The organism is Pseudomonas sp. F-14 TE3623, from assembly GCF_053629015.1.
In genome coordinates this window covers 1,517,501-1,575,171 of the sequence record NZ_JBRJHM010000001.1, presented here as the reverse complement: position 1 = coordinate 1,575,171, position 57,671 = coordinate 1,517,501, and the positions used below count along the sequence as shown (strand labels likewise).

General features: G+C 56.9%; 43 protein-coding genes, 2 rRNA genes and 1 pseudogene (2 of these 46 running past the window's edge). 14 read left to right on the top strand and 32 right to left on the bottom strand.

The window, feature by feature from the left end; translation table 11 throughout:
* The 10 genes from AB7M29_RS07035 to AB7M29_RS06990 all read right to left on the bottom strand — a co-directional run.
* Window positions 1–346, bottom strand: partial view of a DUF262 domain-containing protein gene (locus tag AB7M29_RS07035; RefSeq protein WP_065945474.1) — the start only. Its footprint begins 1,328 nt before the window's first position; the window shows 346 of its 1,674 coding nt (coding positions 1–346); the start codon lies at window positions 344–346; its stop codon lies off the left edge, out of view.
* Window positions 347–387: 41 nt separating this feature from the next.
* The gene (locus AB7M29_RS07030) at window positions 388–1,170 is read right to left on the bottom strand and encodes a hypothetical protein (RefSeq protein WP_032902479.1); all 783 of its coding nucleotides are present in this window, start codon (window positions 1,168–1,170) and stop codon (window positions 388–390) included.
* Between the two features lie 56 nt (window positions 1,171–1,226).
* On the bottom strand, window positions 1,227–1,661 hold the full coding sequence (locus tag AB7M29_RS07025) for a hypothetical protein (RefSeq protein WP_454246603.1): 435 nt from the start codon (window positions 1,659–1,661) through the stop codon (window positions 1,227–1,229).
* The gene (locus AB7M29_RS07020; protein WP_454246602.1) at window positions 1,654–2,331 is read right to left on the bottom strand and encodes an ADP-ribosylation factor-like protein; all 678 of its coding nucleotides are present in this window, start codon (window positions 2,329–2,331) and stop codon (window positions 1,654–1,656) included. The genes AB7M29_RS07025 and AB7M29_RS07020 overlap by 8 nt, the downstream gene beginning before the upstream one ends.
* A gap of 61 nt (window positions 2,332–2,392) precedes the next feature.
* Complete coding sequence (locus tag AB7M29_RS07015; protein WP_454246601.1) at window positions 2,393–5,734, bottom strand: Eco57I restriction-modification methylase domain-containing protein; 3,342 nt, start codon at window positions 5,732–5,734, stop codon at window positions 2,393–2,395.
* 149 nt (window positions 5,735–5,883) lie between these two features.
* Window positions 5,884–9,348, bottom strand: a complete 3,465-nt coding sequence (gene brxC / locus AB7M29_RS07010; RefSeq protein WP_454246600.1) for a BREX system P-loop protein BrxC — start codon at window positions 9,346–9,348, stop codon at window positions 5,884–5,886.
* A 28-nt stretch (window positions 9,349–9,376) separates the two neighbouring features.
* Window positions 9,377–9,922 carry a BREX protein BrxB domain-containing protein gene (locus AB7M29_RS07005; protein WP_454246599.1) on the bottom strand — a complete coding sequence of 182 codons (546 nt, stop codon included), beginning with the start codon at window positions 9,920–9,922 and terminating at the stop codon, window positions 9,377–9,379.
* Window positions 9,915–10,775, bottom strand: coding sequence for a hypothetical protein (locus tag AB7M29_RS07000; RefSeq protein WP_218188713.1), 861 nt, complete (start codon window positions 10,773–10,775; stop codon window positions 9,915–9,917). The genes AB7M29_RS07005 and AB7M29_RS07000 overlap by 8 nt, the downstream gene beginning before the upstream one ends.
* 105 nt (window positions 10,776–10,880) lie before the next feature.
* A complete protein-coding gene (locus AB7M29_RS06995) occupies window positions 10,881–11,912 on the bottom strand; it encodes an ADP-ribosylglycohydrolase family protein (RefSeq protein ID WP_454246598.1) in 1,032 nt (343 codons plus the stop codon).
* Window positions 11,913–11,922: 10 nt separating this feature from the next.
* On the bottom strand, window positions 11,923–12,186 hold the full coding sequence (locus AB7M29_RS06990) for a hypothetical protein (RefSeq protein WP_454246597.1): 264 nt from the start codon (window positions 12,184–12,186) through the stop codon (window positions 11,923–11,925).
* Window positions 12,187–12,304: 118 nt separating this feature from the next.
* Here AB7M29_RS06990 and AB7M29_RS06985 point away from each other — a divergent pair, with 118 nt between their 5' ends.
* On the top strand, window positions 12,305–13,177 hold the full coding sequence (locus AB7M29_RS06985) for a WYL domain-containing protein (RefSeq protein WP_032902490.1): 873 nt from the start codon (window positions 12,305–12,307) through the stop codon (window positions 13,175–13,177).
* A 704-nt stretch (window positions 13,178–13,881) separates the two neighbouring features.
* On the opposite strand, the gene AB7M29_RS06980 is transcribed toward AB7M29_RS06985, so the two are convergent.
* Entirely contained in the window at window positions 13,882–19,014 is a 5,133-nt protein-coding gene (locus AB7M29_RS06980; RefSeq protein ID WP_217857572.1) for a RecQ family ATP-dependent DNA helicase, read from the bottom strand.
* A gap of 655 nt (window positions 19,015–19,669) precedes the next feature.
* Between AB7M29_RS06980 and AB7M29_RS06975 the strand changes: the two genes are divergently transcribed.
* Both AB7M29_RS06975 and AB7M29_RS06970 read left to right on the top strand, forming a co-directional pair.
* Entirely contained in the window at window positions 19,670–20,044 is a 375-nt protein-coding gene (locus AB7M29_RS06975; RefSeq protein ID WP_454246596.1) for a DUF6124 family protein, read from the top strand.
* A 36-nt stretch (window positions 20,045–20,080) separates the two neighbouring features.
* Complete coding sequence (locus AB7M29_RS06970) at window positions 20,081–20,338, top strand: hypothetical protein (RefSeq protein ID WP_038978867.1); 258 nt, start codon at window positions 20,081–20,083, stop codon at window positions 20,336–20,338.
* A gap of 125 nt (window positions 20,339–20,463) precedes the next feature.
* Here AB7M29_RS06970 and AB7M29_RS06965 read toward each other — a convergent pair whose 3' ends face one another.
* Window positions 20,464–21,348 (bottom strand): EamA family transporter, encoded by an 885-nt coding sequence (locus tag AB7M29_RS06965; RefSeq protein WP_217857569.1) that lies wholly within the window; start codon window positions 21,346–21,348, stop codon window positions 20,464–20,466.
* Between the two features lie 119 nt (window positions 21,349–21,467).
* On the opposite strand from AB7M29_RS06965, the gene AB7M29_RS06960 reads away from it, so the two are divergent.
* Together AB7M29_RS06960 and AB7M29_RS06955 are read left to right on the top strand one after the other, a co-directional pair.
* A complete protein-coding gene (locus AB7M29_RS06960) occupies window positions 21,468–22,256 on the top strand; it encodes an AraC family transcriptional regulator (RefSeq protein WP_454246595.1) in 789 nt (262 codons plus the stop codon).
* Between the two features lie 168 nt (window positions 22,257–22,424).
* Entirely contained in the window at window positions 22,425–22,793 is a 369-nt protein-coding gene (locus tag AB7M29_RS06955) for a DUF6124 family protein (RefSeq protein ID WP_454246594.1), read from the top strand.
* Window positions 22,794–22,959: 166 nt separating this feature from the next.
* Here the strand turns inward: AB7M29_RS06955 and AB7M29_RS06950 are convergent, their stop codons facing one another.
* The gene (locus AB7M29_RS06950; protein WP_454246593.1) at window positions 22,960–23,850 is read right to left on the bottom strand and encodes a phosphatase PAP2 family protein; all 891 of its coding nucleotides are present in this window, start codon (window positions 23,848–23,850) and stop codon (window positions 22,960–22,962) included.
* Window positions 23,851–23,884: 34 nt separating this feature from the next.
* Entirely contained in the window at window positions 23,885–24,556 is a 672-nt protein-coding gene (gene pmrG, locus AB7M29_RS06945; protein WP_454246592.1) for a lipopolysaccharide core heptose(II)-phosphate phosphatase PmrG, read from the bottom strand.
* A gap of 260 nt (window positions 24,557–24,816) precedes the next feature.
* Between pmrG and AB7M29_RS06940 the strand changes: the two are divergent.
* A pseudogene (locus AB7M29_RS06940) lies at window positions 24,817–25,830 on the top strand (methyl-accepting chemotaxis protein); the annotation flags it as partial.
* Between the two features lie 42 nt (window positions 25,831–25,872).
* Window positions 25,873–26,736, top strand: coding sequence for a methyl-accepting chemotaxis protein (locus AB7M29_RS06935; RefSeq protein ID WP_407682179.1), 864 nt, complete (start codon window positions 25,873–25,875; stop codon window positions 26,734–26,736).
* A gap of 106 nt (window positions 26,737–26,842) precedes the next feature.
* On the opposite strand, the gene AB7M29_RS06930 is transcribed toward AB7M29_RS06935, so the two are convergent.
* The 5 genes from AB7M29_RS06930 to AB7M29_RS06910 all read right to left on the bottom strand — a co-directional run bounded on the left by AB7M29_RS06930 (window position 26,843) and on the right by AB7M29_RS06910 (window position 32,730).
* Entirely contained in the window at window positions 26,843–27,211 is a 369-nt protein-coding gene (locus tag AB7M29_RS06930; RefSeq protein ID WP_454246591.1) for a glyoxalase superfamily protein, read from the bottom strand.
* A 168-nt stretch (window positions 27,212–27,379) separates the two neighbouring features.
* The gene (locus AB7M29_RS06925; protein WP_454246590.1) at window positions 27,380–28,837 is read right to left on the bottom strand and encodes a D-aminoacylase; all 1,458 of its coding nucleotides are present in this window, start codon (window positions 28,835–28,837) and stop codon (window positions 27,380–27,382) included.
* 1 nt (window position 28,838) lies between these two features.
* A complete protein-coding gene (locus AB7M29_RS06920; protein WP_448722935.1) occupies window positions 28,839–29,699 on the bottom strand; it encodes a MurR/RpiR family transcriptional regulator in 861 nt (286 codons plus the stop codon).
* 15 nt (window positions 29,700–29,714) lie between these two features.
* Complete coding sequence (locus AB7M29_RS06915; protein WP_454246589.1) at window positions 29,715–31,064, bottom strand: GntT/GntP/DsdX family permease; 1,350 nt, start codon at window positions 31,062–31,064, stop codon at window positions 29,715–29,717.
* A 220-nt stretch (window positions 31,065–31,284) separates the two neighbouring features.
* A complete protein-coding gene (locus tag AB7M29_RS06910; RefSeq protein ID WP_448722933.1) occupies window positions 31,285–32,730 on the bottom strand; it encodes a SulP family inorganic anion transporter in 1,446 nt (481 codons plus the stop codon).
* A gap of 311 nt (window positions 32,731–33,041) precedes the next feature.
* Here AB7M29_RS06910 and AB7M29_RS06905 point away from each other — a divergent pair, with 311 nt between their 5' ends.
* Complete coding sequence (locus AB7M29_RS06905; protein WP_217858081.1) at window positions 33,042–33,989, top strand: IS110 family transposase; 948 nt, start codon at window positions 33,042–33,044, stop codon at window positions 33,987–33,989.
* 122 nt (window positions 33,990–34,111) lie between these two features.
* On the opposite strand, the gene AB7M29_RS06900 is transcribed toward AB7M29_RS06905, so the two are convergent.
* Window positions 34,112–35,023, bottom strand: a complete 912-nt coding sequence (locus AB7M29_RS06900; RefSeq protein ID WP_454246588.1) for a LysR substrate-binding domain-containing protein — start codon at window positions 35,021–35,023, stop codon at window positions 34,112–34,114.
* Between the two features lie 244 nt (window positions 35,024–35,267).
* On the bottom strand, window positions 35,268–35,858 hold the full coding sequence (locus tag AB7M29_RS06895; RefSeq protein WP_217857557.1) for an NAD(P)H-dependent oxidoreductase: 591 nt from the start codon (window positions 35,856–35,858) through the stop codon (window positions 35,268–35,270).
* Between the two features lie 160 nt (window positions 35,859–36,018).
* Between AB7M29_RS06895 and AB7M29_RS06890 the strand changes: the two genes are divergently transcribed.
* Window positions 36,019–36,333: a putative quinol monooxygenase gene (locus tag AB7M29_RS06890; protein ID WP_028939933.1), complete on the top strand. Its 315-nt coding sequence runs from the start codon at window positions 36,019–36,021 to the stop codon at window positions 36,331–36,333.
* Here the strand turns inward: AB7M29_RS06890 and AB7M29_RS06885 are convergent.
* Window positions 36,323–37,087, bottom strand: coding sequence for a sulfite exporter TauE/SafE family protein (locus tag AB7M29_RS06885; protein WP_454246587.1), 765 nt, complete (start codon window positions 37,085–37,087; stop codon window positions 36,323–36,325). The two genes, AB7M29_RS06890 and AB7M29_RS06885, sit on opposite strands and share 11 nt — an antisense overlap.
* Window positions 37,088–37,188: 101 nt before the next feature.
* Here AB7M29_RS06885 and AB7M29_RS06880 point away from each other — a divergent pair, with 101 nt between their 5' ends.
* The 4 genes from AB7M29_RS06880 to AB7M29_RS06865 all read left to right on the top strand — a co-directional run bounded on the left by AB7M29_RS06880 (window position 37,189) and on the right by AB7M29_RS06865 (window position 39,566).
* A complete protein-coding gene (locus AB7M29_RS06880; RefSeq protein WP_454246586.1) occupies window positions 37,189–38,073 on the top strand; it encodes a LysR substrate-binding domain-containing protein in 885 nt (294 codons plus the stop codon).
* A gap of 45 nt (window positions 38,074–38,118) precedes the next feature.
* Entirely contained in the window at window positions 38,119–38,694 is a 576-nt protein-coding gene (locus tag AB7M29_RS06875; RefSeq protein WP_454246585.1) for an NAD(P)H-dependent oxidoreductase, read from the top strand.
* A 48-nt stretch (window positions 38,695–38,742) separates the two neighbouring features.
* Window positions 38,743–39,114 (top strand): MerR family transcriptional regulator, encoded by a 372-nt coding sequence (locus AB7M29_RS06870; protein ID WP_217857552.1) that lies wholly within the window; start codon window positions 38,743–38,745, stop codon window positions 39,112–39,114.
* Window positions 39,115–39,221: 107 nt separating this feature from the next.
* The gene (locus AB7M29_RS06865; protein ID WP_024781087.1) at window positions 39,222–39,566 is read left to right on the top strand and encodes a cupin domain-containing protein; all 345 of its coding nucleotides are present in this window, start codon (window positions 39,222–39,224) and stop codon (window positions 39,564–39,566) included.
* A 253-nt stretch (window positions 39,567–39,819) separates the two neighbouring features.
* On the opposite strand, the gene mmsB is transcribed toward AB7M29_RS06865, so the two are convergent.
* Entirely contained in the window at window positions 39,820–40,707 is an 888-nt protein-coding gene (gene mmsB, locus AB7M29_RS06860) for a 3-hydroxyisobutyrate dehydrogenase (RefSeq protein ID WP_217857551.1), read from the bottom strand.
* A gap of 10 nt (window positions 40,708–40,717) precedes the next feature.
* Window positions 40,718–42,235: a CoA-acylating methylmalonate-semialdehyde dehydrogenase gene (locus AB7M29_RS06855; RefSeq protein ID WP_454246584.1), complete on the bottom strand. Its 1,518-nt coding sequence runs from the start codon at window positions 42,233–42,235 to the stop codon at window positions 40,718–40,720.
* 162 nt (window positions 42,236–42,397) lie between these two features.
* Here AB7M29_RS06855 and AB7M29_RS06850 point away from each other — a divergent pair, with 162 nt between their 5' ends.
* Window positions 42,398–43,345 carry a LysR family transcriptional regulator gene (locus tag AB7M29_RS06850; protein ID WP_454246583.1) on the top strand — a complete coding sequence of 316 codons (948 nt, stop codon included), beginning with the start codon at window positions 42,398–42,400 and terminating at the stop codon, window positions 43,343–43,345.
* Here AB7M29_RS06850 and AB7M29_RS06845 read toward each other — a convergent pair.
* The 8 genes from AB7M29_RS06845 to AB7M29_RS06810 form a co-directional block, all read right to left on the bottom strand.
* Entirely contained in the window at window positions 43,342–43,845 is a 504-nt protein-coding gene (locus AB7M29_RS06845; RefSeq protein WP_217857548.1) for an OmpA family protein, read from the bottom strand. The two genes, AB7M29_RS06850 and AB7M29_RS06845, sit on opposite strands and share 4 nt — an antisense overlap.
* Before the next feature lie 5 nt (window positions 43,846–43,850).
* Window positions 43,851–45,119 carry a diguanylate cyclase domain-containing protein gene (locus AB7M29_RS06840; RefSeq protein ID WP_217857547.1) on the bottom strand — a complete coding sequence of 423 codons (1,269 nt, stop codon included), beginning with the start codon at window positions 45,117–45,119 and terminating at the stop codon, window positions 43,851–43,853.
* Window positions 45,116–45,691: a YfiR family protein gene (locus AB7M29_RS06835; protein WP_123719096.1), complete on the bottom strand. Its 576-nt coding sequence runs from the start codon at window positions 45,689–45,691 to the stop codon at window positions 45,116–45,118. Before AB7M29_RS06835 ends, AB7M29_RS06840 begins: the two co-directional genes overlap by 4 nt.
* 116 nt (window positions 45,692–45,807) lie before the next feature.
* Entirely contained in the window at window positions 45,808–47,916 is a 2,109-nt protein-coding gene (gene recD, locus AB7M29_RS06830) for an exodeoxyribonuclease V subunit alpha (RefSeq protein WP_454246582.1), read from the bottom strand.
* Window positions 47,913–51,602, bottom strand: coding sequence for an exodeoxyribonuclease V subunit beta (recB, locus tag AB7M29_RS06825; RefSeq protein WP_454246581.1), 3,690 nt, complete (start codon window positions 51,600–51,602; stop codon window positions 47,913–47,915). Before recB ends, recD begins: the two co-directional genes overlap by 4 nt.
* Window positions 51,599–55,051 carry an exodeoxyribonuclease V subunit gamma gene (gene recC, locus AB7M29_RS06820; RefSeq protein WP_454246580.1) on the bottom strand — a complete coding sequence of 1,151 codons (3,453 nt, stop codon included), beginning with the start codon at window positions 55,049–55,051 and terminating at the stop codon, window positions 51,599–51,601. Before recC ends, recB begins: the two co-directional genes overlap by 4 nt.
* 156 nt (window positions 55,052–55,207) lie before the next feature.
* Window positions 55,208–55,323 (bottom strand): 5S ribosomal RNA (gene rrf, locus AB7M29_RS06815).
* A gap of 157 nt (window positions 55,324–55,480) precedes the next feature.
* A 23S ribosomal RNA gene (locus AB7M29_RS06810) occupies window positions 55,481–57,671 on the bottom strand (it continues 701 nt past the right edge of the window).

The following is a 57,671-nucleotide window of genomic DNA, read 5'->3' as shown; positions in this document are numbered from 1 at the left end:
AGGCTACATTTCCAGGCTCTCGGATGAAGCTGTAAAACGACGAGAAATTGTCTCCGGTAAGTTGCGAGGTAAGCGTAGCCAGCAGAATAGTCAGCGTGGTCAGGCGCTGCTGACCATCTATAACCTCGGCCAACGGTTTACCCTCATCCTTGATCAGGACCACGGAGCCCAAAAAGTAACTGTCCTCGACTTCCTTCTCGAAGAAATCATAAAGATCGTCAAACAGCTCCCCCGCCTGATCCCTTGTCCAGGCGTAAGGCCGTTGGTACGGCGGGATCACATAGTCGAATTCGGAACTGAATATCTTCGCCAACGGGTACTCGGCACCACTGATTTTCTTGCTCATTCCGGAACACCTTTAGCAAATGCCAAAACCGTGAAAAACCGTCAGCTTTCAAATTTAACCAGCAATGTCAGCGAATACTCTTCGCTACTAGTAGCTATTTTCTTGCAGTCTGCCGAAATACCAAATTTAGTAGGCAGGTTGAGCTTACCCACAACGCCAAGAGTGCTCTTCGTTTCGCTTGAAAGACTGATAGTCACCTGCTGCTCCAGAAGGCGATTGGAGTCATCCGAACATTGCTCTAGCAACTGCCGCATCACGGTATCGCCAAAGAGATTTTTACTGCGCAGGAATTTTTCAGCACCTTCTCCATCTGGCGCCTTACCCGGAAAAATACTTCTGATTGAAAACTTCCGACTCAGACTCTGCTCTTCGTCAGTAGAAACCTTACCCTCCGCCTTTAAAGGTCCGGCACTTCCCTTAACGCTGTAGACCGCAGATTCGGTTCCTCTTTTAACTTCAACCTGCTCAGCCTCAACAAAACTGGCCCCTAGCAGCTGACATAATCTGGAAAAATGACGCATTTTTTCGATAGCAAACGCCTCAGCAGCCTTTTCCAGTTCAACATACGCATCGCGATCATAAGGACTTTGAACCAACACCAGCCCAGGTCGAGCCAGATCAGAGTCGATAATGTTCATCAATGCTCGCGGCAAAGCCGGACTATCTGAAGGTGGCGGATAACTAAGTACGAATGCTTCATCATCAAAAAGAAACTGCTTTTCCTCATACGAAAGGTCATTACGGCTGCTTCGAATATCGTTTTGTTTAAGTACGACTACGGCTCGGCGCGCGCCGTGAAAACCCGGAAAAACGCTGTCATTCATAACAACCTCGTAAGATGAATTAACGAAAGTCTCTAGCTTCATGCCTGACGGCAAGCTTAAAGAAACGGTAACAGGCAGCCTCTGGGTCGCTTTTTTTTTGCTAGCGTATCCAAGGCTATCTTCACTGAATTCATGCGATCAGCCGTAATAGTCCGCCCTATCGACTCTGCAAAACTCTGGACGACGTCTACGATCGTCATAGCAGTGTCGTCGTCATCCCGCTCAATACAAATAGCGATTGGTGCAGCGCGATTAGCAACATCGCGCTCTTGAGGCATCACTTCAAGCACAAATAGAGGCCCTGCCAAAAACAAGCGAACACCCTCCATCTCATAGAGTTTTTCACCTGCCACACTCACCGACGAGACTAATGTGCAGGCTAGGCTACGCTCCCGCTCTGACTGAACGGGCAACGTTTGACCATCCCAGACAATATGATCCGGAGCAGAGTTATCCAACGCCTGGGCAAAACAAACCTTAACCCTAGGCATGATTCATCCAACCAATAATCTCACTCACCAACTTTTCCGTATGTTTCTGGCTTTCCAAACTTCCAAGAATCACCGCCGGTGGGGTTTTGAACGGGGCCAGACAGCGTCCTAGATCGTTTACAAATCGATCAAAAAAGTCGCCACACTCCTGAGGCTTCAGCGCCATATAAGCGCTGTCTAGATCCATGTGCGTAGCTACTATTAAGAATTTAGATTTGCATTTTTCAGCCGACCGCCACTCGTTGATTTTTTTTAAATCATAAGCAATACGATCCTTGTCGAGCCCTGCGGACTTAATCAGGTAGATCACATAGTCTGACTCATCGTGAAGTTTCTTCCAGTCATCAAAAGCTCCTTCACCTCCGGGTAAATCTCTAGTCTCTTTAAGATCAAGATTGAGGTCCTTTAGGGAGAATCTACGAGCAGAAACAGAAGACGCCATAATGGTCTGGGCGGTTTCTGCGGGAAGCTCTCCTTTCGACAAAAAGGTCAGCAAGGTTGTTTTCCCAGAGCCTCGCGCGCCAAGAACTGCAATTTTTTTGCCTTTCAATCTAAGAATCAGAGAGTCCCAAAGATCACTTGTCATCTCTACGATTTCGTCTCTTTTCATCCATCCATAAACGCCAGCCACCGCGAAACCTGCTATCCCAGCCACAACTCGCCAGACCATAAAATCTCCCTATTAAGTATTGGTGCATAAAAAATAACCAACAGCATGCTTACTGCGGCTATCACGCTTTTTTCTTTTCAGCCAACTTCAGGTGGTGGTCGTTGATGCGGGCGCCTTCTTTTTCGCCGTATTGCAGGCCCAAGGTAAACCAAGGGGCGCTAGGGATGTCGTTACCGCGATCTTTTTTCCACTCTATGTTGAGTTTTGGCTTTTTATTGTGGCGCAGGACCTCAGCAGTCATGAAGGGGCGAATATTGAGACGCACCCCGTCGTTAAAGTCGGGGGCCCACCCTATAGCTTGTTCTGCAAGAGGCTTCCAACGTACGAAAATGTCGTAGGGAGCTTCGCCTTCAAGGATAAGCTCAAGGCGAGATTTAAGATTTTGTGCCGCAGCCAGACGTGCGTCGGCGCCATCGAGCGCCTGTTCGACACCATGTTGCTGGGTGCGGATCCAGTCTCCGAGATAGGTGAAGATAAGGCGTTCGAGGGTAGTGCGGTTGAGCTTTTGGTAATTGACGAGAGCGCTGAAACCATCCTTGAGACCATCCCAAACTTGCCAGATAAACGGGCGGTGTTGGAACAACTTGCAGTGCTGCTCAAAGAACTTGTCGCGCAACCAGACATCAAAGCTATTGCCCCCGACTTGCTTTAGCATCTGATTTCGCAGCAAAGACGTCCAATTGCTGCCGAAGGCAGCTTGTAGCATGTTTTCCAAACGATCAGCAGCAGATTTCTCTCCCCTCACCGGAGGCAGGCAAACGATGCCATCCACATCGGCAAAAGGCATCAGACTATCGCAGCGGCCGATCAGCGAGCGAGCATCAGGGGACAGCTCCATCTCAGGCTCCAGCTCAGCCGGCCAACGGTAGCCGAGCAGACGAGCAACAACAACCTGCAGTGGTTCATTTGCAGGTTGTGGGTGGCCGTGAAAGATCCATTGGGTAGGATCGTCGGAATATGGTTTGGGTAACCCATTGGGGTAGCGCTCGGCAGCCACCTGTTGCCAATAAGCGAGATCAAAAGGAACCTTCACGAGCGTTGCATTGGTCACACTTAATTTTTGATCTATCTTTCGTACGTTTTCATTAAAAACTGGCGAGGAGCAATAACACCAAACAGCCGACATGTCGTCTTCATGTCGTGGAGATATAACTGCAACATTTGTATCAAACTTTTGACCAGAATAAATAGTTGCAGCTAGCCCCCCCATCTGGGATATCACGATCCCTTTCCGCCCCCAAGCATCTTCTCCTCGCCTATCTACATTATGCAGAGTAGCCACATTCTCGCGACCAAACTTGTGCAGCTGCCCAACACCCTTTTCCCATAGCAGTATCCCAGACCTACCGCCGAACTCAATTGTTTGAGGCACTGTAGACTGCTCAGGAGCCCATACATCAGCTAGTCGATCCACCTCCCAAAAACAACGTCTGAATCTCAAATTATCTCCAGTTGAAAGCCCCTGATGATTAGTACAAGAAATATTCAACAAATCACCACGAACACCGGACTCAAAAACAATTCGAGAATCGGGGTTAGATTTTTGATCACGCTGGGAGACTGATAGGATATCAGCAACCAAAAGAGCTTCAGCCTTTGCGGCTGGACTTTTAAAGCTTGTCAAATCAATACAATTAATTATCTGACCCGCTGCGCCAGCTTCAACCTCCTTAACAAAGCTAACCAAACATATATTTGTTATGTTTCCAGGGCCATCATTAAAACATTCTGCCCCTCCGCCCAACTTCACTATTAAAGAGAAACCGATCTCATCCAAAAGCTCTTCCCGCTGCTTCTTATAACTATCAAGAAAAAGCCAGTTTTGGGTCATAACAACTTGAACAACACCACCGGCCGCTGCAAGTTCTATACATCTATCTAAAAAAACGTTGGCCAGATCCGACCTGGACCTAGCATAGTTATGTGAAACAAAAACCTTCAGTTTCTCATCAAACTTCTTAAAACTTAAATAAGGGACATTTGTCACTATAAAATTATAGCTTTTCCCCAATAGTTCAGCCGCTCGCGCTAGGCCTTGGGCGATAATAGCCGCTTCCTGCAGATCCTCTTCTCCAGCATCACCCAACGCTAGGGCACTAGATAACAGCGGTTGTACTTTGGCCCAGTCGGCGGTGAAAAGGTCGCCCTCAAAACTACGAACAGGATCTATCAGAGAGCCAAGAACGGGAGCGTCGCTAAAGATGTCATACAAGCGAGCCATGCCAGCCTTGAGCTCAGGTTTTTCGCTAGCCAGTGCCAACCACTGCTCACGCGGGGTCCCTATGCGCTGGCCGACACAGGCGATGTTCAACGAGGGCAGGCTACGGTAGCCTCCTGCATGCGGGTAGCGCCAGGCTTCTAGGGCCACGGCAAATGCAGCCAGTTCGACACAACGCTGGTCGAGCTCTAATCCGTGTAAGTTCTGACTAAGAACTGCGTCGACAGCTTCCTCGGCACTTATACCTTCAGTGGCCATACGCATGGGAACAAGCATGAGGAAGGTGGCGACCAAAAAATGGCCTGAACCACAGCAGGGATCTAGCATCTTAAAGTCGGCAAGACGCTCAGGCCATCCTTCGAAGGTACCAGCGACGGGGATCTCAGAATTGGCATTGTTTGTGAGAAAGCTCGTTTCCTTAACGTCGGGAATTGTGCGTAGGTAGGTGAGCGGTAATAGGTGCCGATGCTGCGGATAATGGATGATCCACCATGCGCCGAGGCTGTTGTCCAGTAGGAACTGAACCATGTAGGGTTCAGTGAACAGCTGAGTAACAGCTGAGAGTTCGTCGGCACCGATCTTGACGGCGGAGGCATTGATCTCATCTTTTTTCTTGGTTTGCCAGTACTGATAAACCCAGCCGAGGCTATCGCTGCACTGGAAGATTTCAGCATTAAGGCCAGCAATTAGTTTTTCCAGGTCCCGTACATGGTTGAATGCCAAGGGCACGGCCAGTGCCGGGGAGCCTTCGCGAAACACCTGCGGTAGCATTCGGGAGGCCAGCTTACCGGCCAACTCCCAGCCATTGGCGCAGCCTTCGTCAGGGGCGAGCTCCTGACATTCGTCCAGAGTCAGCGCCGTGTGCTGGTCATACATCAGCAGGTGGCTCTGCTCGAGGAAGCGAGCGAAAAGCATGCGATGCCAGTGTTCATAAGCGATTTCCACGCACAGGCGGTCAATCTGCTGCTGACCATTACTGCTGCGCTCGTCTCCTAGCTGACGGCCATGGGCGCGCAGGCGGTTGCGCAGAGCACGCTGTTGATCATCGAGATAGTCGGCTGCTTTGGCCTCGCCGACACTCAGGCGAGTCAGAGCTTCGAGAGCGGCCTGCTCGGCGATCTCGCGCGCTTTGATCACTGTGATTTCCAGTTGCTTGCGAAGCTTCTTTTCGAGGGCGTGACGCATGTACAGGTACTTCCTTGCCGCAGCAGGGTGCGGGGTATCAGTTGGGTTAGCCGATCAGCTACTCACCCAACCTACGGGGTCAATTTCGGTGGATAAGCCGCTATGCGGCGTTACCGTCTTGGAGCCAGTTGATGTTACTTGTCGGCGGGTTACACCATCACTGGGCCTTCAGCCAGCTTGGCCAGTAGCTCGGTTTCAACTTCGACCAGCCACTGTCGAATCTGAGCTTCGCTATCGAAGGTACGCTTGGGCAAGGACACATGCTGCACCTTGGGTTGCAGCTGCTTGACGGCCTCTTGGCGGGCACTTTCAAATTTGGCAGCCAGCCCGTCCTTACGATCGCTCCACTGTTCCAGGCTGGCGCTTTCAAGACTGTCGACCACTTCCTCACGGCTACCGAGTAGTAGTTCAGAGGGCTCAACCAGATTGCGACGGGCCAACAACTCTTGTTGCTGACTAGCGGGCAACTGTTGCCAGTGACTGTCAGCAACGAGTTCGGCATGACGCTTTCGGTACTCGACCAGGTAGGCACGAAAATGGTGGTTAATGGCGTCGCGCAACTGGTTTACGGTGTTGCTAATCAAGTTGTCGAGCGGACTGGGGTCAGCCAGCAAACTGCGGTTACTCTTAATGGCTTCGACTTCGGTATGCAGCTTGTCGTGGAAAGCAAGCCCCTTGCTCAGGCGCACCAAGGTTTGTAGCAGATCCCAGTCACTGCGACGGGCACGCAATTGCTCGCCCTGGGCACGCCAGGCATCAAGCAAGGGTTTGATCTCGTCTTTGTGGTCGATCACCAGCTTGAGCTGGGTGTTGCCACTTTCTTTAGCGATGTCATCTATCAGCTTGGCGTCTGGACGGGCCGGAGCCGGGGCTTCTCCGCCAGTGGCGTTATGCAGCTCGCGCGCCAGATTGATAAGTATCGGCAGACGGACCTGTTCTTCACCTGGAGGGCAGTCGATCCCCAGAGAGCTTATCAGGCCGCGAATTTTGATTAGATCCACAGGGCGGATAGTGACCGTTTCCGGGCGAAAGGTACTCTGGGTTAGTTTCTGCCGCTCCAGGGTCTGGGCGGTTTGCGGTTTCCCACTGGCATCAGTGGCGCGCAATACACCCGTGGCAACCAAAGCAAAGAGCGCACCGTCGATGGTGTCCTGCTGCCAACCACACGGGGCAGCGAGGAAGTTGTCTCGGATTTCGTTGCCTTTCTTGGAGCTTCCGATGAAACGCAGGATAGCGGCGCAAACTGGATGCTTTTCGGTGTCACCACTGAAGCCAACAGCTTCCATGGCGTTCTGCCCGCCATCCTTGCGTGCCCGCTCGTAGACCTTGCTCCAGTGTGGACTGTCGGCGAGATCAAACTCGCGATACAGTCGCACGACAGAGGCCTGAGCGGCGTTCTGAATACGCTCTGCAATGGCATTGCCGTCTACTTCCGCACCGCCAGCCTGCAGCACCTGCACACCCGAGAGGATTTCTTTTAGCAGTTGCTCGACCTGTTTTTGCGCATCGCGCTGACGAGTCTCCATTGCCCTACGCGCGTCGGTCCCTGCTTCAGTATTGGGGATACCTCGCAGACTGAGGGTCGCATCGGCAGCCTGCTGATGAATGATGGCGTTGTTTAGCTCAGAACGGTTTCGAGCGGGGATGTAAAGGTAAATAGTCGGCAGATCCGGATTGGCCTTACGTGCTTCAGCAAGAAACGAAGCTTCGTTGAGACTCCAGCCATCTTGCACCCAAAGGTAAATCTTCTGGCTAGCATCGTTGGGTACTTCAGCATCAAAACAGGCAATGACCTGGCGGATTTCCTTACTCACGCCCTGAGTAACGCGCACCTTGGCCAACTCGGATTTGATCTGTTTATGCAGCAGGTCGATGCGATAGTTCTCAACGCGCTGCATATTGCCGCGCAGATCTGCTTCCTGCTGACGGAAGGTGTCATACCACTGGGCGCTTTCCTGAGTCTGCAAGCGATACTCAACACCAGCACTGGTATTCATTGCCATTAACTGACCAGCTTTGTCCATGACTTCCAGTTGGCCAGGAATCCGCGCACGGAGTTCGTCCTTACCTTGGTTGAGATCGTCCACCAGTAGATCGGCGAGCATGTCGGACGTCGCACGCACCCCGCTGTCTGCCACTGAATCAGTCGGCAACTTGCCAATCAGCAGAATGAGCGAAAGTAATCGGGACTGCAGTTGCTGATCGGCCGAGCCGGCAGAAAGCTCGGCAATTCGCTCGTAGTCTTCCTTGGAGATGACCCCGGTTTGCAGCAAATTGGGTGCAATCTGCTGATAAATGAAGTCACCAGGCACGATATTTCCCAGTGCCTTGTCAGCGGTGGCTTTAGCCGCCTCATGGATGACCTTGAGTTGATTGCGCAACTGAGAAACGGTGCCAGTGGTGTCGACGATCCGCAGCACTTTCTCCCAAAAACGCCGGCGAACTGGCAACAGTGGGTAGTCGGCGAGCATGACTTTTTCGTCATCCTGATGGTACTCGACCTTGGTACCCCGCAGATGCCGGGAGATTTCGCCTAGGTGTTTGGTGAGTAAACTCTGCAGCTCAGCACGAGCGGACTCTTTCTTTTGCAGAATGACCTTGCGGATAACTGACTCTACGTCGGTATCTCTAAGCATAATGGGAATCTGGAAGCGGCCCATTAAACGTTGCAGGTTTGCCATACCGGACAGAGCGTTCTGGCCCGTAGAAACAAATAGCAGTCGGTTGCCGAAAGCAGAATGTTTACAGCAGGTCTCCACTACCTCCTGCACCATATGCGCACGATCGACATCGCTGCCAACGTATTGCTGTACTTCGTCCAGCACAACTAAAGTCAGCGGGAACTCACCGTTCTGCTCCAAAGCATCAGCAACAGCCTGAACCATCTGGTCATTGGTGACGTCTGTGACCGTGGGGAACTGGCCTTTGAGCAACTGGTGGACGCCCTGAGCATCACTTGCCATGCCGGGATAGGCCTTGAGCAGAGCGTTGGCGATCAAAGGCGAAACGTAGAGTTTGCTCAGCTCGCGCTCCCAGGGCTTGCCGGTTTCTTCCACTGCCTGTTTGACTATTTCGTAGTAGCCCTGCTCCTGGAGCCAGAGCACAAAGCGCGCTTGGTGATACTGCTCGGGCAAGCCGGCTGACTTAAAGATAATGCCGAGTAAGGCTAATCGAACATTGTTGTTGGCACCTGCACCGAGAGTGCCAGAGGCGGCATGCAATCCGCCGTAGCGACGTGACTGGACACTGAGCTCTTTAAAATAATCAGAGACATTCTGCGGCAGATTAGCGATATGCCTCGCGGTGACGCCATCGGGGAAGTTCTGATCAATCCAAAGTGTGCGCAGCATTTTCGCCATGTGCGACTTACCGGAACCAAAAAACCCGCTGATCCATACGCCCGGCTGTTCGTGGTTACTGCCGAGGTTGCGCAGGTAGGTGGAGAGGATCTTGTCCATGCCGGCCTGGTATTCACCTTCGCAAACAAAGGTTTTCAACTCGTAGCGCAGGGTGTTGAGCGCCTGCTCGGACAGATCGTCCTTAACCTCAGCTACACCGTTGTTGGCCAGATCGTTTTCTAACGGGTCGTTCAAGTAAATATCGCGGTTCAACATAATTAGTCCCTTAAAGCAAAACAGCTATTCAGTTGTCGGCGGTCAGCGCTGTGGCGTGATAGCCCCAGCCGTCGCGGGCATCCAGCAGGCGGTATGTGTTATCGATGTACTCGCCCGGAAAAAGCACCAGCAGGCGACCAGGAACATGTACGGAGAGCTCTTTGACAAATCCGGCGACCGAGCCGAAGCCAAACAAGGCGCCACAGCCGATAAGGGCTACCACGGTGTTGGCATCAGCCTGCTCGACGATCTGCTGCTGAAGACATTCGAGCTGGTCATAGATGAAGTCCGGGTAGTTGCCGATGAGGTCATTGGGGTCGGCAAAGTAAGAGTCCCGGTACTCTTCGGCAGCCATCCAATTGGCAAAGGCATTGGTGATATCCAGCGGCAGCCAGAGGTGCCGAGCCCCTTCAGTAGCGACCTTGAATTCTTCGATACGCGCACGCAGTTTTAGCTCGTCCTCTTTGTGGTAGACGGCAAACAACACCCGTTGCTCATGGGACAAACCGGCCTGCCAGGGCAATCCGATATGATGGGCAAAGTTCTTGACCAGTTTGTTCAGGCGACTACTCATGGAGCCAGGCCTTTTCGGTTGAAGTGAGGAAATCGGGAAAGTCCACTTCGATGACCTCACTAGAGTGTTTGAGAGTGATCAGTCCACGCTGGGAGGCAAGGCGCGACAACTCCAGCAGTCGTTCAAAACGGCAATCGAGCAATTTACACCACTCATTACTGAACAGCCGTTGTCCGCTTAGGCCATTGAGGTAGGCTTGGAACAGAGCGAAGGCGACATTGATTTCTGTGACTATCGGCTCGGCTCGGCTCTTCTTGATTCGCCCTTGCAGAAAACCCGCCTGGGTCCAGCTGCCATTGATGTTCTGGGCAAAGGATTTGAGCGACGAAGGGCTGAAGCGATTGGGATCCTGGGCCATCAGTACGGCTTCGGTTTGTTCACGCTGCAACGGCTCACCCGGTTGCAACTCCAGTATCAGTGGCACGGACAGACGAAACAGAGGGTCACGAGCCGCCGCTAATTGTAGGGCCAGCAAGGGTTGGCCCTCAGGACGTAGTTCCCAGAGACGCCGAAAAATCCGGAACATTGGGATGTCTTCAGACAAGCCATAGAGATCAACTAAGTGACCGGCGGTGAGTTTTCGGGCGCTGCTGGTGGGCTTGTCCAGGCAGTTAAGATCAACGATATGCTCGCGATACTGCTGCCGACTTGTATTGATATCGGTACGAGAAAAAAGCGCTCGCAACTCAGGCAGCATCATGGTGCGCGAGTCGTGCGCCCCGCTTTTGCCGAATTTAAAGCCGAAATTGGTCAGAGACTGCTGGGTAGTCATGGCATCACTTGTTGCTACACGCCACTGATCTTCCTGTTTGTCGAACACAAAGAAGAAGGGGCTAATTGGGGAAAATGCCATTATCACTTACTGTCCTTAGCAGGTCTTGCACACTTTCTTTCTTAGGAGGCGTGATGTCAAATCGACATAAGCCGCATGTAGCAAGGATCATCCCGGATAACGCCTCTACATTTCATCGTATTTCGCGCTGACACCGCCGGAGTAGCGACGTGGCACTTCATCGATATCCTCGGAAATCTGTGTGATCACCGCTCTCAGTTCCACCCCTTCAAACCACCGCGCCGGGATAGCGGCGGAACCGTATTGGATCCCCAAAAAATGCCCTGCAATCATTCCGGTGCTGTCGCTGTCCCCGCTATGGTTCACGGCGCTGATAACGCCTTGCTCGAATGAAGTGGCGGTAAGGGCGCACCAGATACCGATGGCGAGTGCTTCTTCAACGACCCAACCGCCACCGAGCTCATCGATGCGTTGTGGCGTGGGGAGATAGCCCTCGTAGAAGTAGAACAACACGCGTTCAAGGATGGTGCGGGTTTCTTCCAGACCTGTTTTGTCGCCGTGGGTGGCAAGGCTTTCTGTGAGGGCGCGTTCGAGGCTGTCCTGCCGGTCAGCCATGCGCTGTAGGATGTCGGCGAACAGGCCTGCCGCAAGGTAGCCCGTTGGGTGACCGTGGGTTAGGCTACCGGATTCTGCGGCGTAATCGAACGCGTTGCCGAAGAAGGCGCAGGGTGCGACGCGCATGACCGCGCCACAGCCCTTACTGTTGTTTTCAGCGAGAACACCTAGGCACTTGCTCGCTTTTAATGCGCTGAGACAGGTGTTGCCCGGTGCTCTTCTCGACCACAACAAGCGCTCTTTGATGAGCCAACCATCCCGGCTGACTGACGTTGCCGGCCGGTAGCCTTGGGGGAGCAACCAGCGCAGCAGCAAGTGATGGATGATGCTGGGCACATGACAGATGCCACGGGAGCTGCCGCGAACGTAAGCGCGCAGAAGGCCTTCGGCAGTGAAGAGCATCATTTGCGTGTCGTCGGTGATGGCACCGGTGATGCCGCAGACAGGAACAAAATCGACGATCCCGGACGGACCGAATTTCGCTTCGATGGCCGACCATACGAGAAACTCGACGGGTGCGCCCAGAGCATCACCGACAGCGCCGCCCAGCAAACAGCCTTTGATTCGTTCGAGCCTATTCATGTCTGCTTCCTTATGGTGTCGGAATCAATGCTTGCAGCAGCACCATCTTTCTTTTCAGCTGCTCGACATGTGCTTTTTCTGCTCTGAGAGCAGAGCGCAGTTCCTTGTTTTCCATTTCCCAGATTCGGGCCCAGCGAGTTGCAGTCCGACAGACAAGCATCATCTGCCAGATGCCACGCAGCCGCAGGTACTGGAACAACAAGATCAACAGGATCAACAGGATCAGCCCAAGCAACGCCAGCGCACCTGCCGAAACCATGTCCAACGTGTTCATATCCATTTCCTTAGTGAGTTCGAACGACTTCGAAGACAGAGAAAATATATGTAGCGATAAGCGACAGGTCTAGAATGTAGACTTATACAGGTAAACAAAACGAGCAGATGGAGTGGTCATGAAACGCACACAAGACATCAAACAAGTCCGCTGGGATCTGGCACTTCGCTATCGTTTAATCGAAACCGTTGCATGGTGGGAGGGCCGCCTGACCACAGGGCACTTGATCCAGAGCTTCGGGATCAGTCGTCAGCAGGCGTCGAAGGACATCAACACCTACATAACGGACCATGCGCCTAAAAATCTTACATATGACAAGCATCTCAAGGGCTATGTACCAAGCAAGCAGTTCAAGCCGCGGTTCATTGACGACAGCGCCAACGCCTATCTGCACCTGCTGAACCAGACCCATTCTCGCGCACCGCATGTGGAAGGCCTGGCACTGGCCTACGCACACACCATGGTCCTGGAAGTGCCGGACCGGACGATTCGGCCCGAAGTGTTGCGCCCGCTGCTCAAGGCTTGCCGCGATAGCGAGGTAATTGAAATCGAGTACGTTTCGCTCGCCAACCCGAACCCGGAAATTCGCCTGATCGCGCCGCACACGCTGATTTACACCGGCATGCGCTGGCATGTGCGGGCGTACTGTGAGAAGAATCGTGAGTACCGGGATTTTGTATTAAGTCGTTTGCGCGGCCAACCGGAGTTCGAGCGCAAGACCGAGAACCTCATCGGAGACGATGAAGACTGGAACACCGAAGTGGCCGTGATCATCGAGCCCGACTCACGCCTCAAGCCGGAACAGAAGGCGATCATCGAAGCCGACTTCGGGATGATGGATGGTGTGCTGGTCATTCCAACACGCAGGGCGTTGGTCAAGTACGTGTTACAACGCTTTCAGATCGATCCGAAGAAACTCGACCCCAAACCCGCCGCACAGCAGATCGTGGTGAAGAACCTGGATGAGTTGAAGCCTTGGTTGTATGAGTGATCTAACAGCTACTGACTCAATGCGTGACACAGCGCGTCACGCATTGAGTCAGTTCCGGAAACGGGTTGCGAGAGGGCGACACTGAGCCCCCTTTGCCCCTTGCGTAAGATTTCACACTCCGCCTCCATTGACTTGTACTGCCTATACACCTCATACCCTTTCTTTGCGATAACAACGATTCCGACAGCAGCCAGAATATCTTTCAGCACGTGACGCCCTCCATTGTTCGATGGCTGGTGCATGCTCATGGGGGAACGACAGATTGCGTCGCACTGAACTACAACTGCAGATGACTCACTTACAGGTAACCTCATTTGAAGTGCAAACCGGTGGAGTCCTCAGCCGATGGCATTCCAAACAGTATTCCACTACAAAAGTCAGTAATATATTTTTATTTTAAATCAATAACATACAGAACCTGTTCAAATTACCCCGGCCAATCCGAAAACGACAACGCCCGCCAAGTGCGGGCTTTGTTGCATCTGGGGTTTGGTAAATTGTCGGCTATCCCGCATCCACTGTAGAAGCGAGCGGTGCGGGAATCCAACTTCCCCGCAAACAGGCCAACCAGACCAGGACAAATCCGCCCGCGACCAAAGATGCAACCGTCGCCGCGAGCGCCCTCGGAAATGTCCTGCGCCAAGCCATCCTGATCATCGATAGGTAAAGTATTCGCACATATGTCGGCGCCGGAGCGCCAGAATTTACCTCGGCATCCCGCTGATTCTAGGAATCACTACTTCCCACATTTCCATTTTTAGAGCAGGTCGAAACTGCTGATCAGCCTCACCGGCATACCGGGCGATTATCCCTTCCACATGGCACTGGTCTATCTCGACGTTCGCTTTGAAGTTTTTCGCAGTACGACCAACGACTCGCCCTTGGGGGTCCTGAAGCAAGTACCGATCACCATCGCGCGTGAGGTGAAGGGGGTGGCCCGTTTGTAGTTCGGCGATCGCCCGGTGTATTTGATGCGTCGCAGTGCTTCTGCCGGCAAAGCCGATGTCTACGTCAGCCAGCGAAAGCTGAATGTAAGTGCGAGACAGTCGTGGATCGAAATCGCCGGCGAAGCTTTGTACCAAGGCACTGTGTGAAAGCTTGGGACTGAATGGATTTCCAGACTCGAACTCTCCCAAGGTCAATGTTTGTTCCGCCCGCGTCATGCCAACGTAGTAGAGGCGGCGGTCTGCATTCAAGTTTTGAGATGTGCGGCTCCACGCGCCGTCCAGCAATCCGACATGGCGAAACTCCAGGCCTTTGGCGGAATGTACGGTGCCAAGGTACAAGCCCTGCCTTCCTTGTTTGCGAAGTGCCCGCGGGTACTCGTATAACCAGTCGATGATTGAATGTGAAGACAGCTGGCATTCGCCCATTTCCTGAACAAGGCACAGGAGGGCTGTTTCAAAGAATTCTTGCCAGTGCGGATCATCCAGGCTCGGCCGAAGCATAGAGATGGCCTCCGTCGCCGTCTGAGGCTGCTCGATCAAGCGTAAACACCCTATCCCTTTCAGGAAGCCCCGCTGGCGCGTCAAAGGGATTGAGTCCTCATTCTCGGAGGCGAGAAAATAAGGCACCTCGTTGAGTTCGCACCAGGCTTGAACCGGTTTGAGATAGGCATGAGTTCGGCCCAGTATCGCGCATCCGTTCCAGGTGCCGTTTTCCTCCAGTGAAATAAGCCGCGCCAGCTCAGCCGCCACAGCTTGAGCCTGTAGGTTACCCTTGGACCGGTCAGCAAAAGGAAGCTGGATTCGCAGCACCTTACCCGCCCGGGCCGGATCTCGCGCCTCCCATTGCCCACCTGCGGGTAGCTCCCGGCGAGCCTTGTCGATGGTGATGGGATGTTCTGCTTTCATCCGGCCTTCAGTTTCTCCGATCACCCGGTTCGACGAATTGATGATATTGGCGGACGAACGATAGTTATCCACCAGGTAGGTGACGCTGGCATCGTAGTTGTCGCGGAACTGCTCGATGTACTGGTTGCTGGTATGGCGCCAGTCGTAAATATTCTGATCGTCATCACCCACCGCCAAAATGCATAAGCGCCCGTCCTCTTCGGCATTGCGCCCAGCCAACGCACTGACTAGTCGGTACTGCATCTCATCGATGTCCTGGTACTCGTCAACCATAATGTAACGGTAGCCACGCAGCAGTTGCTCGCATAAGTTGTCCTCACCAGTCGCCTGGCCACCCTCCTCCAGCAAGTGCACCGCATCGGTGATTACCTGAGTCAACCGCGTCTCATCGACGGCCTCACCGCGCTCGAAGCGGGTGCCCGTCAATCGCATCGACATCGCGTGGTAGGTCAGCACGCTGACACCGTAGGCATCGGCTCCAACCAATGCTAACAAGCGCTTGCGGATTTCATTGGCGGCATGCCGGTTGAATGCCAAGGCAATGATGCTGCTGGCGGGTACTCGGCGCACGCGCAACAAGTAAGCAATCCGATGGACGATGACACGTGTCTTGCCAGACCCTGGGCCGGCCAGAACTAATCGGTTGACGTCATCGTTGTCGGCAACGACCAATCTCTGGACGGTACTCAAGGAATGGGTGATGGCCTTCCAAGACTGCTCGCTGGTTGCGAGTTTCAGAACTTCTTCGCGCTCATTGAAATATTCTTTGATGAAGTCGCGCTTGGGGTTTCCAAAGTACGCCAGTACCAGCCTGAGCGCCGGTTCCATGTCATGGATTCCGCGCTCGGCATATTCACGCATGACATGCACCTGAACACATTTTTCCCGGTAATGTTCATCGAGCTTCGCGTAATCGTCCTTGTAAAACCCCACCTTCTTTTCAGCCTTTTCGCCGTCCACTTTGATTGTCATCGCACGCCGCATGACAGTCATACCGTGGTTCAGAGTCAAAATTTCCTGCTGGTGCATATACAACAGCACGTGCTCCACCGCTCTGCGAAACTGATCTGCCGGCATCGTGGATTTCAAGACCAGATCGCCCTCAAGCGTGGCGACCAGCTTGCCAAAGGTGGTATCGACCATCAGATCGCGGGCTCGGGCACCCGGTGGAAGTTGGGAGATGAGGTAATTAAGCAGCAGCGTTGCAATGGTGCGGCGTTTCTCACCAAATGCGCTGATACGCTTCCAACTATGACGGCCGGTAAAGCGCAGCTTCAAATGATCACGATTGATCGGGCGAATTTCGAAGGTGCTGCGCTGTTGGCTTTCACCGTCGCGATCCTGGGCCAGACTCTTGAGCAGCCTGAGTACCTGAATGGGATTCACATCGTCACGCTCCAGCCTGGCCTTCAATGCGGTGTTGAGCTGGGAAAGGTTGATGTCTTGCCATTCACCATTTTCTGCATCTGGCGAGAGTTCAGGCAGCAACTCGAACAATGCCTTTTCAAGTTCCAGCGATTGCATAAGCCGCTGATTGGATGAGCCGACGACGCCATATCGGACAAACACCGTCAGCTGAGAATCATTGATCAGGATTCCCATCTGTTCCATCTGCTTCAAGGCCCCGGCAACCTCCTCCAGCGACTGGCCGGTAAGCGTCATGAGTTCATCAGTGTTGATACGTTGGTCGGCCTTGGCCTGAAAGAGGTAGTTGAGGATAGCCTTGAATTCGGCAAACCTGCGTTGGGGGAGTTTCGCCTCCACGAGACGCACCTGCGACTCTTCAAGGGTGAGTGCAGCGCGGGCGGGAAAGATACGCGTCTGGTTTTCTTCACGGCGCAGAAAATCACTACGTTCCAGCCAAGCGATGGCCGTCACCACCTTGGTTTCGGCATCACGATCTTCTGCTGCGAAAGTCGTTTCGACAGTTGCATCCAGCAGAATCTCGCCGGCCGTAATAACCAACTCTCGTCCTTTGCGCTTTGAAGTTTCCCCGCGCAGCTTTTTCAGAATTTGCTGGATATCACGAAGACTGAGCTTGGAGCGCTCGCTTATCCCAAACTGCGCTTCAATATCCTGTGGATCGTAGAGCAGCACGCAGCGGGCGCTTTCCTGATCTCGACCGGCGCGGCCAGCCTCCTGCAGGTAATTTTCAAGCGAGCCGGGGATATCCGCATGGATGACCAAGCGGACATCCTTCTTGTCGACCCCCATGCCGAAGGCGTTGGTGGCAACGATGACTCGAAGCACCCCTTTTATGAAATCGTTCTGAATGTCGGTCTTTTCGCCAGGCGGGAGCCCTGCGTGGAAATACTTGCAAGCCCAACCCTTCCCAACCAGAAACTCCGAAAGCTCCTCCGCACCTTTACGGCTGGAGACAAAGACCACGGCCCCGCCCTCTTGGGTGACCAGATTGTCTTCCAGCAACTGCTGTGTACGCTGGCGCTTTTCTGACTTCTGACAAGGGACAACTTCAAAGTGCAGGTTGACGCGTTCGTGCGAGCCAATGAACTCCTTGAAAGTAATGCCAAGGGAGTCTTGGAAATGCGCGCGGATGTCCGCCAGTACGTCCGGCTTGGCTGTCGCAGTGAAGCATCCAATCGGAGCGAGCGGTTGGTCTTTGTGGTATTCACTAATGAAGCGCGAGGCATACAAGTAGTCCGGGCGAAAATCATTACCCCACTTCGACAGGCAGTGGGCCTCGTCGAAGATCCAGGCGCCAACCTGTCGCTGCCTGAGGGCCCGACGAAAAGTACTGTTGCGAAACTGCTCAGGCGAGACGAGCAGCACGCCGATGTCACCCATCTGGATTTTTTCCAGGACGTCGGCTCGCTCAGGGAGTGTCAGCAGACCGCTGAGGGCGGCAGCACATTGGACGTTGGATGCGATCAGCCCATCTACTTGATCTTTCATCAGCGATTGGAGCGGCGAGACAATGATCGTCAGGCTGCCATTTCGGTGATAGCGGTTCAGGGCCGGCAGTTGATAGCCGATTGACTTACCGCCCCCTGTGGCCAATACGGCAAGAACGTTTTCACCGCGCATACCAGCAAGCGCTACATCATGCTGGCGAGACCGACCATCGCTATCACGACGGAATTCGTCGTGACCGAAGTAGCGTTTCAACTCCTTGACCGGGTCATGCTCGGTGCTGCAGTACTCGCACTCCTTTTTCCCACAGGGGATATCGCGCAACTCTCCAATGATTCGGCCGACCTCGGGAAACTGATGCCTCACCCAAGGTGCGAGCACCGAGTTACCGCCAGAGACTCGAAGCCAGGCAAGCGCATAGGCATGTGGCCAGCGCAACTCATCCCGCTCCAGATCATTTTCCAACAAGCTGAAGAGCCGGGTCTGGCAAACTTTGTATTGCCGTTTGAACGCCGGATCAGTCTCGACCAGAAGCTGCGTGATTGCCGCGCGCAGCTCTTCGAGAGAAAGCGCAGGGGTCTGTGTAATCGACTGGAATATGGACTCAAGGTCACTACCTTTTGCGGCGATCAATGTTTGGTAGCACAGTAGCTCCCGTACATTCATCAACTTCAGATCGGCAAACGCGGCCTGCTGGTCCTGGAAAAGCGTAAGCGTTGAGCGGCAGTCTCCGAGCGGGGAATTCAAACTTTCGCGGATGAGCTTGTAATCTTTGATCAGCCGGTGATACGGATTTTTCGGAAAAGCCAGCGGCGACAAGCGCAGGGTATCGACTACAGCTAGATCATGTAGCGCCAGTTGAGGAGCCTGGGACTTGAGCAATGGCAGATCGTGGTCGATCAGGTTGTGCCCAAGTACATAGTCTGCACCCTGCCCCAGTGCATCCAACTGAGCAAGCGCCGCCGTTGGATCTTTGGAGATCTTGAGCTCTAACTCTTGGCCGGTAGTGGGCCGCAACGCCCCGACCATTATTATTTTGGCCGGCTTTGACTCAGTCGGAGGTACCACCTCCAAATCGAAAATCAAAGTGTTCGGAATTGCTGATTCACTCATACATCCAGAGTCCTTTCTGACCGCGAGACATGGCCAAATTTTAGCGTTACATCACGATACATGATCGGATGCTGATGCAGGACAGAAACGCATGAACTGCGCAGGCCGAGTAGAAAGATGCTCAGCGCCCCGATCCGATCGTTGACCGACTTCTATCTGTCGCCATCGGCAGCAACCATCGACTATTTGAAAGCTTGAAGGTGGATCGGGTATTTGTGTACGGTCTTCAAAACGGAGACTTGTTGCTTAGCGGCCGGATTAACCGACGTTGATTATGGGTTGACGGTAGGGTCATCGCTGGATCGGTTGAGGTTCGGTATCGGGGACCTTCCTATCCTCCCCGTCCTAGGAAATTTCCCTCAAAACGCATCGACTTCCATGAACTAGCGGACTCAGCTCATCAAGGATAGCCTCCAGGTGTCGCTGCAAATCAGCGATTGGGCTTTGACAGGCCGAAAAGTGTAACCTTTCACTCCTCCTGATCAGGCAGCATGCTCACGCGCATGCAGTCTCGTTTATGGCGGCTGTGCGTGGGGCATCTTCGGGTGCACCGGGTTCCTACACTACCGGTCTGTCAACCCGCGCACAGCTGCCACCCAATTCTGTTTGACAGCAGAGGGGTGGCCGCTTCCATAACTAGTGTAGGAGCATCAACATGAAGAAGATCACCCCCAACCCTCCAGAAACCGATACCCCTTCAGAACCCGAAGCCCTCGACCTGACCCAACTCTCCAAAGCCACCCAACGCGCCGTCAGCGCCCGCTTGCGCGACCCGAAACAGCCCGATCCCGTGAGCCATGTTTTCACCATCCTCCCCGACGTCGATACGTCCACCCTGCTCGCTCACGCCAGCGAAACCCTGGCCTCCATGAATGTCATGACCACCGACCTGGCCGACCAGCTTGAAGGCTCGCATCGCAACGTGGCATTGGCGATTCAGCAACTGGCCGTGCTGGCCGAAATGTTGATCAATCGAGCTCTGGATAACCTCGATTCGCCCCTGCCTTCGGTCACGCCCGTCTGCCACTGAGTGATCACGCTCGTTGATCGAAATGGAGGTTTTGTCATGGATCGATACATGCCGGTCACCGGCATCGACTGCACCATTGCGTCGCTGCTGATCGACACCGAAGCACCGCTGGATGTGCTGCATGAAACGGCGGCCTACCGCATCCGCACCGCGACTCAATTGCTGGAGAGCTTCGCCGCGAACGAAGGCGTTTACAGTGAACTGGCGCGGGTGCTGGTGACTTCGCTGCGCGATGGCTGCGATTTGCTGGATGTGGTTGGGAGAAGGTTACAGATGCAGGTTTCGGCGTCGTAACGAACCCAGCATAGAAATCGTTGCCCCCGTCCCCAACAAAAAAGGCACCTGAGCATATCGCAGGTGCCTTTTTTTGGATTTGAGCGGATAGGGATGCTCTGAATACGTGACAGAACTGAATGCCCCTATTTTCCAGAGGGTGCAATGCGCACCGACTGGCGCTCCTTCATCAACCCCACTGCAAGTGCCGATAGAATCAGCGCAATCGAAACCCCTTCATTGAAATCAACCCTATGCCCAAGCATCAGCATCGAACCTGCGATCCCAAACACCGGAATCAGCAAAGACAGCGGTGCCACCCTGGAAACCGGGTACTCTCGCAGCAGTAGATTCCAACCCCAATAGCAAAAATGCGTCGCCGCGTAGACTTGAAACAAAATCGAGAACACCGACACCCACTCAAGGTGCGTTGCCAGGGAGGTAAACGGAGCAGAACCGTGTGCCAGCCAAGTGAGTACCAACAAGGGAATCGGCGGGAACAGGCTGGCCCATACCACAAAGGCGAACATTTCCCGGACCTTCGACCTTTTGATGATGACGTTGCCGACACTCCAACTAAAGGCACTCACCAACAACAAGCCATAACCTACTGTCGTCGCATGGCCGGGACTGCTGAAAATAATGCTGATCAAGCCCAGCGCTGCGAGCCCCACTCCAAGAGTCTGTCCAAAGCTCAGATGCTCGCGAAACAGCAACACTCCCCAACCCAAGGTAAAAAATGCACTGAACTGGATCAACAGGGCAGCGGTTCCTGGTGGGACACCCAGTTCGATGCCCAGGTTGATTAACGCCCACATCGCGACGCCAAAAATCAATCCATAGGCGGCCAACCACCCTATGGCGATCGGCGGGCGCCTGACAAAAAATACCCACGGCAACGCAGCCAGCGTAAAGCGAAGAGCCGTCAGCAACAGCGGATCGATAGCGGCCAGGCCTAGTTTGGTGATGGGAAAGTTCAGGCCCCAGACGGCTGTCACCAAGACGGCCAGGGTCAGATGTTTTTTCTGCATGAAGTTCTATTTCCAGAAGACAAGGCAGGCAGCTGTATGCACCAACCAAGTCATCACTATGAGCAATAGAGGCAATGGCTCGCTTGCACTACCAGGTCATAAATCATTAAATTCGGGCCATGCGCGAAACTGAAATAGATCCCTACGAAAACACACCCCGCGATGCAGTGGTGACGGCCAATAACTATCTGGATGGCCAGCGCTTTGCGCTGCATACGCATCAACGTGGGCAGTACGCCTACGCCGCCTGCGGCGTCATCACGGTATTCACCAGCCAGGGTAACTGGGTCGTGCCCCCACAAAGGGCTATCTGGGTACCGGCGGAAGTTCCCCATGAGATGAGCATGAGCGGGCCGGTCACCATGCTTAATACCTACATCCGTAACCGTGCCGCGGCTCGGCTCAGTCTGCCTGCGCACTGCCAGGTCTTCGGCGTGTCGGCACTGCTTCGGCAGCTGCTGATCCGCGCCATAGACGTTCCGGCACTGTATGCGAAGGAGCATCTGGACGGCCATCTGATGACATTGCTGCTTCACGAAATAGCAGGCATGTCGCCCCTATCGCTTAATGCACCTCTGCCGGTTGAGCCAAGGTTGGCACACGCCTGTCGCAACCTGCTGGAGCAACCTTCGCTGGAGATAGGGATTGATGATATGACCAGGCAAGTCGGGATGAGCCGCCGCACATTCACCCGTCTATTTCGCCAACAAACCGGTATCAGCTTCGTCGAATGGCGCCAGCAGGCATGTCTATTGGCGGCCGTTGTGCGTCTGGGTAATGGGGAGGCAATTACGAGGGTGGCGACTGATCTGGGCTATAGCAGCCCGAGTGCCTTCACCAGTGTTTTCCGTCGAATATTGGGCGAGGCGCCCAGTCGGTATTTTCGTAGCGAGAAAGGGTTTCTCTGACAGATTGGAGCCACGTGATCCTGGGAAATTTCCCGCAACCCGTAGCGACTTCCATGAACTGGCGAACAAGGTTTCCGGAAGATAGTCTTCACGCTTCGCTACGAACCCTGCGGACGGTTTTGACAAGCCGAAACAGCGTAAGGATCCCTAACCCCATGGAACGCCCTTATGAAAAAGATCACCCTGAAGTTAGTTGAAAACCCGGCCACTTCAGAGCCTGAAGCCCTCGAGCCAACCCAACTTCCCCAAGCCACCGAACGCGCCGTCAGCGCCCGCCGACGCAACCTGAACAGGAACATCTTCAGCGTCCGCCCCGACGTCGACATGCCCACCCTGCTCGCTCACGCCAGCGAAACACTGGCGTCCCTCAACGTCATGACTTTGGACTTTGCCAACCAACTCGAAGGCCCGCAGCGCAATGTGGCGCTGGCTCTTCAGCAGTTGACGATGCTGACCGAGCTTTTGGTCAACCGAGCGCGGGATAACCTCGACCCGAACGGGTTGGTGGCAGTAGACAAACCTCCCGTCGTTCACTGAGTGATCGCGCTTATAGATCGAAGGGAGGTTTTGTCATGGATCGATGCATGCGACGGTCACAGACACAGGTTTCGGCGTAGAAAAGCAAAATGGAGAAGCCTTACATCAACATGAATTTTTCTTCACCCAACCGCCTCTCTCCAACCTGTACATTCCTCTCGCTCATTCAAGAAACTACAGTTTGCCCGCCTCCCGCGGGCTTTTTTTTGCCTGTCGTTTTGTTAGCGATGTGTAACCCTGTAAACGGCTCAACCACAGGTGACGCAGCCTTCTGCAGTACAGGCAGCTCCAGCCGCGCCCGTCCATAGAACGCCAATGCCGTCAGCAAACATGCCAGCCATACAAAGATTCCGGCCCAGAAGGTGTGGGACATGTAGTGCCAACCCTGTAGAACCCGCGTCGTGCCGTAGACGAAACCGAGTAGCAGCGAGCCGTGCATCAGCGCTTTGGAATACCGCCAGCGATAGCGGCGCGCCACGAAGTACAGCGCCAGCATGGTGAAGCCGCCCGAGGCATGTCCACCCGGCCAGCAGCGACCGTCGCCGGCGACTTTCAGCAGGTCGAAATTCTGGTACCACTCCTTGTGTTCGATTTTCCCGGCGTACTGAGTCGTTTCGACCGGGCAATACACACTGGTGTGGCCTTTGAGGTAGTGGATAACGCCAGTGCTGATGGAAAACGCGAACACCACATAGAGGAAGTCCCGACGGTGTTTACTGGCGAACCGAAGTACCGGTGCGACTTTGATTTTTTCCAGGAACGCGATGATTTTCGAATGTTTTTCAGCCTTCAGCCGCGGCCAGAGAAACGACAGCAAAGCGCCAATCATCGCGACCTCACCAGTCCAGTTCGGGATGATCCGCGCCCATTTATGGGTGATCTTCTCGAACAAATGGACGTGGTCCAACGGAAACACGCGGGTGGCAGGATCATAAAAAAGATCGCTGAAGGCGATATCGATTTTGGTCAGGTCAAACAGCAGGAACACCACGACCGCACAGGCCAGCGGGATACCGAAGTTCGCCCAGTAAAAGCGATAACGGGAAGAAGTCAGCATCGTACGTCCTGATCCAGAAGAATGATGGTGAAGCTCATTCGGTGGTTACCGAACGCCAGTCGGAGGCCTCGATGAAACCGAGCATGCGCGGTGGCTGAGACTTTTTGGCGGAGATAAACAGAGAAGCGCCGTAACCCAAGGTCGCGGTCGGTAACTTGAGGTCTTTTTCGAGTTGCGCCATGCATTCGCTATGGGTCACCAGAATCAGGTTGCGCCCGGCCACTTTGTGCGCCAGGGCATCGCGCAGCATGCTGCCCCTGCAGCGGATCAACCAGTCTTCGCCGACGCCGACCTTGTTGAACATGTAACCGGCGGTTTGCGCCGTACGCATCATCGGGCTGTTGTAGATGTCGGCCCGATCCAGCCCCAGACGCTCGAACTGCGCGCCGACACTCACCGCCACGCTGCGGGAGCGGTCGGTGATTCCATCGTTGCCGATCAGGCAGGCGGCCGTGGAGTGATCACAACGCTCGACGTGGCGCACCAGCACGATCATGTCGCCCTTGGCCCAACCGGTCGCCAGCGCGCGGGCACCCGCCACGTTGCCATGGGCCAGGTCCGGCACGGCAGCAGGCCGCAACAGCCAAATCGTCAGCGGAATCACCAACAAGGCAGATGCCAGCACAACCGCGGCGTTTCGATAACGGGCCAAACGGCTCAGATCGATCGAGCGTTTTATCCCGAACAGACTCAGTCTCAATTCCACATCAAGCCGCCTCGCCGGCATGCACCCTTGTGATTCGATGCCGCGAGGGTAAAGAGGCGCGCGTCAGCAGCCGGTGAAACCCATGTGAAAAAAAGCTTAAGACCCGCCCAAAAATCTTGTTACAGAATCCATCCAACAAAATTCTTTCAGCTCTCGCGATTGCTGCCGATACAGACCTGCTAACCCTTTGCTGGCTCTTAAAACAACAATCTTCCAGCCAACCGACGATCAAGAAGCGCAACGTTCCTGGAGGAATATTGATGAATAGCTGGTTCGGTAATATCAGCGTGAACCTGAAACTGGGCCTGGGATTCGGCCTGGTCCTGGCACTGACTTGCGTCCTCGCCCTGACCGGCTGGACGAGCCTGGGCGGGTTGATTGACCGCAGCAACTGGATGAGCGACATCACTCAGCTCAACGCCGGCCTGACCAAACTGCGTGTGGTTCGCCTGCAATACATGCTGACCAACGGCGATGAAACGGCCGCACAAAATGTGCAGACCACCCTCGACGGCTTCATCGCTCAGCAACAAGCGTTGCTGTCGAGCTTCAAGAGCCCGGAAAACGTCAAATTGCTCAAAGAGCAGAGCGCGACCATCAGCGCTTACCAGATCTCCCTGAACAAAATGCGCAGCGCCTACCGCACCGGTAACAGTGCTCGCGACGCCATGGGCGCCAATGCTGAAACCGCCAGCAAGTTGATCGAAGCGATCAGCGCCCGTGTGCAGCAAATGCCCCTGAGCGACCAACGCTTCGAACAGTTCCAGGCCATCACTGCGGCCAAGGAAGCGTTCATCCTCGCGCGCTACGAAGTGCGTGGTTATACCGCCAGCACCAACGCCGATACCGAGCAAAAAGCCGTCGCCCAACTGGACACGGCCATCGCCAGCCTGAAACAGCTCAACGTGCATTTCGCCGAGACCCAGCAAGATGCCCTGCGCCAGCTGGAAACCGCGCTGAGCAACTACCGCAGCGCCTTACAAGCATATAAAGCCGCCAACACCGATGCGGTGCAGGCGCGCAAGGAAATGACCGAACAGGGCGCCACCATCGTAACGCTGAGCGATCAGCTGTATCAGATCCAGCTCGACCGCCGCGACGCCGAAAGCGCCCAGGCCCGCACGCTGCAATTGATCAGCACCTTGCTGGCGTTGCTGGTGGGCATCATTGCCGCCGTGATCATCACCCGTCAGATCACCGGCCCGTTGCGCGATACCCTGGCCGTGGTCGAACGCATCGCCAGCGGCGATCTGTCCCAGGACGTCAAAGTGACCCGCCGTGACGAACTCGGCGTGTTGCAGCAAGGCATCGCACGCATGGGCGTGACCCTGCGCGATTTGATCAGCGGTATCCGCGATGGCGTCACCCAGATCGCCAGCGCTGCCGAAGAACTGTCGGCCGTGACCGAGCAAACCAGCGCCGGGGTCAACAGCCAGAAGATCGAGACCGATCAGGTGGCCACCGCCATGCACGAGATGACGGCCACGGTTCAGGAAGTCGCGCGCAACGCTGAAGAAGCGTCCCAGGCCGCAGCCGCCGCTGACGGCGAAGCGCGCGAAGGCGACAAAGTGGTCAACGAAGCCATCGCCCAGATCGAGCGCCTGGCCAGCGAAGTGGCGCGCTCCACCGAAGCCATGAGCGTGCTGCAGAAGGAAAGTGACAAGATCGGCAGCGTCATGGACGTGATCAAAGCCGTGGCCGAGCAGACTAACTTGCTGGCCCTCAACGCCGCCATCGAAGCGGCCCGTGCCGGTGAAGCCGGTCGTGGTTTTGCTGTGGTGGCCGACGAAGTTCGTGGCCTGGCACAACGCACACAGAAATCCACCGAGGAAATCGAAGGTCTGGTGGCCGGCCTGCAGAACGGCACTCAACAAGTGTCGGCCGTGATGAACAACAGCCGCGCCCTGACCGACAGCAGCGTGGCGCTGACCCGCAAGGCCGGCGTGTCACTGGAAAACATCACCCGCACCGTGTCGAACATCCAGTCGATGAACCAGCAGATCGCTGCCGCCGCCGAGCAACAAAGCGCCGTGGCCGAAGAGATCAGCCGCAGCATCATCAACGTACGCGACGTGTCCGAACAGACCGCCGCCGCCAGCGACGAAACCGCTGCGTCCAGTGTGGAATTGGCGCGGTTGGGTAATCAGTTGCAGATGATGGTCAGTCACTTCCGGGTTTGACGCTAGGTCAGCGGTGAATGACAGATCCATTCGCGGGCAAGCCCGCTCCCACAGGGATTGCACATTACCTGTGGGAGCGGGCTTGCCCGCGAAGGCTGTCTAACGCTTAGACACTAATCGCATTGGTAAACACCAACCGATTCCCGAACGGGTCGGCCACCGTCATGTCCTGACTGCCCCATGGCATCGCCTGAATCTGTGGGTGAGCGAAAGAATATTCCTTGGCCAGCAATTGCTGCTGGAACGCCTCTAGCTCATCCGTCTCGATGCGCAGCGCCGAGCCCGGTGTCGCGTCACCGTGGTGCTCGGACAGGTGCAGCACGCATTCGCCACGGGAGATTTGCAGGTACAGCGGAAAGCTTGTTTCGAAGCGATGCTGCCAATCGATCTTGAACCCCAGGAAGTCGACGTAGAACTCCAATGCCTTGGTCTCATCGAAAATCCGCAGGATCGGGGTGGTTTTGCCGAAGCTCATGGCGTTGCTCCCAGACTGAAAAGGCCCAGAGTGTAGCTGGGCTGGATGTCAGCGCTTCGGCTTGGTTGCGGCTTTCTTTAATTGCAATATGCCACCATGAGGCGTAGATCAAAAGATCGCAGCCTTCGTCAGCTCCTACAGGGGCCGCGATCTTTTCGGTATCACCGATCACCGAAACCCTTCACGCAAATCCCCTTCACGCGCCAGAAACCGCCCCTCTCTTCTCCCGTTCGCCTGCCCTTCGCTGTAACTCAAGGCACCATTGACCCACACCCCATCAATCCCTTCCGCCGCCCGTTGCGGATCGTTGAAGTCCGCCACATCGCGAATCGTCACTGGATCGAACAACACCAGATCCGCCCAATACCCTTCGCGAATCTCGCCACGTTGCTTCAAACCAAATCGTGCCGCCGACAGTCCGGTCATTTTGTGTACGGCGGTGTGCAGCGGAAACAGTCCGACATCACGACTGAAATGTCCGAGCACTCGTGGGAATGCGCCCCACAACCGTGGATGAGGAAACGGGTCTTCCGGCAAGCCGTCGGAGCCGACCATCGACAGCGGGTGCGCGAGGATTCTTCGTACGTCGGTTTCGTCCATGCCGTAATACACCGCCCCGGCCGGTTGCAGTCGGCGGGCGGCCTCGAGTAATGGCACATCCCACTCGGCGGCGATGTCGATCAAATCCCGACCACCCATTTGTGGATGCAGCGTGGACCAGGTGATGGTGATGCGATGGGCGTCGGTGACTTGCTTGAGGTCCAGGGTCGAAGAACTCGCCGCATAGGGATAACAATCGCAGCCCACCGGGTGGGTTTTCGCCGCGTGTTCGAGGGACGCCAGCAGTTGCGGACTACGTCCCCAGTTACCGGCGCCGGCACATTTGAGGTGGGAAATGATCACGGGGGCTTTCGCGTGGCGACCAATCTGGAATGCCTCGTCCATGGCCTCCAGCACCGGTTCGAATTCACTGCGCAAATGGGTGGTGTAAACCGCCCCGAATGCAGTCAGCTCTTCGGTCAATTGCATCACTTCGTCGGTGGAAGCGCAGAAGGCGTTGGCATACGCCAGGCCTGTGGATAAACCCAAGGCACCGGCCTCAAGGCTTTCGCGCAGTTGCTCGCGCATCGCGCTGATTTCTTCGGCGGTGGCGGTGCGAAACAGGTCGTCCAGGTGATTGCTACGCAACGCGGTGTGGCCCACCAATGCGGCCACGTTCAGCGTGGTATTCGCCGCTTCCACGGCCGCGCGATAGTCGCTGAAGCGCGGATAAACGAACGCCGCCGCCGTGCCGAGCAGGTTCATCGGGTCCGGCGGCTCGCCACGCAAACACACTGGCGAGGCGCTGATCCCGCAGTTGCCGACAATCACCGTGGTCACGCCCTGGCTGAGCTTGGGCAGCATCTGCGGCTGACGGATCACCACCGTGTCGTCGTGGGTGTGCACGTCGATGAAACCTGGGGCCAACACCCGACCGGCCGCGTCGATTTCTTCGGCGGCGCGAGCATCGTGCAAGTCGCCGACACGCTCGATGCGACCGTTCAGAATCGCCACATCAGCGGGGTAACCGGGGGTGTTGCTGCCATCGATAATCAGCGCGTTGCGGATCAGCGTGTCGTACGTCATGTCAATCTCCCAGCGGCAAGTGATCGTCGCCGCCGCGGTAGTCGTCCAGGGCCAGTTTGATCCGTCGCAGACGTTCTTGATTGTCTTCAGGACTGGCCAGCGCCAGCTCGGTAGCGAGCACGTCGATGGCCAGCAGCATGCCGTAGCGCGCCGCCGTGGGTTTGTAGATGAAGGATGTCTCGGCGCTTTGCAGCGGCAACAGCACATCGGCCAGTTGCGCCAGCGGCGAGTCAGCCCGGGTGATCGCAAGAATTCGGGCACCATAGCTGCGAGCCAGGTCCACCGCTTCGAGCAGCTCGGGGGTGATGCCGGTCAGCGAGCAAGCGATGACAGCGTGTTCGGCACCGAGGCTGGCGGCGGTGACGCGCATCATCACCGGGTCGTGACACACCGCAATCGGGTAGCCGAGGCGCACCAGCCGCACTTGCAATTCATCGCTGCACAAGGTCGAGCAGCCGCCCATACCGAAGGCGTGAATCATCCGCACCTTGCCCAGCAGTTTCACCGCATCGGCGAAGCGCGATTCATCGAACGCAGATAAGTGCTGACGCAAGGTCGACTCGATATCACCGACGATCTGCCCGTAGAACGCCGACTGTTCAGGCGTGCCCGCCGGGTCGAGAAAGCGACTGCCGACGCCGCTGGCCTGGGCCAGTTGCAGGCGCAAATCCCGCAGGTCGCGGCAGCCGACGGTACGGGCAAAACGCGACAACGTGGCGGTGCTGACTTCCGCCCGCTGCGCCAGCTCGTCGAGGCTGGCGGAGGCGGCAAATCCTACGTCGTCGAGCATCAGCCGGGCGATGCGTCCTTCGCCGGCGCTGAAGGAATCCTGACGGGCGCGGATCTGATAGAGGATGTCCATGGCGGATGACTCCGACTAAAGCAGGTAAGAAAGACCTACGGTCAAACCAAAGGCGACCACCGAGATGATGGTCTCTAGCACCGTCCAGGTTTTGAAGGTCTGGGTGACGGTCATGTTGAAGTATTCCTTGATCAACCAGAAGCCGCCGTCATTGACGTGGGAAAAGATAACCGACCCCGCCCCCGTCGCCAGCACCAGCAACTCCGGGTGGGGATAACCCAGTCCCACGGCCACCGGCGCGACAATCCCTGAAGCAGTGGTCATCGCCACTGTGGCGGAACCGGTGGCGATGCGCATCAACGCGGCGAACAGCCAGCCCATCAACAGCGGCGACAGCTGGAATTCATCGGCCAGACTGACGATCTGATTGGTGACACCTGCGTCCACCAGAATCCGGTTCAAGCCACCGCCGGCGCCTACCAGCAAGGTGATGCTGGCGGTCGGCGCCAGGCATTCATTGGTGAACTTGAGGATCGATTCGCGATTGAAGCCTTGGGCCAGGCCGAGGGTCCAGAAACTCAGCAACGTCGCCAACAGCAAGGCGATCACCGAGTTGCCGATGAACAATAAAAACTGGTTGAAGCCGCTGCCCGGGGTGGAAATCAGATTGGCCCAGCCGCCGATCAACATCAGCACCACCGGCAATAGAATGGTCGCCATGGTGAGGCCGAAACCCGGCAGGCTATCGCGCGGTTCACGCTCCAGGAACTGGCGCTCCAAAGGGTTATCCGCCGGCAGCTGAATGCGCGGCACGATGAACTTGGCATAGAGCGGACCGGCGATGATTGCGGTCGGAATGCCGATCAAAATCGCATAGAGCAACGTCTGCCCCACCGACGCCTGATAGACCTGCACCGCCAGCATCGCTGCCGGGTGCGGCGGTACCAGCGCATGGACCACCGAGAGCCCCGCGACCATCGGCAAGCCGACCATCAGAATCGACACGCCTACCCGCCGCGCCACGGTAAACGCGATGGGCACCAGCAAGACAAAACCGACCTCGAAGAACAGCGGCAGCCCGACAAGAAAGGCGATACACACCATCGCCCAATGCGCGTTTTTCTCACCGAAACGGTCGATCAACGTGCGCGCCACCTGCTCGGCGCCGCCAGACTCGGCCATCATCTTGCCGAGCATCGTGCCCAGCGCCACCACCAGCGCAATGTGCCCCAGCGTCTTGCCAACCCCGGCCTCATACGCGCCCACCACACCCGACGGCGGCATCCCGGCCAGCAGTGCCAAACCGATGGATACCAGCGTGATGACAATGAAGGGATTAAGCCGGTAACGGGCGATCAGAACGATCAGCGCAATGATGGCGATGGCGGCATAAACCAACAGCCAATAGCCGAAGGAAAGCATCATGCGGTACTCCTCGAAAGGGTCACGTCGAATGGGTTGTGAAACTCATAAATCATTTCGACGAGCGACTTTCAAACGAAGTGAAAGTAATTTTCGCGGAGGGATAAGGGATGTCGTGCAGAGGCATGGAAGGTTGTGAGTTATGAAAATTCGATAGTGGAACTTTCATCCTCCCGACGCTGATCCGTTCCCACGCGAGTGTGGGAACGATCACTCATCGATTTCAGTCGTGATGCTCGCTGGCGCGTTTGAGCAGTTTCTTGCAACGTTCGGACAAATGCAGCACGCGTAGCTGCTTGCCGGCCTTGGCGTAGCGCTCGCGCAATGTCTTCAGCGCAGCGATGGCCGAATAGTCGACGAAGCTCAGGTGGCGACAATCAAGGGTCACCTGGGCCGGATCATTGGCAGGGTCAAACTGGTTGAGGAATGGCGTGGTAGAGGCGAAGAACAGCGTGCCATGCAGGCGGTAGAGTTTGCTGCCGTCGCTTTCCTGATGAATGTCGGCATACAGCTCGCGGGCCTGTTGCCAGGCAAAGTTGAGCGCCGCAATGATGATCCCGCACATCACGGCGACGGCCAGATCGGTGAACACCGTAATCACCGTAACAGCAAGGATCACCAAAACATCATTCAGCGGCACCTTGTTCAGCACCCGCAACGAGGCCCAGGCGAAAGTCTGCTGCGACACCACGAACATCACCCCGACCAGTGCGGCCAGCGGGATACGCTCGATCAGCGGCGAAAGGAACAGCACGAACAGCAGAATCATTATCCCGGCCACGGCACCGGACAGCCGACCGCGACCGCCAGAGCTGAGGTTGATCATGGTTTGCCCGATCATGGCGCAGCCGCCCATGCCACCGAACACGCCAGAAACTATGTTGGCAGCTCCAAGCGCCACGCACTCGCGATCCGGGTAGCCGCGGCTCTCGGTGATTTCGTCGGTGAGATTCAGGGTCAACAGGGTTTCCAGCAGGCCGACCAACGCCATCAATATCGCGTAAGGCGCGATGATGTGCAGGGTTTCCAGGCTCCAGGGGATATCTGGCAGCGCGAAGCTCGGCAAACCGCCGGCAATGTTCGCCATGTCGCCCAGGGTGCGGGTCGGCAGGCCGAGCAGGTAAACCGCCAACCCAACGCCCAGAATCGCCACCAGTGCTGGGGGCACGGCACGTGTCAGGCGCGGCATCAGGTAGACGATGACCATCGTCAGCGCCACCAGCCCGATCATCATGTACAGCGGCGAACCACTTAACCAGGCCTCACCGCTTTTGAAATGCTCCAACTGGGCCAGGGCAATGATGATCGCCAAGCCGTTGACGAAGCCGAGCATCACCGGGTACGGCACCATGCGCACCAGTTTGCCCAGCCTCAACAGACCGAACGCCAGCATGATCAATCCGCCCAGCAGCACAGTGGCCAGCAAGTACTGCACGCCGTGCTGCACCACCAGCGCGACAATCACCACGGCCATCGATCCGGCGGCGCCAGACACCATCCCCGGCCGCCCACCAAACAGCGCAGTCAGGGTGCAGATGATGAAAGCGCCGTAAAGCCCCATCAATGGGTTGAGGTGGGCCACCAGCGCGAAGGCAATGCATTCGGGCAGCAGGGCGAAAGAGGTCGTGAGTCCGGCCAGGACATCGGCGCGCAGACGTTTGGGTTTCATGGCTTACCTAAAAATACAGGCGGGAGAAGAGAGGGCGGATGTTACGGAATTGAGGGCGGGCAGGCCAGTGAATGGGCCGCAGAAACGCTTTCGCGAGCAAGCCCGCTTGTATGGTAGGACTTGAAGGGAGGAGGAGGGACAAAGCCCGATTCTGACTGTTGACGCAGTACAGATCCGTGGGAGATTTCGCCCCTCCTCCTTTCACCCAAGCGCCGATAAAGAATGCATCTGGCTAGGACCGACGATAGGAACAAGCCTGCGCCTCTGGGTGAGCCCTTCAAGTGCTCAAAACATATCCCGGAGGAAATCCAATGGCAATGCCGGTTTCTGTCACAAAGCCAATCGTAGGCGTGGATGTCGCCAAGAACGAACTGGTGATCTATCACGCCGAACTTGACCTGCTTGAAGAGATTCCCAACAACAAGGCTGCCATCAAGCAGTGGTTGAAAGCCTTGTCGGGGACAGTCGCGGTAGCCATTGAGTCGACCAATATCTATCACCTGGAGTTCGCCGATCTGGCCTATGAGGCTGGCTGCGTGATTTACATGGTGGGTGGCTATGAACTCAGCCATTACCGAAAAGGGGTGAATATCCGCGCCAAAACCGATGCGTTGGATGCCAGACTGCTCGCCCGCTATCTGAAGAACGAAGGTGATGATCTTCATCCTTGGACCCCGCCATCACCGCTGTACCGCCAGCTCTTGAGCCTTTTTCGTCGTCGCGCAGCCTTGGTTCAGGCGCGGGTCGGCCTGGTGCAAAGTTGGGCGAATGAACCGCTGCTGAAATCTGCTTTCGCCGCGCAAGTGAAAGCCATGCAGCAGCTTGAAACGCTGGTCGAAAAGACGATTAATGATCATCTGAAAGAAGCCGGTTTGCTCGGTCAGTTGAAGCGTTGCCTGAAAGTTGAAGGCATTGGATTTCTGACCGGAGCCCGCTTGCTCACGGCGTTTCAGCGGGGCGACTTCAGAAACGCAGATGCCTTTATTGCCTTTCTGGGAATGGATTTGCGGGTGGCGAAGTCAGGGCAAAAAGACGGGCGCCGGAGCTTGACCAAGCGAGGTGACCCGGAAGCTCGCCGGCTTCTGCACAATGCAGCTATGTCGGCCAGCCGTACGCCAGCCTGGAAAGGCTTTTATGAAGAGCAAAGAGCTCGAGGTTTCAGCACCACTCAGGCGCTGGTGATACTGGCTCGCAAGCTTGCTCGGATCGTATTCGCTCTACTGAAAGGACAGAGCGAATATCAACCCAAAGCTGGTTGAGGGCTTCCCTTCAACCATAGAATCTCCCACATTGGTCCTGTGTCGTTCCCATCATCGTGAATCGACGCAAGTCCACTGTGGGAGCGGGCTTGCTCGCGAAGAACGATGACGCGGTCTACGAATCAGCCCTTGAAATCCGCAATCGCATAAGCCGCCAATTTGCCCTGTATGAAGTCCAAGAAGCACTGAATCCGTAAGGCAAGTTGCGAGTTGCGGTAGTACACCGCGTTGATCGGTTGGCGATATCCGCTGTTGAACTCCGCCAGCAGCACCTGCAAGCGACCGGCGCGGATGTCGTCGATGGTCATGAAGTGCGACAGGCAGGCAATGCCCTGCCCTGCCAGCGCCAAGTGCCGGATCGTCTCGCCGCTGGACGCACTGATCGACGCCTGGATTGGCCAGCGATCACCGTGGACATAGCGCAACGGCCATTGGTTGAGGCCTTCGTTGTTGGTGAAACCCAGCAGCGTATGTTCGGCCAGATCGGCAACGGCGGCCGGTAGGCCGTGTTGCTCCAGATACGCCGGGCTGGCGACGATGTGCAGCGGGCTGCAACCCAGTGAGCGGGCGTGCAGGGTCGAGTCGGCCAGCGTGCCGATGCGGATGGCAATGTCAGTGCTTTGTTCAAGCAGGTCGATGATCAGGTCGTTGCTGTTGAGTTCAAGCTGAATGTCCGGGTAGAGACGGCGGAACTCATCGATGTACGGCACGATGGCGTGCAGCATGAACGGCGACGCGGCATTGATTCGCAGACGCCCGGAAGGGGTTTGCTGGCGTGAGGACAGGCGCTCTTCGAGTTCGTCCATCTGATCGAGAATCAGCTTGGCGTGCTCGAAGAAGTACTTGCCCTCCTCGGTCAGGTCCATGCGCCGCGTGGTGCGGTTGATCAGCGTGGTGTCGAGCTTGGCCTCCAGTCGCGACAGCGTGCGACTGACCGCCGACGGCGTTTGCCCGACTTGTTCGGCCGCAGCCGAAATCGATCCGCATTCAATCACGCAGACGAAAATCTGCAACTCATCGGATCTGGCTTTCACATGTGTCCCTTATCGATAGTCCTGCGCCGTTCTACTGCGGCGAGGGGGCTTACCCTAATACCAGCCAAAGTGCGGAACCTGTGGGAGCGGGCTTGCTCGCGAAAGCGGTGTGTCAGCCGACATTAATGTTGAATGATAAATCGCCTTCGCGAGCAAGCCCGCTCCCACATGGATTGCGCATGACTAACTGGCATTGGGGCAAGCCAACTCACCACAGGTTCAGACTTTCGATAGTAGCTGAGCGTTATGCCTTAAGGCCAAACACCTCGCTCAAGTGCTGCTCATAACGCGCCACATCGGCTTCGATATTCGGGCGTTTCATCACATCCACGCACAGGAAGGTCGGTAAACCGGTCATGCCGAGGAAGGTGTTGGCTTTGTGGAACGGGAAGTACACCGCGTCCACGCCTTTGGCTTCGAAGAAATCGGTCGGGTCGTCGAAGGCTTGCTGCGGCGCGTTCCAGGTCAGCGACAGCATGTATTTTTTACCGTGCAGCAAACCGCCGCTGCCGTACTTCTGCGACGCATCGGAGCGCGTGCGGCCATCGCTGGCGTAGAGGCTGCCGTGGCCTTCGGTGAAGACTTCATCGACGTACTTCTTGACGGTCCAGGGCGCGCCCATCCACCAGCCGGGCATCTGATAAATGATCACATCGGCCCAGAGGAATTTGGCGACTTCCTCCGCGACGTCGTAGCCCTCGTCGATGAACGTGGCTTTCACATCCACACCGCCGCGATCCAGCACGCTCAACGCGGCTTCGTGCAACGTCGTGTTGTAGCGACCATCGGAGTGGGCAAATTTTTTGCCGCCATTGAGCAACAGGACTTTTTTCATGAGAAGTCTCGCAAGGTTGAAATTCGATGGCGGCAGAGTAGCGAGTCGTCTCACGCGGAATAAGCGCTCAATCAGCAAAATTCATTTGACCAATACGCACGAATCGACAGGGGATTGTTGCCGTAAACTTGCGCTGATTCTGACTTTCAAGGACAACCTGATGAGCGAACTGCAAGGCTTTATCCTGCACGCCAAGACCCGCCCGGAAAAAGCCGAGGCCTTCGAAGCGTTCTTTCGTGCCTATGTCGAACCGAGTCGCGCCGAACCCGGTTGCATCGAGTACCACATGCTGCGAGACAAACAGGACCCGACGCTGTTTATCTTCTACGAGATCTGGCAATCCCAGGCCCATTTGGACGTGCACTCGAACCTGCCGCACATGAAGCAGTTCCTCGACATGCGCATGGAGTATCTGGAGCGGGATTTCGATATCCGCCCGATCGAGATGCTCAGCACTTCGTCCGCTAGCCGTTGATCAGCAAGTGGCCGCCGAGCACGCCGAGGCCGATGAAGAACACGCGCTTGAACAACACGGCGCTGATCCGCTGGCGCAGCCATTGCCCCAGCAGCATGCCGAGCACCGCCGGAATCAGTGCCAGCAGCGACGCGCTCAACTCGCCACCGCCGAGGGCGCCGCGCCATAACAGGCCGGCGGCCAACGCGAGGGTCGAGACGGTGAACGACAGGCCCAGCGCCTGCACCAGCTCATCCTTGCTCAAGCCCAGTGCTTGCAGATAAGGCACCGCCGGAATCACGAAAACCCCGGTGGCCGAAGTGATGATACCCGTCAGCACACCGCAGAGCGGACCGAGCCAACGCTCGGTGCGACCGCCAACACGCAAGGTCGGCAGGAACAACCCGCTCAAGGCGTATATCAACAACGCTGCCCCCAGCCCTCGCACGACCCAATGCCCACCGGCCATGCCGATCCAGAGCGTGCCGGCGCCCGAGCCAATGAAAATCGCCAACAGCATCGGCCACAACCGGTTCAACAGCCCGCGCAAATGACCGCCGAATGCCAGTTGCCAGACGTTGGTCAGCGTCGCGGGAATGATCAGCAGCGCCGCAGCCTGCGACGGAGCCATAGCCAGACCAAGCAAGCCCATGGCGATGGTTGGCAGTCCGAGGCCGATTACACCTTTGATCATCCCGGCCAGCAGGAAGGTGGCGATGACCAATAAGGAAAGGGCTAAACCCAGATGCTGGTAAAACGCGGCGAGTGTATTCATGGGGCTATGGTGAGCGCTGAAGGTTGCCTTGAAAATCTGCCATATACTGAGGCTGCCTCTTGCTCAACAAGAGGCATGGGAACGATCTTCGGGATACCTGTATGCACTTCGACCTGACCGACCTGCGCCTCTACCTGAACATCCTCGACACCGGCAACATCACCGCCGGCGCCGCCCGCAGTCATCTGTCCCTGGCAGCGGCGAGCGCACGAATCCGCGCGATGGAATCTTCACTCGGCACTGATTTTCTGGAACGCGGCCGTCGCGGTATCAGCCCTACCCCGGCCGGCAAAGCCCTGGCGCAGCACGCCCGAGTTCTTTTGCAACAGGCCGAGCGCATGCAGCGGGATCTGGCCGAATACGCCAACGGGGTCAAAGGCCAGGTGCGGTTGTTGTGCAATACCACAGCGATCACCGAGTACCTGCCGGAGTTGCTGGCAGACTTTCTGCGCGACCATCCGAACCTCGACATCGACCTGCAAGAGCTGCCCAGCGCGCGCATCACCCATGCCTTGCGCCAAGGTGCGGCGGACCTGGGCATCGTATCTGACGCCATGGATACCGACGGCCTTCAGACCCGCTATTTCCGCGACGACCCGCTGGTACTGATCCTTCCGCGCGATCACCCCTTGGCCGACACCGGACCGTTAAATTTCAGCGCCACCTTGCATCATGATTACGTCGGCCTGAACGCCAACAGCGCCTTGGCCGTGTACCTGGAAGAACAGGCCCTGCACAGCGGCTTACGGATGCAGATCCGCATCCGTGCCGATGGCTTCGATGGCGTGATGCGCATGGTTGCCCGAGGTGCCGGGCTGGCGATCGTGCCCTTGGCGGCGGTCGAACGCTGGTCAGCTGAAACGCCGTTCAAAAGCATCGCACTGAAAGAGCCATGGGCCCGACGCAAACTGTTGCTTTGCGCCCGGGACTTCGCCGTGCTGCCCGGTTATGCCCAGGCTTTGCTGAACGCCTTGACTCTCCCCTGAGGGGCAGACTTTACCCTTGAGGTTTCATCTTCAGGGACCGTTACGATGAGCAAACGAATTCTGGTGATTCTCGGTCATCCTTCGAGCAACAGTTTTTGCGGCGCACTTGCCGAACGCTACGCACAATCGGCGTTGCGTGCTGGGCATGAGGTGCGCCAGTTGTTTCTAGGAAGAATGGACTTCGACCCGGTGCTGCGCGAAGGCTATCAACAGGTGCAGCCGCTGGAAGCCGACTTGCGCCGTGCTCAGGCAGACATTTTGTGGGCCGAACACCTGACCCTGATCTACCCGATCTGGTGGGGCGGCGTACCGGCCTTACTCAAGGGTTTTCTTGATCGGGTGTTGCTTCCGGGCTTCGCCTTCAAGTATCGCGAAGGCAAAGCCTTTCCCGACAAATTGCTGCATGGCCGCAGTGCGCATCTGCTCGTGACCATGGACACGCCACCCTGGTACTACCGCTGGATCTACCGCATGCCCGGCCTGCATCAGATGCGCAAAACCACCTTGGCGTTTTGCGGCATCGAACCCCAGCGCACGCTCACCTTCGGGCCGGTCCTGGGGTCCAGCGCCGGTCAGCGCGAAACCTGGCTGCTGCAAGCCCAGGCTATCGCCAGCCGATGAGTCTGCCGATAATGGGGCTGGCTTACCCTCGGCAAAAAAGGACTTTTCATGTACATCGGCCAAGCCGCGCATCGCTCGGGCACGACGATCAAGAGTATTCGCCATTACGAGTCGATCGGCTTGCTGCCTGCCGCTCGGCGGCAAGGGAAATACCGTGTCTATGATCAGCAAAGCGTCGACCTGCTGATCTTCATCAAGTGCGCTCAACACTTAGGTTTCAGGCTCAAGGAGTTGCAGGCGATTTTTACTGGACATCAAGGCCTGGCGATGCCTTGGTCATTGGCGCAGCAAGCCATCGATGCCAAGAAGTGCGAAATCAGCGAGAGGATTGCCGCACTCACGCATCAACACGAGCAATTGGTCGAGTTTGAAGCCAGCCTCACACAGGCCAAAGCCGATTGCCCGCTGGAAAGTCTTTGAGAGTCTGCGCGTTTCTGGACAGCTCAATGTCGAATACAGACAACTGAACGGTGTATGGGCGCTATAGGGTGCGACTTCAGTTCTTGAACCCACTGCCCGGAGTCATCATGACCGCACCGATTACCGTCCTTCGCGACACTCACCCGCTGCCCGTACTCGACGCCTGCAAATGGGAAAAACTCGAAGGCGACCCGCACACCGTCAACCTCAACGCGTACACCAGCGAAGATGGCAGCAAGATCATGGGCACCTGGATCTGCACGCCGGGCAAGTGGTACGTGGAATACGTGAAGTGGGAATACTGCCATTTCCAGGAAGGCTACTGCATCATCACCCCGGAAGGCATGGAGCCGATCCACCTGCGCGCCGGTGACATTTTCGTCATCGAGCCAGGCATGAAAGGCACGTGGGAAGTGGTTGAGACCGTGCGTAAGTATTTCGTGTTTGCCTGATGCAAAAAACCGAGAGACCACCCGACGTGGTCTCTCGGCAAATATTGGAATACGCAGAACCCGTGGCGAGGGGGCTTGCCCCCGTTCGGCGGCGAAGCCGTCGTCAAACCTGCCGACGCGGTATGACTGAAAGAATGCAGGAGGGAGCGCTACGCACTCCAACGGGGGCAAGCCCCCTCGCCACAGGCAAGCCTCCTCTACACAGGCAAGCCCTCTCACCACAGACAAGCCCACCAGCCCCAATCCCGTCCCATTATTGGGGCTTGCGATAGCTATTGATGATCGCCGAGAAGTCCTTACCCCCTTCCCCACGCTGACTCATCGCCTGATACAACTGTTGCGCCACCGCGCCGAGCACCACCGGTTGGTGCGCCTGACGTGCCGCCTCAGTGGCCAGCCCCAGATCCTTGAGCATCAGTTCGGCGCCGAAGCCGCCGGTGTACCCGCGCGAGGCCGGCGCCGTTTCGACGATACCCGGCCACGGGTTATACATCTCCGAACTCCAGCAACGCCCGGTGGAACTGTTGATGATCCCCGCGAGCACCGTCGTGTCGATCCCCAGCGCATCGCCCAAGGCCATGGCCTCGCTGACGCCGACCATGGAAATCGCCAGCAGCAGGTTATTGCAGATTTTGGCGATTTGCCCGGTGCCGACTTCGCCACAGTGGACAATGTTACGGCCCATCTGCGCCAGCACCGGTTGCAGGGTCGCGAACAGCTCAGGTGTGGCGCCGACCATGAAAGTCAGCGTCCCGGCCGCTGCACCGCCAGTACCGCCGGAGACCGGTGCATCAGCCATCGTCACGCCTTGTTTGGCAGCCGCTGCGGCAACATCGCGCGCCGTCTGCGGATCGATGGTGCTGCAATCCACTGCGGGCACGCCCTTGGCGATCCCCGCCAGCACGCCGTCTTCGCCCAGCCAGACGCTGCGCACATGCACAGCGGCTGGCAGCATGGTGATCACCAGCTCTGCCTCTTGAGCCGCTTCACGTGCCGAAGCGCTGATGCTGCCGCCCAGTTGCTCGAGCTCTGCCAGCACAGCTTTGTTCAGGTCGACCAGGCGCAGTGAATGGCCGGCCTTGATCAGGTTGCGCGCCATCGGCGCGCCCATGTTGCCGAGACCGATAAAAGCGATTTTCATGTCCGGCTCCTTAACGCAAGTGGATGGTGGTATTCACACCGTCGTTGACGCTGTCGTCGTCGAACCAGCGTGCAGTGACGGTCTTGGTTTGAGTGTAGAACTGCACCACTTGCTTGCCATACGGACCGAGGTCGCCGAGCTTCGAACCACGGGAACCGGTGAAGCTGAAGAACGGCACCGGTACCGGAATCGGGATGTTGATGCCGACCTGACCGACGTCGATTTCCGTCTGGAATTTACGCGCCGCCGCACCGCTTTGAGTGAACAAACCCGTGCCATTGCCAAATGGGTTGGCGTTGACCAGAGCGATGGCCTCATCGAGGGTGTTAACTTCCAGCACCACCAGCACAGGGCCGAAGATTTCCTGGGTGTAGATCTGCATATCGGGTTTCACACCGGAGAACAGGGTCGGGCCGACAAAGTTGCCTTTTTCGAAGCCAGGAACGGTAACGTCGCGACCATCCAGCTCAAGCTTGGCACCTTCCTTGATGCCGCTTTCGATCAGATCGAGAATCCGTGCCTTGGCACGTTTGGAAATCACCGGACCAACATCAGTGCCCGGCTCGCTGCCGGCATTCACTTTAAGTTTCTGTGCCAGTGCTTTCAGGTCTGGCAGCCATTGCTTGGCCGCGCCCACCAGCACCACCACGGACGTGGCCATGCAGCGTTGCCCGGCGGCACCGAAACCAGCCCCCACCAGCGCATTGAGCGCTTGTACGCGATTGGCATCCGGCAGCACCACGGCGTGGTTCTTGGCGCCCATCATCGATTGCACACGCTTGCCGTGTTTGCCGGCCAGGTCGTAGACGTGAGTACCGACTGCGGTCGAACCGACGAACGAAACAGCCTTGATGTCCTTGTGGGTGCAAAGCGCATCCACCACATCCTTGCCGCCATGAACGACGTTGAGCACACCCGGCGGAATGCCGGCTTCGATGGCCAGTTCCACCAGCAGCATGGTCGACATCGGGTCCTGCTCGGACGGCTTGAGCACGAAGGTGTTGCCGCAGGCGATCGCCATCGGGAACATCCACAGTGGAATCATCGCCGGGAAGTTGAACGGGGTAATGCCGGCACAGACGCCGATTGGCTGACGCAGGGTGTAGGTGTCGACCCCGCCAGCGACGTTCTCGGCGAACTCGCCCATTTGCAGGCTGCCAATGGAGCAAGCGTGTTCGACCACTTCCAGGCCGCGGAAGATATCGCCTTCAGCGTCGGCAATGGTTTTGCCCTGCTCGTTGCTGAGCACCACGGCAATACGCTTGGAGTGTTCACGAATCAACGCCTGAAGCTTGAGCATGATGCGCATCCGCGCGCCGATCGGCGTCAGCTTCCAGGTCTGGAAGGCGCTATGGGCGGCGCTGATGGCGGCATCGACTTCGGCGGCTGTGGCGAATGGGACTTTAGCCAACACTTGTTGGGTCGCCGGGTTGACGATGTCATGCCATTCGGTGGTCTGGGATTCGACCCACTCGCCATCGATTAACAATTTGACCTTTTGCACGGTGGTTTCTAGCGATGCGTTCATGTTGGTCTCCGGGACGTTGTTCTTATTAAGAGAGCGATCTTTGGAGCCAAGGCGAGAAAGTCGCCTTGAGATGAGGCGTGTGTCGCGAATTGGTTGTCGGACTGTTTTTGGAGTATAGATGTGCAAACTTCTAATAAGAACGCACATAAAAGCCGGTCCATCATGCAAAAAAACATCACGTCTTTAGGCTCGTTGAACTGGGATGACCTCAAGTTTTTCCTTGAGGTTGCCCGCACTCGCAAGGCCAGCACCGCGGCCAAGCGCCTGGCGGTGGATTACACCACCGTGTCGCGACGCATCAGTTCGCTGGAAGCTTCATTGGGCACGTTGCTGTTCGAAAAGTCCCGGACCAGCGGTTTCGTCCTGACTGCCGAAGGCCAGCGGCTGCTGGGTTACGCCGAGTCGATCGAAAGCACTCTGCACATGGCCTGCGAACAGGTTTCGGGCTCAGGCGTGGCGTTGTCCGGGCATGTGCGCATGGGCTGCACCGAAGGGTTCGGCAGCTTTTTCATCACCCCGCAGCTGAGCCATTTCGTAGACGCCTACCCGGCGATCTCGGTGGACATCCTGCCGCTGCCGCACTTCATCAGCCTGTCCAAGCGCGAGGCAGACATCGTCATCGCGCTGGAGCGGCCGGAGCACGGCCCGTATGTCTGCTGCAAACTCTGCGATTACAAATTGCAGCTGTATGCGACCCAGGACTATCTGGACAAGCACCCACCGATCCGTCGCCCGGCAGACTTGGGCAAGCATCAATTCATCAGTTATGTGGACGATCTGGCGTTCAGCTCGGAGCTGCTGTACCTGGCGAATGTGTTGCCCGGTGCCAGTGCCAATCTGCGCAGCACTAGTGTGATTGCGCAGTTCGTGGCGGCGCAGCAGGGACGGTCATTGGCGATTCTGCCGTGTTTCCTGGCAGCTCAGGACCCGCGATTGCTGCCGGTGTTGCCGCAAGAGATCACCATTACCCGACAGTTCTGGATGTACTGCCGGGAGGACCTGCGCAAGCTCAAGCGGATCACGTTGTTGTGGGATTACATCCGTGGTGTCACCGAGCAGAATCAAGGGCTGTTGATGGGGAAAAGTCGGGAGATGTTGTTCGCCGATTAATCCGTGCTGACCACGATCGACACCCGACGGTTCTCGGTGCGGCCGACCACGGAGTCGTTGGAGGCGACGGGCTTGCTGCTGCCCAGGCCGCGCAGTTGGATGTTTTCTTCTTTTATACCGGCAGCAGCTAACACCTTGCCGACGCTTTTCGCGCGACGCTGGGAAAGCTGTTCGTTATAGGACTCTGTGCCCGAGGAGTCGGTGTGGCCGTCGATTCTTACGCGCTCGATTTCCACACTCAATAGCGCCTTGGCAATGCGCTCGACAATCTCGGTACTGGCGGGGTTGAGACTCTCGACATCACTGCCGAACAAAACTTTGCCTGACAGATCATAGGCCCAGCCATCATCCGTCATTTCGAAACCTTGCTGCTTGAGCACGGCGATTTGCGCCGGGGTCAGGCCTTTTTGCGGCGCCGTCTGGCAACCGGTCAATGTCAGCAAGGTCAGCAACAGGGTGATCGTGAAAAGGCGTAACGAACGTTGATTGAAGGTGAACACAGACATTAACTCCTGGTTTGAACATGGACGACAGGGAGCTCCGCCCCTGCCGTTTGCTGTGCGCCTCGGGAAAGGCGTTTGGCCTGGTACATCGCGGCGTCGGCAGCATCGAGCAACTCACCCGGTGTGACCCCATGATCGGGGTACACCGCGATGCCAATACTGAGTGAAGTCAACACCTGGGTACTGCCCGGCAACTGGATGGGTATTTCCATGCTGGCGATGATTTTGTCAGCAATCCGTTCGGCGTCTTCGGCCTTGTGCAGCGGTGTGAGCAGGATTGCAAACTCGTCGCCGCCCAGACGCGCGACCAGGTCCTCTTCACGCAGTTGTGCACGAACCCGGGTTGCCACGGCGACCAGCACCGCATCGCCAGCAGCGTGGCCGAAGTTATCGTTGATCTCCTTGAACCGGTCACTGTCGAGAAACAGCACAGCCACTCGCTCATCGAGCTTGCCGGCATTGCGCAAGGCACGCATAAGGCGGCCTTCGAAAAACGCTCGATTCGGCAGTCCGGTAAGGCTGTCATGGCTGGCTTGGTGGGCCAGGGTTTCGTTTTCGCTTTGCAGGTGGGTCTGCCAGGATTCGAGTTCATCGAGCAAGGCATTGAAGTCATTGCCCAGGTTGTCGAGTTCGGCAATGTCGGCGGGCGGTACGCGCTGGTCAAAGGCTCGCTCGCTGCGGGCGGCGTGAGCCACAGTAGCCAAGCTACGCAAAGGGCCGGTGATCCCCCGCAATTGCCGCCGCGCCAGATAAAGCGCAACCCAGGCACTGATGGCGGTACACAAGACGATTCCCACCAGCCCGCTGAGCAAAAAACTCATCAGGCTGCCACCGTGCCCGACCAGCAGGATACTGCCGATTTCCTGACCTTGATGGACAATCGGCATGCTGATGGGCTTTTCCAGAATCACCCGGGCGATCTGCATTTCAAGATCCGACAACAATCCCGTTTCCGGTCTCTGCCAACGTGCGAGCAACTCGCCTTGCTCGTCCATCACCTGTGCATCGGCCACTTCTTCGGTGGACGCGATCAACGCCAGCGCTTCGGTGGCGGCGGCCTTATCGTCGAACACCACCGCGGCTTCCACGGTGTAGTTGATCGAGCGGGCGATCAGATGCAGGTTGTGATCGGCATAAACCCGCAAGGCCAGAACACCCAGCAGGGTCAACGAAACACTGGCCATGGCCACGGCCACCAAGGCGACGATCAAATGTCCACGGCCGATAACCGAACCCAGGGTCGGGCGTGTACGAGATTTGAATAGATTCATGGTGCCGCCGGCTTGCGGCGCGACAGTTGCAGCACGCTAGGATGAATGCGCACACCGCTGCGGGCGACCGAGTCGAGGTTGACCTCGAAGGACACTTGTTCATCGCCGACCCGCAAACAGAACAGACTGCCGACAGTACACTGATCGCCGCCTTCGCTGATGCTCACCACCGGGCGTCCTGTCAGCGAGGCGAATAATCGACTGCGTTCGTCGCTCGTCAGCTTGCCGATGTACACCGCATCGCATTCCCCGGCAATCGCCGGGTTGTCGGCCAAAAGCCTTCGCACAGTGACAGGCCGACCAGTGGCCTGGGTAGTGCCCTTGACCAGGTCGTCGGTGTACTCGGTAGGGCCGACTATGCACAGACGCAACTGTTGAGGCTCAACAGGCCACCGGGCGTAACTGAGGATCCCGAGCACCACCTGAGTGACCGATCTGGCACGCTGGTCGGCCTTGCTCTCAACGGTTTCCGGCTGAGCGAAGGCAACGCCCGTCAACAAACAGAGAAGGCCGGCAAGCAGCACTTGCTTGCAGCCAACAACGCGCTCTGTCGCCCAGACAGCCACCTTCATGCAGGGATTCTCTTCGATCACAACGAAATGATGCCGCAACGATAGCACAGCACCGAAACACCAGCGAGGCCACGCACCACGGCACTTCGGACAGATTCCGTCGTCTGCTCATCTTTTCAGTGACCCTGCTCAATTCCCTCTTCCAGCTCCAGCATCAACCCGCTCAAGCGCTTGACCTTGCGCCGCACGGCCTCTTCGAATACGCCGGTGCGAGGCTCAATCAGGGTGAACCAGTGTTTGGCCCGGGTAATCCCGGTATAGATCAGTTCCTTGGTGAGCACAGGGTTCAGGGCGTCCGGCAGAATCAACGCCGTATGGGCAAATTCCGAGCCTTGGGATTTGTGTACGGTCATGGCGTACACGGTGTCGACATCGTTCAGTCGACTTGGCAGGACGAAGCGCACACCGCCCTGACCATCGTTGCGCGGGAAGGCCACACGCAGCACTTGCCGTCCAGCCTCAGGCCCCTCACGTTCCGGCAGCTTGAGGGCAATGCCAATATCGCCGTTCATCAAACCCAGGCCATAGTCGTTGCGGGTCATCAGCACGGGCCGACCTTCGTACCACTGGTGGTCGCTATCGATCAGCCGAGCCTTGAGCAGCGCGTCGGTCACTCGCTGATTCAAGCTTTCCACACCCCAAGGCCCTTTGCGTACCGCGCACAATAGCTGGAAGGAGTCGAAAGCTTGCAACACCACACGAGCCCAATCGGTCCAGCACGGATCGTCGAGCGAGCCGCCGAGCGATGGCCGCTGACTGCGCAAAAGACTCAGGTAATGTCGATAACCTTGTGGCCCCTCGCTATGGCCTTCGAGCAACAACCGCTCCAGCGCCCGGTCCTGCTCACCCTTGAGGGGCAGGGAAAATACGTCGTCATGGCTTCCAGCCGCCAATAACTTGCGGGCTTCCTCGGGTTGCTGCTGGTTGACCCAACGGGCCAACTGACCAATGCCGCTGCCCTCGCCGAAGCGCCGTGAGTGACGCAGCATCACGACTTGCTGAGCCAGGGGATGCGTTCCGTTGATATCTTCATGCAAACCGCTGCTACGCAGGTTTTCACCGCTGACTGCCTCCAGCCACTGGCGTGTCTGCGGGCTGTACCAACCAGCTTCGGCATCGCGGCACAGATCGCCCAGGACGGCACCGGCCTCTACCGACGCCAGTTGATCCTTGTCACCAAGCAGCACTAGACGGGCATGGGCCGGCAATGCGTCGAGCAGATTGGCCATCATTTCCAGGTCGATCATCGAGGCTTCGTCCACCACCAATACATCCAGCGGCAAGCGATTGCCGGCGTGGTGCCGGAAATGCCGGGTGCCGGGACGACTGCCGAGCAAACGGTGCACGGTGGTCACATCCGACGGGATCTTCTCCCGCACCGTTTCAGCAACTTCCAGGGTTTGAACCTGTTGGCTGATGGATTCGGTCAATCGTGCGGCCGCTTTGCCAGTGGGTGCCGCGAGACGAATGCGCAACGGTTTGCCGGCCTCAATCGCGGGAGCCTGGAGCAATGCCAGCAAGCGCACGACCGTGGTGGTTTTACCGGTTCCCGGGCCACCGGTGACGATGCTGAATGCACTACGGGTAGCCAGGGCACAGGCGAGCTTCTGCCAGTCGATCACTTCATCAGGCCGGGCTGGACCGAACAGGCCGGTCAGGCGTTGGGGCAAATCACTCGGTGTTGTTTCGTGTGCCGACAGACGCTGACGCAGGGCGTTGTCGATGCGCCGTTCGTAAGCCCAGTAGCGACGCAAGTACAGGCGTTTACCCGACAGCACCAACGGCCGATGCTGCGCGGCCTCACGTCCGTCGACGGCCAGCGCCACCAGACGACTGCACGCCAGCACCTTGCACCAATGAGCACCCTCCAGCGCCTCAAGCAATTGCGACGGCAGCAACATCGCGCCACTTTGCAGATCACCTTCCGGCGGCAGCGACAGCGCGAAGTCCGGCTCTTTCAGCGTTTCGAACAGGTCCAGGCAAACATGGCCGTGACCCAACTGGTGACTGGTCAACGCCGCAGCCAGCAGCACCAATGGATCATCGTCGGGGGCGAGTTCGTGGAGAAAGGCCACGAAGGCCTTGTCCAGCGCCCGCAGCCAACCGCGCTCGACCCAGCGCGTGAGCAGCAGCAACAAGTCATCTGCGCGACTCAGGGGGGCCAGGTTCGCCAGACTTTCGGCCGCTAATGGCGTGGGCAGCAGATCGGCGAAGGTGCGACTCATAGCAGTACTCCCTGTTCCCAGGCGGGTTCGGCCTTGGGCTCTGGCTTACCCTGGAACAACCGGTCCAGACGCTCGATCAGCTCCCGTGGCGGACGGGCGAAATACACACCCTGGCTGGCCGCGCGAGTACCGCGAAGGAACAGGTACAACGCCCCACCAACATGCCGGTCGTAATCGTAATCGACCAGCCGCGCCTTGAGCTGGCGATGCAGGGCGAGCAGGTACAACACATATTGCAGGTCGTAACGGTTATCGAGAATCGACTGCTCCATGGCCTGCCCGGTATAGGCCGCGTCATCGACGCCCAGCCAGTTGGATTTGTAGTCGGCGACGTAATAACGACCGTCGTGCTCGAACGTCAGGTCGATGAAGCCTTTGAACATGCCATTGAGCAGCACCGGTTCGGCAGCCACCCTGGCCACGCCGTTGTGGGTGTATTGACGCACCAGTTCATCGAGTTTGAGCACATCGACTTTGTGACTGGCGAACCAGAACTCCATCTCGACCCGGTATTGGGTCAGTTGCTCGAACACCACTGGTGCCTGCCCGCCGCCGATGTGCAGCGGAGATTTGAGCAAGCGCTGTAGCCAGTCACTCAACGTCGTGATCCAGCCTTCCCAGCCACGTCGGTTGCAGCGGCGAGCGATGGCGTCTTCCACAGCTTTTGGTGCAGCGGCAAAACCTTCGTCACCGGCCCACTCGAGCAATCCATGGAGAAAAGTGCCGGGGTTCGGCCCGCGAGGGAATCGATGGATATCAGCGCCACCGGCAATCACTTCTCGCGGCGCTTGCGGATCAAGACGCTCGTCGTCAAAAAGCTTTTGCGCTTGCGGACTCTCCGGGGCTTCGTCACTGCCCACGCTCAGACTGTCGCCAATGCGCAAGGCGCTGTAAGAGGCAATCCACCAGTTTTCGCTGGCCTTGCGCTTGGGTATCAGCGGCGCAAGCAAGGTCGCTTCATTGCGCGGCGGATGGTAGTGCTCAGCGCTCGCTTCAGGCATTTCACCGTAGTTCAGCGCCGGGCAGTCCTGCTGCAAATCTTCCAGCCAACGTCGCAACCCTGCCGACTCGGCCAATGGCGCACCACCGCCCAGCAGATAACCCAATGCTGAAAGGTGCAACGTCGAGCCGTTGTTATTGCCGCGCTTGAGGTCCGTCACACCGAGCCAGCAGGCATGTTGTGCCCGGGTCAGGGCGACATAGAGCAGCCGAAGATCCTCGGCCAAGCGCTCATCATCGGCCTGGGCAACCAACTCCGGCGTCGGCTTCAAGCTCACTTGAGCCTTGCCCATCGCGTCGTGGTAATACAACGGCAAACGGCTGCCATCCACCGGTTTTGCCGAGCAAATGAACGGCAGAAACACCAACGGATATTCAAGCCCTTTGGATTTGTGAATGGTCACAACCTTGACCAGTTGCTCGTCGCTTTCCAGGCGCAGGATCTGTTCTTCGCCAGCCTGACCGGACAATGCCAGATGCTCGGACAAATGACGGATCAGTGCTTGCTCGCCATCAAGCTCGGCGGCGGCCTGCTGTAGCAGCTCGGACAGGTGCAGCAAGTTGGTCAGCACCCGCTCGCCATCGTTGCGCGCGATCAACGCCTGGGGCAGTCGGAAGTCGTGCAGCAAACGTCGCAACATTGGCAGCACGCCCTGCTTGCGCCAGAGCTCGCGATAACCGCGGAACTGCATGACACGTGCTTCCCAAGCCAGCTCATCCTGATTCAGCCGTTCCAATTCAGACAGCGAAAGGTTCAGCGTGATGCAGGCCAGCGCGGCACGGAGGGGGCGCTCGACATCCGGCTCGGCACATGCCTTGAGCCAGGTCAGCAGGTCATGGGCCTCTTGTGCGGCAAACACGGAGTCCTTGTCTGACAGATAAACACTGCGCACACCGCGGGCCGAAAGTTCGCCACGCACGGCCTGGGCCTCTTTGCCATCGCGCACCAGAATTGCGATATCCGATGGCAGCAGACCTTTGAAGTCCTTACCGTCCTGGATGAAGCCCGCACGGTCTTGCTGGCCACCATTGAGCAGCGCGGTGATTTCACTGGCGCAGGCAGCGGCCAATTTTTGTCGATATACCGCGCCAGACAGTGGCTGATCGGCGGACAGGTGCCAGATGTTCAGGGCTGGTACAACCTGACAATCAATCTGCAGGAGTTCTTTGCGCCCCTGGGATTCGACGGGCAGGAACGGTACCGGGTTCTCGCCATTCTTCTCACGAAACAGGAATGCTCCGCGCCCCTGCTCACGAGATTCGGCGCGCTCGAACACATGGTTCACCGCACTGACCATGCCATGACTGGAACGGAAGTTGGTGCCCAGGGTATGCAGGCGGCCAGTGGTGGCCTGGCGAGCGCGCAGGTAGGTATAGATGTCGGCCCCGCGGAAGGCATAGATCGCCTGCTTCGGGTCGCCGATCAGAAACAGACCGGTTTCAGGATTGTTGTCTTCGATGCGATAAATGCTCTCGAAGATTCGATACTGCACCGGGTCGGTGTCCTGGAATTCGTCGATCAACGCGACCGGAAATTGCTCGCGAATCAGTGTTGCCAGGCGCTCACCGCCTTCGGACTGCAAAGCCGCATCGAGGCGCAGCAGCATGTCATCGAAGCCCATTTCCGCGCGGCGACGCTTTTCCTCCTCGAACCGTGCACCGACCCAGTGAGCAGCGTGTTGCAGCACGGCGGCATCGGGGGTCGGCAAACTATCGAGACTGGTCTTGAGACCGGGCATTGCGTCGAGACCGGGATGACGGGGAGCTTCACCCTTCCAGGCTTCAGCCATGCCATCGGGGGTCAGGCGAGTGAAGCCGGTGCCAATATCCAACTGCTCGAGAGATTCGTCTTCGGCCCAGGCCCGGAGCTTTTCAAACCAGGGTTCAAAGTAGCGCGGCTGCATCTTGCGGCCATCGACGCTTTTGCTCGCGACGCCCTGGTGACAGATGGCAAGCAACTCATCCGCCCATTGGCGCCAGGGCATCTTGAGTTCGAGCAAAGCGGCACGTCGCTCCTGCAGGCACTCGGCAATCAACTCGGCAGGCTCTTTACCTTCAACGCTGTCACGCTCGCTGGCGAACAACCCTCGCACTCGTGGCAGCAACGCCGCAGGGCCGCCCCAATTGCCGCGAACCCAGTTCAACGCATCGCCTTGCATTGGATAGCAGAACAGTCGCCAGTAGTCGCGCAGGACTTCGCCGAGCAAATCGCTGTGATCGGTTTCCAGGGTCTGGGTGAACAGGCTGCCACTGTCGAACGCATGTTCGCGCAACATGCGCTGGCACCAACTGTGGATAGTCGATACCGCCGCTTCATCCATCCACTGAGCGGCGATGTCCAGGCGGTTTGCACAGCCGGCCCACTGGTCGTGGAGGTACTGCTCGCGCAACTCGGCAATGAGGCGATCCGGAGCCGGTGTCTCATCGCGGAAAAACCGTGCGGTTTCAGCCAGCCGAGTGCGGATACGTTCGCGCAGTTCTTTGGTCGCCGCATCGGTGAAAGTCACCACGAGAATTTGCGGCGGCAGCAATTCACGGCCAAAACCACTCGATTCGCCGCCGTGGCCAAGGACCAGACGCAAGTACAGCGCAGAGATGGTGAAGGTCTTGCCGGTCCCGGCGCTGGCTTCGATCAGTTGGCTGCCACGTAGGGGGAATGCCAGGGCCAGCGGTATTTTCGTGGTCATGAGCGCGCCTCCTCGCTGGTCGATGAACGCCACGAGGCCTCAAACAGCGGCCGATACAAAGCGTTGCACCAATCGGGGAAGGTCTCGTCGGCAATCAGCGCATCGTAATCGGCAAATTGCCGAGCGAGCGCAGGGCTTTCGCGGCGCTCGCCGTCAGTGGTCTGGCCGTCGCCTTCATAGGCCTTGCGGGCAGCGGCGTCAGCTTTGCTCGGGTCGGTTTGAGCGAGCCAGGCGAAGGCTGTTTTTACTGCAATCGGCAGCGGCTGGCGCATGCCCGTTTGCCAGGCCAACAACAGATCGCCCAGAATCCGGGATGCTGTCGCCTCCTCCATCGGACCGAGCAGCAAACTGTCGTCGCTGGCCACCAACGCAGTTGTCATCGGCATGCCGCTGGCACAGGCCACCAGGTGATTGACCCAAGGTCGCGTGAGGCGATGCCATTTGCGGGCCTTGATCGAACCGATGCTGTTGGGAATAGTAGTAACCGACAACAACCCGCCATCTGCGCGTTGATGCAGGCCACTGAGCCAGCCCTCCAGATGCAATCCTTGTAGTTCCAGACTCACCGGTAACGCGCTGGTGAGCGGGGTCGGCCATAACGCCAGAAGTTGCTGATAGCGCAGCAGCAGATCCGGCAGCGGCTCGATCAACTCTCGCTGAAGACATTCACCAAAACCGGCCATGGGCAAAAGCCCGCTGTTTTGCAGGCGTTTTGCCTGCGCCTCCAGTACCTGATCGGTTTGGTCCAATTGCCCCAGTGCCGCTTCGAGCAAGCTATCGCTGAGGCTGTAGCGTTGCAGCGCATCGAGTACGAATGGCTCTTCATCTGCCAAAGGCACTTCGGCAGCCTCGAAGAACACTTTGAGCCGCTGACTGAAGAAATGTCGTACCGGGTTGCGCAGAAAATCCTGCAGCTGACCCAGGCTCAGCGGTTCGTCCTGGACGTAGGGTTCAAGCACTTCGATATCAGTCGCCAGATCACTGGCTTGATGAAGAACCTGCCACTCGCTGGCGTAGCTGAATAGATCATCGCCTTCGTGAAAGTACCGAGCGCTGAAAGGTTGCAGCGGGTGTTCCTGGGTCATGGATTCAAGCAGGTCATCATTGTCATCGTGCAATCGCCAGCCGCTGCCGAGATGGTCACGCAACTGCCCTATCAACACCGACGCAGGGCGCTCGCTGTTGTCCCGAATACTGCGGCCGACCCAGCTGATATAGAGTTGATCGCGCGCCGACAACAATGCTTCCAGCAACAGATAGCGATCATCCTCGCGTCGGGAACGATCGCCGGGACGGTAGTCACTGCCCATCAGGTCGAAATCCAGCGGCGGCTGCGCGCGAGGGTAATCACCGTCATTCATGCCAAGCAGGCAGACCAGTTTGAAGGGGATCGCTCGCATGGGCATCAAGGTACAAAAGTTGACAGCCCCGGCGAGGAAACGCTGAGACAGGCGACCTTGGTCGAGACCCGCCAGCCAGGCTTCACGGACAACGGTCAGCGGTAATTCGTCCTGCAAACCTACAGACTCGCAGGTCTCAAGCCAGGTCTCACGCAGCTCTTCGAGTTGGGCTAACAAATAGTCGTCATGCTCGTTGCTGGCCAGGAAGAATAGCTGCACCAAAGCTTGCAACCGCGAGCCCCATTGTTTGGGCGCTGCAGGTTGAGTGAGTTCCTGGTGGGCAATTTCCAGCGCATCCAGCAGTGCGACCAAAGGACCTATGAGCGCGGCATCCAGACCACCGATTTCATCGTAGGGTTCGATACCCTCACAGGCACTGGCGCTGCCCACGGCATAACCCAGCAGCATCCGTCGCAGACCGAAACGCCAACTGTTTTGCTCCAGCTCTTCAGGCAGGCCCAGACCCGCGCGCTGCTCGGCGTTCATCCCCCAGCGGATACCTGCGCCTTCAATCCAGCGATGCAAGGTAGGCAGGTCGCGCTCCTCTACGCCAAACCGAGCGCGTAATGCCGGAACGTCCAACAGATCTAGGATTTCGCTGACGGGGAAGCGACTGTCGGGCAGTTTGAGCAGATGCTCGACAGCGATCAATAGCGGATCCCGGCCGCGCTGGCCTTGATCCGCAAGCGTGAAAGGAATGAAGCGCGGATCAAAGCGATCAAGCTGGCCAAAGACAGCACGGATGTGCGGGGCATAACTGTCGATGTCCGGGACCATCACGATCACATCGCGAGGCCTCAGGTCTGGGTCAGCACTGAATCGTGCGAGCAACTGATCGTGGAGTATCTCCACTTCGCGTTGAGCGCTATGGGCGATGTGAAAACGGATCGATTCGTCCTTTTTCATATCAACAGCAGGCCAACGCTCTCGAGTTTCATTCAGGGGACGCAATTCCAGGATGTCGTCCTGCAATTGATTAAGCATGTTCTGTGGCTGGTTTTCGCTGAAAAGGTCGATACGTCCGTCACGAAATGCCGAGCGATAGCTATTAGGATCGTCGTAGCTGTCGAGCAGATTGATGTAGTCCCGCCCCTGCTTACCCCACGCTGCCAGTAGCGGGTGGGCATGCTGATGGAGCGTTTGCGAGTCGAGAACAATCGGCATGCCGCTCTTGCGAGCCTGACGCTTGTACTGATGTCGCAACAGATCTTTATCGGCGACGATGTCTGCCCAATGGTGACGACATGGGTTGTGTACGCACAGCAAGACCTGGCTGAATCGAGCAAGCCCGGCAAGCGCTTCCAAGGCTTGAGCAGGTAGTGAAGAAATCCCGAAAACGATCACCCGTGACGGCAATCCGCTGGGCGCTACGTCAAGACTATTGATGCGCTCGATAAAGCGTTGGTGAACGCCTGCGCGGCTTTGCGCCATGCCTTGTTCACCGACGTCCAGCAACAGCGCACGCCACAGCTCCGCCTGCCAGCAGTTGGCCGGGGTCAGGGCTTTGGCTTCGCCTCTGCCATTTCGTAGCTGATGGCGGCCTTCTGCCCAGTCTTCGAGCCAGTCGGCACGGTAAACCTGATATTGGTCAAACAGGTCTGCCAGTCGCTCCGCCAATTGATAGCGTTTACGTAAGTCGGTGTCATTGGTAAGAAAGCGCTGCAGGGGTTCGAAGTGCGGTTGGTTAATCAACTGTGGTAGCAGACGCATCAGACGCCAGGTCAGCGGGGCTTTATCGAGCAGGGATTTGACCGGGATTTCGTCACGTCCCAGCACCATGCGATAGAGCTGCCACATGAAGCTGCCCGGTAACTGCACGTCGATGGCGGCGGCGATTCCGCAGCCGCCCATGTCGTCATCTTCGGGGTCTTCGGCCAGTGCCAGCTTCAGCCATTGGGCGATGCCGTTACTCTGTACCAGAGCGATTTCATTTTCCAAGGGAGCCAATGGGTAGCGCCGCATCCAGCTGACCACCAGGCTGCGCAACTCGTCCAGGCGGTTGCCGTGAACCACCATAAAACCAGCACTGAGGGACGTAGCGTCCGGCATAAAGGCTTCCTTGGGAAAATACAAAAGCTAGGGCCGAACCTTAGCACTGTCGGCAGACTGTGGCAGCCGGGAACGATCCGATGATGCTGTACGAACTTTCCTGCGGGCAAAACAAAACCCCTACCTGCATATGCAGATAGGGGTTTCGGAATTTAATCTTGACGATGACCTACTCTCACATGGGGAAACCCCACACTACCATCGGCGATGCATCGTTTCACTGCTGAGTTCGGGATGGGATCAGGTGGTTCCAATGCTCTATGGTCGTCAAGAAATTCGGTAGCCAGCTCGTTTGCCTTGCGGCTCACGCTCCAGCGAATGGGTATGCGATAGTTTGGTGTTTGTGAGTATCTCGAACTTTCGGTTCGTTTCGTCTTCACACACCGCAATCTGGTGCCTTTTCAGGTCAGCAAATTGCTTGGGTGTTATATGGTCAAGCCTCACGGGCAATTAGTATTGGTTAGCTCAACGCCTCACAGCGCTTACACACCCAACCTATCAACGTCGTAGTCTTCGACGGCCCTTCAGGGGACTCAAGGTCCCAGTGAGATCTCATCTTGAGGCTAGTTTCCCGCTTAGATGCTTTCAGCGGTTATCTATTCCGAACATAGCTACCCGGCAATGCCACTGGCGTGACAACCGGAACACCAGAGGTTCGTCCACTCCGGTCCTCTCGTACTAGGAGCAGCCCCTCTCAAATCTCAAACGTCCACGGCAGATAGGGACCGAACTGTCTCACGACGTTCTAAACCCAGCTCGCGTACCACTTTAAATGGCGAACAGCCATACCCTTGGGACCGGCTTCAGCCCCAGGATGTGATGAGCCGACATCGAGGTGCCAAACACCGCCGTCGATATGAACTCTTGGGCGGTATCAGCCTGTTATCCCCGGAGTACCTTTTATCCGTTGAGCGATGGCCCTTCCATACAGAACCACCGGATCACTAAGACCTACTTTCGTACCTGCTCGACGTGTCTGTCTCGCAGTCAAGCGCGCTTTTGCCTTTATACTCTACGACCGATTTCCGACCGGTCTGAGCGCACCTTCGTACTCCTCCGTTACTCTTTAGGAGGAGACCGCCCCAGTCAAACTACCCACCATACACTGTCCTCGATCCGGATAACGGACCTGAGTTAGAACCTCAAAGTTGCCAGGGTGGTATTTCAAGGTTGGCTCCACGCGAACTGGCGTCCACGCTTCAAAGCCTCCCACCTATCCTACACAAGCAAATTCAAAGTCCAGTGCAAAGCTATAGTAAAGGTTCACGGGGTCTTTCCGTCTAGCCGCGGATACACTGCATCTTCACAGCGATTTCAATTTCACTGAGTCTCGGGTGGAGACAGCGCCGCCATCGTTACGCCATTCGTGCAGGTCGGAACTTACCCGACAAGGAATTTCGCTACCTTAGGACCGTTATAGTTACGGCCGCCGTTTACCGGGGCTTCGATCAAGAGCTTCGCGTTAGCTAACCCCATCAATTAACCTTCCGGCACCGGGCAGGCGTCACACCCTATACGTCCACTTTCGTGTTTGCAGAGTGCTGTGTTTTTAATAAACAGTCGCAGCGGCCTGGTATCTTCGACCGGCGTGGGCTTACGCAGTAAATGCTTCACCCTCACCGGCGCACCTTCTCCCGAAGTTACGGTGCCATTTTGCCTAGTTCCTTCACCCGAGTTCTCTCAAGCGCCTTGGTATTCTCTACCCAACCACCTGTGTCGGTTTGGGGTACGGTTCCTGGTTACCTGAAGCTTAGAAGCTTTTCTTGGAAGCATGGCATCAACCACTTCGTGTTCTAAAAGAACACTCGTCATCAGCTCTCGGCCTTAAGATCCCGGATTTACCTAAGATCTCAGCCTACCACCTTAAACTTGGACAACCAACGCCAAGCTGGCCTAGCCTTCTCCGTCCCTCCATCGCAATAACCAGAAGTACAGGAATATTAACCTGTTTTCCATCGACTACGCTTTTCAGCCTCGCCTTAGGGACCGACTAACCCTGCGTCGATTAACGTTGCGCAGGAAACCTTGGTCTTTCGGCGTGGGTGTTTTTCACACCCATTGTCGTTACTCATGTCAGCATTCGCACTTCTGATACCTCCAGCAAGCTTCTCAACTCACCTTCACAGGCTTACAGAACGCTCCTCTACCGCATCACCTAAGTGATACCCGTAGCTTCGGTGTATGGTTTGAGCCCCGTTACATCTTCCGCGCAGGCCGACTCGACTAGTGAGCTATTACGCTTTCTTTAAAGGGTGGCTGCTTCTAAGCCAACCTCCTAGCTGTCTAAGCCTTCCCACATCGTTTCCCACTTAACCATAACTTTGGGACCTTAGCTGACGGTCTGGGTTGTTTCCCTTTTCACGACGGACGTTAGCACCCGCCGTGTGTCTCCCATGCTCGGCACTTGTAGGTATTCGGAGTTTGCATCGGTTTGGTAAGTCGGGATGACCCCCTAGCCGAAACAGTGCTCTACCCCCTACAGTGATACATGAGGCGCTACCTAAATAGCTTTCGAGGAGAACCAGCTATCTCCGAGCTTGATTAGCCTTTCACTCCGATCCACAGGTCATCCGCTAACTTTTCAACGGTAGTCGGTTCGGTCCTCCAGTTAGTGTTACCC

Excerpts from the sequence above, each read along its gene's own strand:
- AB7M29_RS07030 (WP_032902479.1), bottom strand. The coding sequence starts at position 1,170 with ATGAATGACAGCGTTTTTCCGGGTTTTCACGGCGCGCGCCGAGCCGTA.
- AB7M29_RS07025 (WP_454246603.1), bottom strand. The coding sequence starts at position 1,661 with ATGCCTAGGGTTAAGGTTTGTTTTGCCCAGGCGTTGGATAACTCTGCT.
- AB7M29_RS07020 (WP_454246602.1), bottom strand. The coding sequence starts at position 2,331 with ATGGTCTGGCGAGTTGTGGCTGGGATAGCAGGTTTCGCGGTGGCTGGC.
- AB7M29_RS07015 (WP_454246601.1), bottom strand. The coding sequence starts at position 5,734 with ATGCGTCACGCCCTCGAAAAGAAGCTTCGCAAGCAACTGGAAATCACA.
- brxC (WP_454246600.1), bottom strand. The coding sequence starts at position 9,348 with ATGTTGAACCGCGATATTTACTTGAACGACCCGTTAGAAAACGATCTG.
- AB7M29_RS07005 (WP_454246599.1), bottom strand. The coding sequence starts at position 9,922 with ATGAGTAGTCGCCTGAACAAACTGGTCAAGAACTTTGCCCATCATATC.
- AB7M29_RS07000 (WP_218188713.1), bottom strand. The coding sequence starts at position 10,775 with ATGGCATTTTCCCCAATTAGCCCCTTCTTCTTTGTGTTCGACAAACAG.
- AB7M29_RS06995 (WP_454246598.1), bottom strand. The coding sequence starts at position 11,912 with ATGAATAGGCTCGAACGAATCAAAGGCTGTTTGCTGGGCGGCGCTGTC.
- AB7M29_RS06990 (WP_454246597.1), bottom strand. The coding sequence starts at position 12,186 with ATGAACACGTTGGACATGGTTTCGGCAGGTGCGCTGGCGTTGCTTGGG.
- AB7M29_RS06985 (WP_032902490.1), top strand. The coding sequence starts at position 12,305 with ATGAAACGCACACAAGACATCAAACAAGTCCGCTGGGATCTGGCACTT.
- AB7M29_RS06980 (WP_217857572.1), bottom strand. The coding sequence starts at position 19,014 with ATGAGTGAATCAGCAATTCCGAACACTTTGATTTTCGATTTGGAGGTG.
- AB7M29_RS06975 (WP_454246596.1), top strand. The coding sequence starts at position 19,670 with ATGAAGAAGATCACCCCCAACCCTCCAGAAACCGATACCCCTTCAGAA.
- AB7M29_RS06970 (WP_038978867.1), top strand. The coding sequence starts at position 20,081 with ATGGATCGATACATGCCGGTCACCGGCATCGACTGCACCATTGCGTCG.
- AB7M29_RS06965 (WP_217857569.1), bottom strand. The coding sequence starts at position 21,348 with ATGCAGAAAAAACATCTGACCCTGGCCGTCTTGGTGACAGCCGTCTGG.
- AB7M29_RS06960 (WP_454246595.1), top strand. The coding sequence starts at position 21,468 with ATGCGCGAAACTGAAATAGATCCCTACGAAAACACACCCCGCGATGCA.
- AB7M29_RS06955 (WP_454246594.1), top strand. The coding sequence starts at position 22,425 with ATGAAAAAGATCACCCTGAAGTTAGTTGAAAACCCGGCCACTTCAGAG.
- AB7M29_RS06950 (WP_454246593.1), bottom strand. The coding sequence starts at position 23,850 with ATGCTGACTTCTTCCCGTTATCGCTTTTACTGGGCGAACTTCGGTATC.
- AB7M29_RS06935 (WP_407682179.1), top strand. The coding sequence starts at position 25,873 with ATGGGCGTGACCCTGCGCGATTTGATCAGCGGTATCCGCGATGGCGTC.
- AB7M29_RS06930 (WP_454246591.1), bottom strand. The coding sequence starts at position 27,211 with ATGAGCTTCGGCAAAACCACCCCGATCCTGCGGATTTTCGATGAGACC.
- AB7M29_RS06925 (WP_454246590.1), bottom strand. The coding sequence starts at position 28,837 with ATGACGTACGACACGCTGATCCGCAACGCGCTGATTATCGATGGCAGC.
- AB7M29_RS06920 (WP_448722935.1), bottom strand. The coding sequence starts at position 29,699 with ATGGACATCCTCTATCAGATCCGCGCCCGTCAGGATTCCTTCAGCGCC.
- AB7M29_RS06915 (WP_454246589.1), bottom strand. The coding sequence starts at position 31,064 with ATGATGCTTTCCTTCGGCTATTGGCTGTTGGTTTATGCCGCCATCGCC.
- AB7M29_RS06910 (WP_448722933.1), bottom strand. The coding sequence starts at position 32,730 with ATGAAACCCAAACGTCTGCGCGCCGATGTCCTGGCCGGACTCACGACC.
- AB7M29_RS06905 (WP_217858081.1), top strand. The coding sequence starts at position 33,042 with ATGGCAATGCCGGTTTCTGTCACAAAGCCAATCGTAGGCGTGGATGTC.
- AB7M29_RS06895 (WP_217857557.1), bottom strand. The coding sequence starts at position 35,858 with ATGAAAAAAGTCCTGTTGCTCAATGGCGGCAAAAAATTTGCCCACTCC.
- AB7M29_RS06890 (WP_028939933.1), top strand. The coding sequence starts at position 36,019 with ATGAGCGAACTGCAAGGCTTTATCCTGCACGCCAAGACCCGCCCGGAA.
- AB7M29_RS06885 (WP_454246587.1), bottom strand. The coding sequence starts at position 37,087 with ATGAATACACTCGCCGCGTTTTACCAGCATCTGGGTTTAGCCCTTTCC.
- AB7M29_RS06880 (WP_454246586.1), top strand. The coding sequence starts at position 37,189 with ATGCACTTCGACCTGACCGACCTGCGCCTCTACCTGAACATCCTCGAC.
- AB7M29_RS06875 (WP_454246585.1), top strand. The coding sequence starts at position 38,119 with ATGAGCAAACGAATTCTGGTGATTCTCGGTCATCCTTCGAGCAACAGT.
- AB7M29_RS06870 (WP_217857552.1), top strand. The coding sequence starts at position 38,743 with ATGTACATCGGCCAAGCCGCGCATCGCTCGGGCACGACGATCAAGAGT.
- AB7M29_RS06865 (WP_024781087.1), top strand. The coding sequence starts at position 39,222 with ATGACCGCACCGATTACCGTCCTTCGCGACACTCACCCGCTGCCCGTA.
- mmsB (WP_217857551.1), bottom strand. The coding sequence starts at position 40,707 with ATGAAAATCGCTTTTATCGGTCTCGGCAACATGGGCGCGCCGATGGCG.
- AB7M29_RS06855 (WP_454246584.1), bottom strand. The coding sequence starts at position 42,235 with ATGAACGCATCGCTAGAAACCACCGTGCAAAAGGTCAAATTGTTAATC.
- AB7M29_RS06850 (WP_454246583.1), top strand. The coding sequence starts at position 42,398 with ATGCAAAAAAACATCACGTCTTTAGGCTCGTTGAACTGGGATGACCTC.
- AB7M29_RS06840 (WP_217857547.1), bottom strand. The coding sequence starts at position 45,119 with ATGAATCTATTCAAATCTCGTACACGCCCGACCCTGGGTTCGGTTATC.
- AB7M29_RS06835 (WP_123719096.1), bottom strand. The coding sequence starts at position 45,691 with ATGAAGGTGGCTGTCTGGGCGACAGAGCGCGTTGTTGGCTGCAAGCAA.
- recD (WP_454246582.1), bottom strand. The coding sequence starts at position 47,916 with ATGAGTCGCACCTTCGCCGATCTGCTGCCCACGCCATTAGCGGCCGAA.
- recB (WP_454246581.1), bottom strand. The coding sequence starts at position 51,602 with ATGACCACGAAAATACCGCTGGCCCTGGCATTCCCCCTACGTGGCAGC.
- recC (WP_454246580.1), bottom strand. The coding sequence starts at position 55,051 with ATGCCGGACGCTACGTCCCTCAGTGCTGGTTTTATGGTGGTTCACGGC.